We start from the raw sequence: 52,072 nt of genomic DNA, 5'->3' as shown, positions 1-52,072 counted from the left end.
ACACGGAAGTTAAGCTCTTCAGCGCCGATGGTAGTTGGGACGCGAGTCCCTGTGAGAGTAGGACGTTGCCGGGCAATACAGAAACCAGTTCAGTTCATGAGCTGGTTTTTTTGTGCGGTTTTTTAGGGGTCAAGAGAGATCATGGATACTTGTTAGGGCTGGATGGATGAGGAGTCGGGAGAGATTAGACTTGTCGTCAAGGGGACTACCCTAACGACGTGCGAAAGCTATGAGACAGCTGCGCTATTTTGAGTCTATCTAACACCTATGGTAAATCTATGCCCAGTCTACACCCGGGTAAAGTTACATGGAAGGTAGGAGAAGTGTGCGGGAAAGTAAAACTATCCTCGACCTATGAAGCACCTATGCCTGATCTATACCGGGGTAAAGGTGGCTGAAAGGTGTGTGAAGTATGGAGGAAAGCAGCTATGCTCCACCTATGAAGCACCTATGCCCGACCTATACCGGGGTAAAGGTGGCTGAAAGGTGGGTGAAGTGTGGAGGAAAGCAGCTATGTTCCACCTATGAGGCAGCTATGCCCGACCTATCACCTACCCACTCCCCACTTATCCCCGGAGTAAAGATACGACAAATACCAATGGTATGCCTTTACCACGGATTAGGTAATTAAAGCTACAAATAGTTGAGCCAGGCCAATTTCAAGAAACGCACCCTAGGATTTTGCTACAACATACAACCCATGAATTGCAAAGGTTTCTATATGAATTATTCCTCAAAGATATTTATATGTTGGACATTTTGAAAGACATACAACGAAATTCAGATATGGGCATACAATGATATATGAATTTTAAATATTGTATACAATTTGAGGCCGGGGGCGATACTAAGAGGTATGGAGGTGTAGTAAATGGCCAACTGTGAGCGTGAAACAAATAATCATCTTGAAGAAGAATGTGCAATCTGTGAATCGACGAAAAAAAAGGGAATGCATCTATATAATATTTTTATTTGCTCGGAATGTGAGGATGTGTTAATTCATACAGAAACAAATGACCCTTTGTATAATGAACATGTAGAGAAGTTGAAAAAAATGAACATTTCCAGTATTTACTCATAAAACTTGAATACCGATATACTCCATCCTTATAATATAGTCAGCTGGCCCCTTCAACCGGAAGGAGCCTTTTTATTTGTTGGAAGAGGAGGCGTGTATGAGTGGGGGAAAAAGTAATTAAAGTACCAATATTAGATATGCTGGAGAAACACCGAAATAAGAAGTCCATATCCATGCATGTTCCAGGCCATAAAAATGGTGTTGTTCTGCCTATTGAAGCGCCTCAGAGTTTTAGTTCAGTCCTGTCATGGGATGTGACAGAACTTGCAGGATTAGATGATCTACATGAACCAGAAGAAGGTATTAAAGAGGCTGAAGCATTATTAGCGAAGTTTTATCAGACTAAAAAAAGTTACTTTCTTGTGAATGGAACCACTGTCGGTAATCTTGCGATGATCTTGGCTAGTATTGAGCCTGGAGATAAGGTACTTGTACAAAGGAATTGCCATAAATCGGTGATGAATGGATTAAAACTAGCTAAAGCTAACCCAGTATTTCTGACGCCGGTTATAGAATCTGGTATTTCAATTGGTGTTCCATATGAAACAATTTATAATAGTTTGAATGATCATTTGGATGTGAAAGCAATTATTCTTACATATCCTAATTATTATGGGTTGGGAGCAGATCTGGCATCTTTCATTAAGCAAGCTCATGAAAAGGGTATTCTAGTTTTAGTTGATGAAGCACACGGTGCCCACTTTGCGGCTGGTTCTCCTTTTCCACCATCAGCTGTCAGTATGGGAGCAGATATAGTTGTTCACTCAGCTCACAAAACACTGCCTGCGATGACAATGGGCTCCTATTTACATATAAACAGTGAATTGGTAAACCAATATCGTGTAGAAGAGTACTTAAGAGTGCTGCAATCAAGCAGCCCATCTTATCCAATTATGTTGTCTCTTGATTTAGCGAGAGCTTATTTAGAGAGCTATTCTGAAAAGGATAAGGAATATTTAATCGAACAAATTATGTCTTTTAAACAGTATTTACGGAAGCATGAGGAACTGTGCATTTTCGAATCAGAAAACAGCGATATTCAGGATCCATTAAAGCTTGTTCTCTATCATAAAAATGGACTATCAGGCTTTGAATTGCAAAAATTAATGGAGCGAGCAGGCGTTTATTCAGAGCTCGCAGATGAGCGGCATGTATTGCTTGTTCTGCCTTTATTAAAGAAGGATCAACCATATTCTTTTGAGGAGATCATACAAAGGCTAGAAAGGATTAATTGGATTACAGGAGAACGAACACTGGTAAGCCTGGCCAGTAATCCACCGAAGAATGATCAACAACATATAGAGACTGTCTTGGCAATGTCTTATGAGGAAATGGATAGAATGCCGCGGAAAAGAATTTCTCTTGCTCATGCATGTGGAGAAATCTCAGCAGAAACGATTATTCCATATCCTCCTGGTGTTCCGCTCATTCAAAAGGGAGAGATTATTACCTATGACATGGTTCAGGCATGCACATCTTTACTAAATCAGGGGGCTAAAATCCAAGGAGGAGTTTATTTAAAGCAACAGCAAATTGAGGTCTTTGCGTAAGTCACATATGATATACTATCTAGTAGTTACAATATTGGAGGTTACTGCCTTGAAACGTGGAGTTTTTATAACTGTAGAGGGTCCTGAAGGGGCTGGGAAAACGACCGTACTAGCAAAAGTGGGAGAGCAGCTTGAAAAGGAAGGCTACTCAATTGTACTGACAAGAGAACCTGGTGGAATTCCTATAGCAGAACAGATCCGACAGGTCATCTTAAATCCTGATCATACTGAAATGGATTCCAGGACAGAAGCACTGTTATATGCAGCAGCGCGCAGACAGCATCTTATGGAGAAGGTGGTACCTGCATTAGATAAAGGCTGTATTGTCTTATGTGATCGCTTTGTAGATAGCTCATTAGCTTATCAGGGGTATGCAAGAGGTCTTGGGATAGAGGAAGTCAGAGAGATCAATCGCTTTGCTATACAGGATACCATGCCAGAACTTACATTGTTCTTTATGATTGATCCTGAAATTGGCTTGAAGAGAATTGAAAATCATAAAAGTCGGGAAATAAATCGTTTGGATCTTGAGAAGCTCAATTTCCACCAAAAAGTATATGAGGGCTATCAACTATTAATAAAAAATGAACCTGATAGAATAAAGGTAATTGATGCAAATCAAAGCTTTGAAGAAGTTTATCAAGAAACTCTTCAACAAATTCGGACATATATTGACAGGAGACCTTAAGGCAAATGCTTTAAGGTTTTATATTTATCACTTGAATTGCTTTATGGTTACAGAATAACTGGTATAATGGATAAGTAAAGCTTAAATACGCACCGCCATTTTTTCTTTATAATCCTTATGGGAGGTTTTAGCCATGAAACTTATAATAGCAGTAGTACAAGATAAAGATAGTACTAAATTATTAGGTGATTTGGTCGACAATAACTTCCGAGCAACTAAGTTGGCCACAACTGGAGGATTTTTAAAATCCGGTAATACTACTTTTTTGATAGGTACCGAGGAATTAAGGGTGAATAAGGCTCTTGAAATCATAAAGAAGAACTGCAAATCCAGAGAGCAGTTTGTAGCACCAGTTACTCCAATGGGTGGTAATACAGACTCTTATGTACCTTATCCAGTAGAGGTTGAGGTAGGAGGAGCAACAGTTTTTGTAATGCCGGTAGATAAGTTTTACCAATTTTAACAATTGTTACAGTCAGTGAGGATTGAGAGGAAATAAGCATGATAAACACGTGGGATCAATTAGCCAATCAACAACCAAGAGTATCAACAATGCTCAAAAATAGCCTAATGAAGAATCGTGTGGCCCATGCTTATCTTTTTGAAGGAGAGCGTGGTACCGGTAAAAAGGATACAAGTATTCTTCTGGCTAAATCTTTATTTTGCCTTAACCGAGAAGACGGTTTTCTTCCCTGTGAGGAATGTACAAATTGTAAAAAAATTGACCATAAAAACCATGCGGATGTCCATGTTATTGAACCGGATGGTTTATCGATAAAAAAGGAACAAATTCGATTGCTTCATGAGGAGTTTCAAAAGAAGGCAGTTGAGTCATCACAAAAAGTATACATTATTACGCATGCACATAAAATGACTGCTTCTGCGGCCAATAGTTTATTGAAATTTTTAGAAGAACCTCATGCAGGGACAACAATTATTTTGCTTACAGATCAAATTCACCGCATGCTTTCAACCATCCTATCCCGTTGCCAAACGTTATCCTTTATGCCGTTAAATCCCAAGGAATTAAGTAAGCAGTTAATACAGGCAGGAGTACCTGTCACGAAGGCTCCCTTGATTGCAAGTTTGACGAATAGTGTCGAGGAAGGTTTGTCGTTAAATGAGGATGAGTGGTTTGCACAAGCCCAAAAAATAGTGGTAAAATTATTTGAAGCAATGAAAAATCCTGTGGATGGTATTATGGTCATTCAGGAGAGTTGGCTTTCGCATTTTAAAGAAAGAGAACAGACAGAAATAGGCTTAATGCTCCTATTGAATATATATCGTGATCTCCTTTATATACAGCTGGATAAGCCGGAAGAGATTGTATACAAAGAAATGGAGGAAAGGCTTCGCCAATTGGCCATTCAGCATTCCCAAAAAAAATTGGCGTATCAAATGAATCAAATATTAGAGTCAAAACGAAAAATTTCGGCTAATATAAACCCACAGCTGTTAATGGAGCAGCTTGTGCTTAACCTTCAGGAGGGGTTTACACTTGTATGATGTTGTAGGAGTCCGCTTTAAAAAGGCGGGTAAAATATATTATTTTGACCCAGGTGATTTGGAAATAGCCAAGGATGAATACATCATAGTTGAGACAGTACGCGGAGTTGAGTTTGGAAAAGCTGTTATACCTAGAAAGCAGGTTGGGGAAAATGATGTAGTTCTGCCCCTGAAAAAAGTTATTCGAATAGCTGATGAAAAAGACCGGCTGATTGTGGATGAAAATAAACAAATCGCTGAACAGGCATTTCAAGTATGCAGCGAAAAAGTGGTTGAGCATCGTTTGGAAATGAAGCTTGTAGATGTTGAATATACTTTTGATCGTAATAAAGTGATTTTTTATTTCACAGCAGATGGACGAGTTGATTTTCGTGAGCTGGTTAAGGATCTGGCAGCTATTTTCCGAACACGTATTGAATTAAGACAGATTGGTGTCAGGGATGAGGCGAAAATGCTTGGAGGCATTGGACCTTGTGGAAGGATGTTATGTTGTTCTACATTTCTTGGAGACTTTGAACCAGTCTCCATTAAAATGGCTAAAGACCAAAACTTATCATTGAATCCAACGAAAATCTCGGGTCTATGCGGGCGCTTGATGTGCTGTTTAAAATATGAGAATGATGAATATGAGAGCGCAAAAGAGCAGCTTCCAGATTTGGGAGAGTACGTGGTTACACCAGTGGGTCGCGGTAAAGTAATCGGTCTTAACATTCTTGAAAAAATCATGCAAATAGAATTGCAGGGTAAGGAACGAGTAGTTGAATATACGCTGGATGAGATGATGGAGGAAGGCACCTTCTCGATTCAAGCCACAGATTAATAAGGTGGTGGGTGTTGATGAATAAAAAGGAAATTTTCGATTCGGTTAGCAGTATGGAAGCTCAAATTGGAGATTTGTATAAGCAACTTGGAGAGTTAAAAGAACATCTCGCAGAAATATTAGAAGAAAATAATTCCCTCAAGTTAGAAAATGAAAATGTTAGACGCCGCTTGCTGGATTTGGAAAAGACAAAGCCTGCGATTTCTCAGAAAAAGCAAGCAAAAAAAGGCAATAAGCTAATGGATGTCGGAGAGGGCTACGATAATTTAGCGAGACTATATCAAGAAGGTTTCCATATTTGTAATCTGCACTTTGGAAGTCCACGTAAAGATGGGGATTGCCTGTTTTGTCTTTCATTTTTAAATAAGAAGTAAAGATAGTCTTTCCTATCGATAGGAAAGACTATTTTTATAATTGATTTTTACTGTATATAGGTAGGAGCGGATTGTAGAGTGTATATATTAAAAGATGATGAGCGTCTGGATTATTTATTGGGAGAGCCACTTAGGATTATTCAAAGTCCGAGTGTCTTTTCTTTTTCATTGGATGCTGTTTTATTATCTAAATTTGTATATGTTCCCATTCAAAAAGGGAATTTAGTTGATTTATGTTCTGGAAATGGTGTCATTCCACTCTTGCTCAGTACACGCACCAAGGGTCGTATATACGGAGTGGAGATACAGGAGCGTCTATATGATATGGCCGTCAGGAGTATAGGCTACAATAAGCTGGATGATAGAATTGAAATGTACCATGAGGATCTAAATAACATCATTCCGATCCTCGGCCATGATAAATACGATGTTGTCACCTGTAATCCACCGTATTTTTTGACGCCTGCGAAGGAAATTCAAAATGAGAATGAACATTTCGCCATAGCCAGGCATGAAATTAAATGTACATTGGAGGATGTAATCAGAGTGAGCAGCCAGCTTTTAAAGAATGGCGGTAAAGCAGCCTTTGTTCATAGACCCGGTAGGCTGCTTGATATTTTAACGTTAATGAGAAAGTATAGATTAGAACCAAAACGTCTTCAATTTGTGTATCCAAAGGCAAATAAAGAGGCAAATACAATTCTAATTGAAGGAATAAAAGGCGGTAATCCTGACTTAAAATTATTGCCCCCATTAATTGTGTATGATGAAAATAATGAGTATACAAAAGAGCTGAGAACAATCATCAATGGACAAGAATAATCACTACTTTTATGTACTTGAATGTGCGGACGGCAGTTATTATGCTGGGTATACAAATGATTTAAATAAGAGAGTGAATACACATAATGATGGGAAAGGTGCCAAATATACACGAGGGAGAAGGCCTGTGGTGCTTCGCTATGTCGAGGAGTATCAGACAAAGACAGAGGCTATGCAGGCTGAGTATCGCTTTAAACAGCTAAGCAGGAGCGCCAAGGAAAGGATCGTACAAATGGGAGGAACAGACAATGAAGGCCCAAAAAAGTTTTGAAAAGGAGAATGAAGCAGTTCTCTATTTAGTACCAACACCAATCGGTAATTTAGATGATATGACATTTCGCACAATAAATATCCTCAAGCAGGCAGATTTAATTGCGGCAGAGGATACTAGGAATACCAAAAAATTGTGTAATCACTTTGATATTCAGACACCGTTAGTCAGTTATCACGAGCATAATATGAATCAGAGCGGGGAATCCTTGATTGAGAAAATGAAAAGTGGAAAACAAATTGCCCTCGTAAGCGATGCCGGAATGCCTGCCATTTCAGATCCTGGTTATGAATTAGTCCAGTCCTGCATAGAGGAGGACATAAAGGTCGTATCATTACCAGGTGCAAATGCGGCCTTAACGGCACTGATTGCTTCAGGTATAGTCCCGCAGCCATTTTATTTCTATGGATTTTTAAATCGAAGCCGTAAAGAGAAAAAGAAAGAGCTGGAGCGATTAAAAATAAAGGATTCAACCATAATCTTCTATGAATCTCCCCATCGATTAAAGGAAACACTTACGATAATGTATGAGTTTTTTGGAAATCGAAAAATAGTATTGGCAAGAGAGCTGACAAAAAAGTTCGAGGAATATATTCGAGGGACACTGTCAGAGATTATAGAATGGGCTAATGAACATGAAATACGCGGTGAGTTTGTGATTATAACCGAGGGATCTGATAAGCAAGAGGCAGATGATCAAGGAACAGCCTGGTGGACAGAGATGGAATTGAAAGAGCATGTCGATTTTTATATTGAATCTGAGAACCGCAAACCGAATGATGCGATAAAGATGGTAGCAAAAGACAGGAATCTTCAAAAAAGAGAAGTTTATCAAGCTTACCATGTTGATAAAAATGAAGAATAAAAACAATTAAAAAGCTCCCCATTAGGGAAGCTTTTTAATTAGTTGCTTACAACATGCAAGTTGTCTTGGATTTCTTTAAGAAGCTGTTCTGCTCCTTCACGGCTAAGGATTAATTTACCGTCAGCAAGAGTGAAGTTGTTGTCGGATACTTCACCTGTAACTTGGCAAGTCATATTCGGCTTATATTTTTTTAGAATAATTTTTTCATCGTCAACATAAATTTCTAAAGCATCTTTTTCAGCGATTCCTAAAGTACGACGAAGCTCAATTGGAATTACCACCCGTCCAAGCTCATCTACTTTACGTACAATACCTGTGGATTTCATAAAAATACTCCTCTCATAGTAAAATATTTTTTTAATAAAATTCGTCATTATTCGACAAAATTTAAGGATGTTTTCATAATACCAAGCATTCCCAAAACCGTCAATGTTTTTGGATTGCATAATAATAGTAGTTTATTCCATATTTAGTGAGGTTTTATGAAAAAAACAGTAAAAAAACGATATAAATTTACATAAATATACATTAAATGAATCATTTACATGGATAAATTGACGATAAATTATAAAAGATTCAAAATAAAACAAATATATTTTGTGCTCAATTGTATTTTTATTACAAAATTAAATATATTCATATAATTAATACACCTTGTCTACAATAATTAATTGTGAAAAAGCTTTCAATATATATGTGTAATAAAATTTTCCAAAAGCGCCCTAGGTTCATATGTATAAAAATAATTGAAATTCCTTTATAATGTACTATTATGTAATGCATTTATAGGCAAATCTTACGTACTTTATTGCAAGGCCTTTAAGGAGTGGAAAAGATGAAGGAAAAATTAAATACTTTTTATATTACTACCCCAATCTACTATCCAAGTGGAAATCTTCATATTGGACATGCATATACGACAGTTGCAGGAGATGCAATGGCTCGTTATAAGAGAATGCGTGGATATGATGTTATGTACCTAACTGGTACAGATGAACATGGGCAAAAGATTCAGCAAAAGGCAGAAGAAAAAGGAATTAGCCCGCAGGAATATGTTGATGGTATGATCAGAGACATCAAAATCCTATGGAACAAGCTTGATATTTCTTATGATGATTTCATTAGAACCACTGAAGAAAGACATAAGAAGGTTGTTGAGAAGATTTTTAAACGCTTGCTTGATCAGGGCGATATTTATCTTGATCAATATGAAGGCTGGTATTGCACTCCATGTGAATCATTTTTCACAGACCGTCAGGTGGAAGATGGCAATTGCCCTGATTGTGGACGTCCAGTTGAAAAGGTAAAAGAAGAATCCTACTTCTTTAAAATGAGTAAATATGCTGACCGATTATTAAAGTTTTACGAAGAGAACCCTGAGTTCATTCAACCGGAGTCACGCAAAAATGAAATGATTAATAACTTCTTAAAGCCTGGTTTAGAGGATTTAGCTGTTTCCAGAACAACTTTTGACTGGGGCATAAAGGTGCCGGGTGATCCTAAGCATGTTATCTATGTTTGGATTGATGCATTATCTAATTATATTACGGCTTTAGGTTACGGTACGGATGATGATTCCAAGTACATGAATTACTGGCCGGCAGATGTCCATTTGGTTGGAAAGGAAATCGTTCGTTTCCATACTATTTACTGGCCAATCATGTTAATGGCACTTGATCTTCCACTGCCTAAAAAAGTATTTGCACATGGCTGGCTATTAATGAAGGACGGCAAAATGTCCAAATCTAAAGGGAATGTTGTAGATCCTGTAACGCTCATAGATCGATATGGTTTGGATGCACTTCGTTATTACTTATTGCGTGAGGTTCCATTCGGAGCGGATGGCGTATTTACTCCAGAAGGCTTCGTTGAAAGAATTAACTTTGATTTAGCCAATGACCTTGGAAACTTATTGAACAGAACTGTTGCGATGATTAATAAGTACTTTGATGGAAAAATACCAGCTTATAAAGGGTCAGAGCGTGAATATGATCAGCAGCTGCTGCAGGCTAATAAGGAAACGGTAGTAAAATATGAAGAGGCAATGGATGATATGCAATTCTCTGTTGCGTTGTCTACTATATGGCAATTGGTAAGCCGCACAAATAAATACATTGATGAAACTCAACCATGGGCCTTAGCGAAAGATGAAGCTAAAGTTGACGAGTTGGCATCTGTAATGGTTCATTTAGCAGAATCCTTAAGAAGAGTTGCTATCATGCTGAAGCCATTCCTAACTGTAACTCCTGAAAAAATATTTGAACAATTGGATTGTCAGGATCCTTTATTACAAGGCTGGGATAGCTTGAAAGAGTTCGGATTGATCTCTGAAAATTCAACTGTTAAAAAAGGACAGCCTATCTTCCCTCGACTGGATATGGAGGAAGAAGTAACTTATATTAAGGAAGCGATGCAGAGTACGGCACCAGCCGCACCGGTCCAAGAAGCGAAAAAGGAAATCGCACAACCTAAAGAGGTAGAAGAGATTACGATTGATGATTTCAAAAAGGTAGAGCTCAGAGTAGCTCAAGTAATAAAGGCTGAGCCCGTACCAAAAGCAGACAAACTGTTAAAACTTCAATTAGATCTTGGATATGAGCAGCGTCAGGTTGTTTCTGGCATTGCGGAGCATTACAAACCAGAAGAATTGACTGGTAAGAAAGTTATTTGCGTAACGAATTTAAAACCGGTTAAACTTCGTGGTGTATTATCTCAAGGGATGATTTTAGCAGGAAGTCTTGATGGTCAATTGGCATTGGCCTCTATTGCAGAATCCTTACCAAATGGGGCACAGGTTAAATAATTTAATTTGAACGTAGGGATGTTACATGTGAAACATCCCTATTGTTTTGGGTATAGAGTGGTATTCTAGGCAAATGGTAAAGGAGTGCTAACATTGTTATTTGATACACATGTGCATTTAAATGATGAGCAATTTGATAATGATTTGGAAGAAGTTATCAGTCGAGCCAAAGCGAATGGCGTGGAGAAGGTTATCGTTGTTGGTTTTGATGAGAAGACCATTAAACGAGCCATGGAGTTAATAGAGACTTATGACTTTATGTATGCAGCGATTGGTTGGCATCCGGTAGATGCAATCGATCTAACTGATGAATATCTTGAATGGATTGAAGAGCTGACCAAGCATCCAAAAGTGGTGGCTATTGGAGAAATAGGCTTAGACTATCATTGGGACAAATCACCGAAGGATATCCAAAAGGATGTATTCCGCCGTCAGATTCGTCTTGCTAAAAAACTCAAACTTCCTATCATCATTCATAACAGGGATGCTACAGAGGACGTAGTAGCGATCCTTAAGGAAGAGCATGCAGAAGAAGTTGGCGGAATTATGCATTGCTTTAGCGGCAGTGTGGAAACGGCACAGGTATGCTTAGACATGAATTTTTATATTTCTTTAGGTGGACCGGTTACATTTAAAAATGCAGTTAAACCAAAAGAGGTTGCAAAGGCTGTGCCTTTGGAAAGATTATTGATTGAAACCGATTGTCCTTATTTGGCCCCTCATCCGTTTAGAGGGAAACGAAATGAACCAGGCTATGTCAAACTTGTTGCTGAGGAAATAGCAAGGCTGAAAGAGGTTTCTTATGAGGAAGTTGCTGAAGCAACAATGAATAATGCCAAAACGCTTTTTAAATTGATTTAAAGACAGATTTCCCCCATTTTACTGAGAAAATATATGTATATGGATAGGTAGATTGGATGTCATTAACTGCCTCGATGTAATACTTACTCTAATAAGCATGAGAGCGGTATTATTTGACAAGCCTATTTATATATTTATATAATGCATTCAGTGAAAAGGGGGTAATTTTTTCGTGAATAAATACATGAAAAACCTATTTTCCAGGCCGCGGCAAACGCCAAAGGTAATATTAATGATGACTAGTATCGCTGTATTTCTAATAGCTTCCGGAGTTTTATTTTTTGAAGGAACAAAGAAGACAGTGGCACTGAGCCTGGATGGAGAAAAGCAAAAGGTAAAAACCCATGCTGATACCATAAGTGAATTACTTGAAGAACATGACATATTAGTAGATTCGAGGGACTATCTCAGTATACCTGAAACGACTAAAATAAAAGATGATTTACACATTGTGTGGGAGCCTGCTGTTGATATAAAGGTCATAATAGATGGCAAAGAGCAGAGCTTTGCTACGACTGCGAAGACAGTTGAAGATGTTTTAAAAGAGGAAAATATACAGCTAAGGAACGAGGATTTCCTGTCCCATGATATGAATGACAAGATAGAAGCCGGTTTGATCATACATATTGAGAAGGCTTTTCCTGTTACCGTAATTGATGGAGAGAATGAAAAAATACTATGGACAGTCTCGACTCCTGTGAAGGACTTTTTAAATACTGCCAATATACATATTGGTGATTTGGATCGTGTTGAACCTGGGATAAACGAGAAGCTTAGTAAGAAAACATCCTTGTCTATTACACGTGTTGAAAAAGATACGGATGTAGTGGAAGAACCGATTGCATATGAGACTATCAAGCGAAATGATCCCGCATTAACCTCAGGAAAACAGAAAGTAACCACTGAAGGCGTTAACGGTCTCGTAAGTAAGAAATATGAGCTTATTAAAGAAAATGGGAAAGTTGTGTCCAAAAAGCTGATTTCAGAAAATGTTATCAAGGAAAAAACGGATCAGGTGATCTCTGTTGGAACAAAACAAAAACAACCTATAGCAAAGCCAATGTCTAATGTAAAAAAGAACGTACAAAAGGCTAGTGATAGTGATGAATATTATGTTACGGCTACTGCCTATACCGTTGACTGTGATGGCTGTTCGGGTAAAACTGCAGTTGGCATTGACCTGCGTGCAAATCCGAACAAAAAGGTTATCGCTGTTGACCCTAACCTAATACCGCTTGGATCAAGAGTATATGTAGAAGGCTATGGTTATGCAGTTGCAGGAGATACCGGTGGTGCCATAAACGGGAATAAAATTGACGTTTATGTTCCTACATCTGCTGAAGCCCATAACTGGGGTGTAAAAAAGGTCAAAATAAAAGTTATTCGTTAAATATTACGGTAATTTATACAGTGGATTTCGTATCCGCTGTTTTTTTGCGTTATAATAGGCAGGGTTAACCGTAAATAAATTAACATTACATTAATATTACAAAAATAACACAAATATATCAATTGTAAATTACAAATTTTAGATAAAATTTTTTGGAGGGAAAATGAAAATCAAAGAAATTATTGTCGTTGAAGGAAAAGACGACACCACGGCCATCAAACGCGCTTTAAATGCTGATACAATAGAAACGAATGGTTCAGCTATTAATCAGGAAACATTAAATCAAATTCGCTTGGCACAAAAGGTCAGGGGAGTGATTGTTTTTACTGATCCTGACTTTCCGGGAGAGAGAATAAGACAAATTATTTCACAGGAAGTACCCGGATGCCAGCATGCGTTTCTGCCAAAGCACTTGGCTATCCATAAGTCCGGGCGTGGGCTGGGTGTTGAACATGCGTCTGATGAAGCCATCAGAGAGGCATTGAAAAATGCGAAACTAATGGATTCGGAACTAAAAGAAGTGATCAGTAAGGATGATTTGGTCTTATTCGGTTTAGTTGGCGGTCCAGGTTCTGCTGAGAAACGGGAAAAGTTAGGTCGACTCTTGAATATCGGCTATGCAAATGGCAAACAGCTATATACAAGATTGAAGATGTTTGGAATCTCAAAGGAAGAGTTCATGAAGGCAATCGAACATATAAATGGAGTGGAAATAAATGAATAAAGATATTGCAACCCCAATTAAAACTAGAGAAATACTGGATAAATACGGATTCTCCTTTAAGAAGAGTCTTGGCCAGAACTTCTTAATCGATACAAACATACTACGAAATATTGTTCACCATTCAGGTGTTCACTCAGAGAGCGGAGCAATAGAAATTGGGCCGGGGATTGGCGCGTTGACAGAACAATTAGCAAAGAACTGTAAGAAAGTTGTAGCCTTTGAAATAGATCAACGCCTTTTGCCGATCTTAAAAGATACCCTTTCAGCTTATGATAATATCCAAGTTATTCACGAGGATATATTAAAAGCAGACGTAGCAAAAGTGATTAAGGAGGAATTTACTGGTCAGGTAGATGATCTTCATATTGTGGCGAACTTGCCATATTACGTTACTACGCCGATTATCATGAAACTACTTGAAGAACGCCTGCCCCTTGAAAGTATAACGGTTATGCTTCAAAAGGAAGTTGCTGATCGTATGGCAGCAGCTCCAGGAACGAAAGAATATGGGTCATTGTCGATTGCGGTCCAGTACTACACAACAGCTGCAGTAGCCATGATTGTACCGAAAACGGTATTTGTGCCGCAGCCTAATGTAGATTCTGCTGTTATCCATCTAAAGGTCAGAGATAAACCGGCTGTAGATGTTGAAGACGAAGGTTTCTTTTTTGAAATTACGAGGGCAAGCTTTGCTCAAAGAAGAAAAACGATTTTAAATAATTTGGTTTCCCAGCTTCCTGATGGAAAAGCAAGAAAGGAACTCATTCTCCAAGGGCTGGAAGCTGCGGGTATAGATCCGATTAGAAGAGGAGAGACCTTATCTCTGCAAGAGTTTGCTGATTTAAGTAACGCTCTTAAACCTCATTTTAAATAAACATATAAAGCAAAAAAAAGCCAGTTCAAGTTAATCTGGCTTTTTTCTGTTTTCACATCTAGCCCTTGATCTGCATAGCCTATGTTGAATCCATTGATTAGTTGCAGTGACATAATATGGAGTGAGGCTTTCATGATAAAGGTTAATGATATAGTTGGTCGAAAATCGTATGATTGCGATATCTATTTTCGTGTTATAGATATTTTGGAGCATGAGGGCAGAAAAATTGCAATTATATTTGGTGAAGATATACGTTTGGAAGCAGATGCACCTCTCTCGGATCTAAAGGTAATAGGCGAAGATGAGAGAGCTACGAGAAATATGTATACAGATACTTTGGTGAATCAATCAAATCATCTTATATCACAGGAATTTGAGCGACTGCGTCATAAAAAAGAATATGAAGTCACAGATGGGTATCGACAGCCTGTTGATTATTTTCAAATTCCTGGGAAGGTTCTGCATCTAGATGGCGATCCTAGTTATTTGGAGAAATGTCTGGACCTGTATAAGCGCATTGGCATTCCTGTACACGGAGAACATTGTAAGGAGCGTGAGATGCCTTATAAGGTTGGAGAATTATTGGACCAATACAGGCCTGATATCCTTGTCATCACAGGCCATGATTCCTATTCAAAGTCTAAGGGAGCCATTAATGATATAAATGCATACAGACATTCAAAGGACTTCGTGCTGGCCGTCAAAGAGGCCAGGAAAAAAATTCACCATTTAGACCACTTAGTTATCTTTGCAGGTGCTTGCCAATCTCATTTTGAATCATTAATCGTTGCTGGTGCTAATTTTGCCAGTTCTCCTTCCCGCGTGAATATCCATGCATTAGATCCGGTTTATATTGTTGGAAAGATTAGTCTTACGCCTTTTATGGATCATGTGAATGTATGGGAGGTTCTACGTAATACTTTGACAGGCGAGAAAGGGCTTGGAGGAGTTGAATCGAAGGGTGTTCTTAGAATCGGAATGCCTTATCATACAAACGAGGCGAAGGAAAAGCTTAATACAGATGACTAATTTTGTCTAATCCTTATCATATGGCTTTTTAAAAGGTTCTTACTATCTCTCAACTCTTGAAATAGTACGATTTATAAGCAGAATCTTAACAGAATGATTACTAATGCTAAAAGTACCGATGGCTAATGATCGGTGCTTTTTTTGTATATCCACCAGATAAAGGGGAAAAGTCCGTATTGATCTCTATTAAAGTGAGGCTACTTACTGGTATTTAGTGAAGAGTAGAATGTTTTGTAGAAGTGCCTCTCCAAGATAGTTTTATTCAACAAAATAAATCATTTATCCCCTCTATAATCTTAAACATAATGTAATTGGAATTTACATACATATCTATCTGTCGAATAGGGTAGAATAAAAGAGAGAAAAAAACGGTATTTTTCTTGTGAAAAACATTGACAAACAAATTTGATCACTGATATAATTTATTATTTTATTTGACCGTCATTAGTCTATGTGATATACTACTTTTAGTGAGGTGGACGAAGCATGCCAAAAAGTTTGAATGATATTAAACAGATTTTGGATTCCCATTTGGGACAGAAGTTGCTACTCAAAGCGAATGGCGGTAGAAGAAAAACTATCGAACGTTCAGGTGTATTAGCTGAAACTTATCCCTCAGTATTCGTTGTCGAATTAGATCAGGATGAGAACTCTTTTGAAAGAGTTTCATACAGCTATGCAGATGTATTAACAGAAACGGTAGAATTAACATTTACTGAAGAGACATCAGGAAAAATGGCGTAACGGCAGTGAACAATAGTTCTCTGCTTTTTTATTTGCCTACATGAATATATTGGCTGTTATGAAATTTAGTTTTAGATAAATGATATGAAGGTCGTACCGATAAAAAGGAGCTGTTAAACTTGGGCAGAAGAAGTATGATGTCTGAAAAGTTTAAAGAAGAGCTTGCTAAGGAACTTGGTTTCTGGGATGTAGTGCAGAAAGAAGGATGGGGCGGAATTAGAGCCGTTGATGCAGGGAATATGGTGAAAAGGGCAATTGAAATAGCAGAGCAGCAATTAGCCAATCGATCATAAATGCTGTGACATTCGACTTTCCGAAAACTAATACTTGTTCGGTACGGCAATTAAACCCCAGGGATTTATATCCTGGGGTTTTCTTGTTCGCCACAAATTAAAGAGAAAAATTTATACGAATAGTGGCGATTGGTGTTACGAAAATGTACAATGTGAGAAGGTAACAAAAGGATAAGTAGGTGAACAGAATGAAATGGATGGAGAAAGCACCTGCTAAGATTAACTTGGCACTGGATGTTTTATATAAAAGGGAAGATGGCTTCCATGAAGTTGAAATGGTTATGACTAATGTCGATTTAGCAGATAGAATTGAACTGATGGAACTAAATAGCAATGCCATAAAAATTAACTCGCATAATCGCTATGTGCCGGATGATAGTCGGAATTTAGCTTATCAGGCAGCAGCATTATTGAAAAAGAAATACGGGATTAATACAGGTATTGAAATAACCATTGATAAACATATCCCTGTGGCAGCAGGTCTTGCAGGTGGCAGCAGTGATGCTGCGGCAACATTAAGAGGGTTAAACCGTATTTGGAACCTTGGCCTTTCTATGGACCAGCTTGCAGAGCTTGGAGCCGAGATAGGATCAGATGTATCATTTTGTGTGCATGGTGGTACAGCAATCGCAAGGGGCAGGGGAGAAAGAATTGAGCATCTGCCAGCACCTCCAAACTGCTGGGTAGTTTTGGCGAAGCCAACAATAGGGGTATCTACAGCAGATGTCTATCGTAATTTGAAGATAAATGATTTGGCACACCCTAATATAAATTCAATGGTAGAGTCTATATATAATCAAAATTATGAGGCTATGTGTCAAAGCATGGGGAACGTTTTAGAGAGTGTAACGTTAAAAATGTATCCTGAAGTGAAAATGATTAAGGAACAAATGAGCAGATTTGGAGCTGATGCTGTGTTAATGAGTGGAAGCGGACCAACAGTATTTGGCTTGGTTGAACATGATTCGCGTATGCAAAGGATTTATAACGGGTTAATGGGTTTTTGTGAACATGTTTATGCAGTTCGCCTGCTTGGAAACAGGCTGGATATTGAATAAGTACGGACATTAATATAGAATCATAATAAAATATTCGTGTTCTGGGGGTAAAAATGAAATTGCGCAGAAGTGAACGTCTTGTAGATATGACAACCTATTTGATGGATCATCCCTCCACCCTTATTCCACTATCCTTTTTCTCGGAAAGATATCAATCTGCGAAGTCTTCTATCAGTGAGGATCTCGTGATTATTAAACAGACCTTGGAGGCAATGGGGAATGGAACGTTGGTTACAGTCCCTGGAGCGGCTGGCGGAGTAAAGTATATTGTTGGCGTGAGCATGGAGGAATCCAATCAAATTATCAAGGATTTATGTGCCCTGATGGAGACACCTGAAAGACTATTACCTGGTGGCTACCTTTATATGACTGATATTTTGGGGCAGCCAAAAATAATTAGTAATGTAGGAAAACTAATTGCTTCGCATTATGCAAACCAAAATATTGACGTTGTTATGACAGTAGCAACAAAAGGTATTCCTTTAGCATATTCAGTAGCTCACTATTTAAATGTTCCTGTGGTTATTGTCAGAAGAGATTCATTAGTAACAGAAGGTCCGACATTAAGCATTAATTATGTATCAGGCTCAAATAAAAGAATTCAAACAATGGTCTTGTCGAAAAAAAGTCTTAAAAGGGATTCGAAGGTTTTGATTGTGGATGACTTCATGAAAGCCGGCGGAACCGTAAACGGCATGATTAACTTAATTGAGGAATTTGATGCAAATGTAGCAGGGATTGCTGTGTTAGTTGAAGCTGAAAATTCTGAGGAGCGTCTTGTCGATGAGTACCTATCTTTGATTAAATTGACGGATGTGAATATGAAGGATAAAACAATTAAGGTAAATAAAGGTAATTTCTTCCGATCTAAGTAGGAGTAATCAGCATAACCGATTGGGTGTTCAGTGCCTTTTATACTGCGATTATATTCAGTTATTAAAAAATTTCACAAATAATTTCTATATTTTTCAAAAAAAAGAAGGAATATCATAATTTTTGTGGAAATAGTTTAGTAATTCGCATTATAAAAGGTGGTGACATAGATGGAAGTGACTGACGTAAGATTACGCCGCGTCAATACAGATGGTAGAATGAGGGCGATTGCATCCATTACTTTGGATAATGAATTTGTTGTTCATGATATTCGAGTTATAGATGGGAATAATGGCCTGTTTGTGGCAATGCCAAGCAAACGCACTCCAGATGGAGAGTTCCGTGATATCGCTCATCCAATCAATTCTGGAACGCGCGGTAAAATCCAGGAAGCTGTTCTTGCCGAGTATCACCGTATTGGTGAAATGGAAGAGGTAGAGTTAGAAGGAGCAGGAGCATCTTAATAAATAGAAAATTTTAAAATCAACATCTAGAGCCGACCATCTGAGAGGCTCTTTTTTATTTTTCTTCACAAATTCCTCCAATACTCTCCAGTGCATTTCTCTTCAAAAAATTATAAATTAATTCATGGTTTTAACTCCCCTTCTTGAAAAGAACATGGAGTTAAGGTATATTCGTAATGGATAAAAAGGTAAACGGAGGGCAATCATGACGAACCGAAATGCTGTAATACTGGCTGCGGGAAAAGGGACGAGAATGAAATCCAGCTTATATAAAGTATTACATCCCGTATGCGGCAAGCCGATGGTAGAACATGTTATAGATAACGTATCATCCATTAAGGCGGAAAAAATTGTAACGATTATTGGTCATGGCGCTGAAGAGGTTAAGTCAGTCTTAAAGGACAAGACTGAATATGCACTGCAAGCAGAACAATTAGGAACTGCCCATGCGGTTATGCAAGCACAGGACCTACTTGGTAGTGAAGAAGGCACAACTCTTGTGATTTGCGGAGATACACCTCTTATTACAGCAGAAACGTTAGATGCATTATTAAATCTGCACGCTGAGCAAAAAGCAAAAGCTACAATCCTCACGGCACGAACAACCAATCCTGCTGGTTATGGTCGTATCGTGCGAAACAAAGAGGGCTTGGTTGAGAAAATTGTAGAACATAAAGATGCAACTGAAGAAGAATTGCTTATTGAAGAGATTAACACTGGTACTTACTGTTTTGATAATAAGCTCTTATTTGATTGCTTAAAAAATGTTTCTAATCATAATGCACAGGGTGAATACTATTTACCGGATGTTATTGAGATACTAAAGAAACAGGGAGAAATTATTTCTGCATATGAGACACCTGATTTTGCAGAAACGCTAGGTATTAATGATCGAGTAGCACTGTCACAGGCAGAAACATATATGAAACGTCGTATTAATGAACAGCATATGCGTAATGGAGTCACTATTGTAGATCCGGAAAACACATATATCCATAAAGATGTACAAATAGGAACGGACTCATATATATATCCAGGTACGACTATTACTGGTCATACAGTAATAGGAAGCAACTGTAAAATAGGGCCGAATACGGAAATCGAAAATTGTAATATTGGAGATAATACGGTTATTCGCCAATCGGTTGCACATGATAGCCAAATTGGATCTGAGGTTCAAATAGGACCTTTCGCCCACATTCGTCCTCAATCCAATATTATGGACGATGTTAAAATTGGAAACTTTGTTGAAATCAAAAAAACCACCTTTGGTAAAGGAAGCAAGGCATCTCATTTAAGTTACTTAGGGGATGCAAATGTTGGAGAAGGTGTAAATGTTGGATGCGGAAGCATCACGGTAAATTATGATGGTAAAAATAAATTCCTGACTACGATTGAAGACGGAGCTTTTATCGGTTGTAACTCGAACCTGGTTGCTCCCGTAACTGTAGGCAAGGGAGCATATGTTGCCGCTGGTTCAACAATTACGAAAGATGTTCCAGGTGAGGCATTATCAGTTGCCCGTGCACGTCAGGTAAACAAAGAAAATTATGTAGGCAAGTTAAATCTTAAAAAATAGTCTTGGAGGCCCATAATGTCAAATCGATATTTAGATCCTAATTTAAAGGTTTTTTCTCTTAATTCGAATCCCGGATTAGCAGAAGAAATTGCAAAAGAGATTGGCGTTGAATTAGGAAAATGCACAGTGTCGCAATTTAGCGATGGTGAAGTACAAATCAATATTGAAGAAAGTATTCGCGGATGCGATGTTTATGTCATTCAATCAACAAGCCAGCCTGTAAATGAACATCTAATGGAACTGCTAATTATGATTGATGCGCTGAAAAGAGCGTCTGCTAAGACCATTAATATTGTTATGCCTTATTATGGTTATGCGCGTCAGGATAGAAAAGCAAGAGCACGTGAACCTATTACAGCCAAGCTTGTAGCTAATTTATTGGAAACAGCAGGGGCATCCCGTGTCATTACGCTTGATCTTCATGCTCCTCAAATTCAGGGATTCTTTGATATTCTGATTGACCACTTAATGGGTGTGCCAATTCTTGCGGATTATTTCCAACAGAAGAATTTGGAGGATATCGTTATTGTATCTCCAGATCATGGCGGAGTAACAAGAGCCCGTAAAATGGCTGATCGCTTGAAAGCACCTATTGCGATAATTGATAAACGCCGTCCAAGACCAAATGTTGCAGAAGTAATGAATATTGTTGGCAACATTGAAGGAAAAACAGCTATCTTAATTGATGATATTATTGATACTGCCGGTACCATTACACTAGCTGCCAATGCGTTAATTGCAAATGGAGCAAAAGAAGTTTATGCCTGCTGTACACATCCAGTACTATCAGGTCCGGCAATCGAGAGAATTCAAAGCTCCAAAATTAAAGAACTGGCTGTTACAAACACCATTGCACTACCAGAAGAAAAAAGAATTGATAAGATCGTAAATCTATCAGTGGCTTCTTTAATTGGAGAGGCAATTATCCGTGTTCATGAGGAACAATCAGTAAGTACATTATTCGATTGATCAGAAGTCTGCCATAAGGCAGACTTCTTTTATTTAGGATCATTTAATGGAACTTTACCTATAGTAGTGAGTGAATTGTTTCGAGTTCGGGAGATTAGGGAATATGAAAGGGGGATATTTAAAATAGATTAGGATGGTGAAGCAAAATGGTTACAACTTTAACAGTAAGTGAAAGAACAGATTTGAGACACTCATCTTTAAGAGAATTAAGAGCAAAAGGTAATTTCCCTGCAGTAGTATATGGGAATCAAAAAGAAGCGAAGACAATATTTGTAGATGAAGGTAGTTTTTTAAAGGTGATTAAAGAAAGTGGACGCAATGGCGTACTATCGATTGAGATAAATGGTAGTAAAGAAAAGGTAATGCTTACAGAGTATCAACAAGATCCTATAAAAGGGAATATTATGCATGCTGACTTTTTGATCGTGAATATGTCACAGGAAATCGATGTAGAGGTGCGAATTGACCTTGTTGGACAGGCAGAGGGAGTAAAATCCGGCGGTATGCTGCAACAAACTCTGCACACCGTAACAGTATCCTCTAAGCCGGATAATATTCCAGGCTCAATCGAATATGACGTTTCAGAATTAAAAATTGGTGATTCCATTATCGTCGCTGATTTAAATGTAGATGGTTCTTATACCATTTCACAGGATGAGGATGAAGTCGTTGCATCCATCCTTCCTCCTACAGTTGATACGGATGATGCTGAAGAAGAGGTAAGTGCCGAGACAGCGGATAATAAAGAAGATTAATATTATACCGATTAGCAATATAGAACTCGTAATAAGAAGGTTGTTGAGAATTGTCTTTTCTCAGCAGCCTTTTTTATCATGACAAAAAAGAGAAAGGGACATGCTAAAAAAATCACAAATTTTTGTTATCCTTATTTTCCTTTGAGGATGAAACAGTATAAAATGTTAAGAGGAAACTAATTAGTTTGATATTCACAAGGATGTGTAAAGGTATGAAGTTGATTGTAGGTCTTGGAAACCCAGGATCACAGTATGAGCGAACACGTCATAATATCGGGTTTTTAATCATTGATTATTTGGCTGAACGCTGGAATATTAAAATGAATCAAAGTAAATATAATGGCTTATATGGAACAGGAACCGTTAATGGAGAAAAGGTCGTTTTATTAAAGCCATTGACTTATATGAATCTTTCGGGGGAAGCCATTGCTCCGTTAGCCCGTTTTTATAAAATAGATTTGAATGATATTGCGATTATCTATGATGATCTTGATTTACCAAGGGGTAAAGTTCGACTCAGACAAAAGGGAAGCGCCGGGGGCCATAATGGGATGAAATCAACCATCCAGCATTTAGGCGGAGATAGTTTTAACCGTATAAGAGTTGGGATTGGCAGGCCGGAAGGAAGAATTCCAGTGCCTGATTACGTGCTGACCAATTTCAAAGATGATGAATGGGAAGTCATGAAGGAGGCTATTGATAAATCCTTAAAAGTTTGCGATCAATGGCTTAATGAGCCATTTTTAAAGGTTATAAACTCATTTAATGGACAATAATCATATCCTTCTACTAGACTGAATAAACAATAAGATAAAGGTGCATACTAGCGGTATATAATAAGCGGAGGGTATGATATGACGCTACATTATTGCTGCAGGCACTGTGGGCATACTTTAGGTGAGATTAGCGAACAGCAGGATGAAATATATCAATCGGTTTATGATTTTCTTTCAACCGAGGAAAGAAAAGAGATTATTGAATATGGAGAGAATGGAACTATTCGCATTCGATCGATTTGTGAAAGCTGCCAGAATACTCTGGATCAAAATCCAGACTATCATTTGCTCGAACACTTAATACAATAAGACAGTGGACTGCTTTGGATGAATAATTCCAAAGCGTTTTTCTGTTTATTATTTTCACATAGCAGACCAACTATAAATATATAAATTATGGAGAAGGCTGAAGGGAGGACGGATTATATGAATAAATTGCAGCAACTGCTTACAGATAACAAAGATATCCGATCAATTACAGACGGGCTACAAGAAGGTCTGAAGGAACAATTATTGGCCGGCTTAACAGGTTCTTCGCGTTCTCTCTTTATGGCAGCGCTAAATGAACAAACAAATCGGCCCCTTTTAGTGGTGGTACCGAACCTTTTACATGCCCAAAAAGTATATGAAGACTTAACGTCGATTTTAAATAAAGATAAGGTATTTCTTTTTCCGGCAAATGAATTGATTGCTGCTGAATTAAGTGTTGCCAGTCCTGAACTGCGTACACAGAGAATAGAAACACTTAATTATCTTGCAAAAGAGGGAAATGGCGGAGTTATTATTGCTCCGATATCCGGTATTAAAAAGGTACTTCCACCTCGGTCTGTTTGGAAGGAATCTTTGATTGAATGGAATGTGGGCGATGATCTGAATATCGAGAGTGTATTAGAGAATTTAGTATCGCTTGGATATTCTAGAACAGATATGGTATCGACTCCAGGTGAGTTTTCTCTTAGAGGTGGAATATTGGATATCTATCCTCTGACAGAAGAAAACCCTTTCCGAATTGAATTGTTTGATACAGAGATTGATTCCATTCGTATATTTTCAGCTGAAGATCAAAAATCGCTAGAAAAGGTTAAAAAGGCATTGATCAGTCCGGTCAATGAAATTATTTTGAATAAGGGCAATGTAGCTCAAATAGCAGAGCGTTTAGAAGCCGGCTTAAGTCAATCCTTAAAAAGAATTAAAAATGCAGAGGCGCAAGAGCGGATGGTTCAGCAAATCGAGCATGAAATTGAAATGCTTAGAAGCGGGAATAAATTTGACCATATCACTCAATATATGTCACTGGCCTATGATAAACAGGCTAGTTTGCTAGATTATATTCCGACAGAGAGTATCGTCATTTTTGATGAAATCAGTAGGATTCAGGAGATGGGAGAACAGCTAGATAAGGAAGAGGCGGAATATTATACAACTCTACTGGATGAGGGGAAAATTATTCATGATATTACTCTATCTCATTCACTCTCTTCACTTATGGGTCAACATAAATATCCGCATATTTATATGTCACTGTTTTTAAGGCATGTGCCTCAAACAAGCCCTCAAAACATCGTAAATATCAGCTGCAAGCAAATGCAGGATTTCCATGGGCAGATGAATTTATTTAAAGCTGAGGTAGAACGCTGGAAAAAAGGAAAATACACAGTTGTTCTTATGGGTGCCGATGAGGAGCGGGTCAAGAGAATAGAGCGTATCTTAGAGGATTATGAAGTGGACGCAAGCTTTGTACAAAATAAAGATGATATTAAGATAGAATCCCTGCAGATTATGGAGGGGCAGCTACTGACTGGATTCGAGCTTCCTATGCAGAGACTAGCCCTTATTACGGAAAAAGAACTGTTTAATAAGCGAACAAGGAAATCAGCCAGAAGGCAAAAAATGTCCAATGCAGAACGTATAAAAAATTATTCCGAATTAAAGCCAGGAGATTATGTTGTCCATGTAAATCACGGGATAGGGAAGTTTATTGGTATTGAAACATTAGAGATTAATGGAATTCATAAAGATTATCTTCATATTCGCTATCAGGGAACTGATAAGCTTTATGTGCCAGTAGATCAAATTGACCTGATTCAGAAATATGTTGGTTCAGAAGGTAAAGAACCTAAAATGTATAAGCTTGGCGGTAATGATTGGACACGCGTAAAAAGCAAGGTTCAATCTACTGTTCAGGATATAGCTGATGATTTAATCAAATTATATGCGGAACGAGAGACGGCGAAGGGCTATGCTTTTATGCCGGATGGAGAAATGCAGAAGGATTTTGAAGCTTCTTTTCCATATAAGGAAACAGATGATCAGCTGAGATCTATTGTCGAGATCAAGAAGGATATGGAACGTGAACGTCCAATGGATCGTTTACTATGTGGCGATGTAGGATATGGAAAGACCGAGGTTGCCATTCGGGCTGTATTTAAAGCTGTTGCTGATGGTAAACAGGTTGCCTTTTTAGTGCCCACTACCATTCTTGCCCAGCAGCATTATGAGACAATGCGTGAAAGGTTTCAGGATTTCCCGATCAACATCGGCCTTTTAAGTAGATTCAGAACCAAAAAACAGCAGAATGAGACGATTAAAGGCCTGAAAAATGGAACAGTTGATGTAGTTATTGGAACACATAGAATTTTATCGAAAGATATCGTTTATCGAGATCTGGGCTTGCTTGTTGTAGATGAAGAGCAACGATTTGGTGTAACACATAAAGAAAAAATTAAACAATTAAAAACAAATGTAGATGTTCTGACTCTGACAGCTACCCCAATACCAAGAACCTTGCATATGTCCATGCTTGGTGTGCGGGATCTTTCGGTAATTGAAACACCTCCGGAGAATCGTTTCCCTGTGCAAACCTATGTAATGGAATATAATCCGATGCTAGCACGAGAAGCAATTGAACGGGAGATGGCAAGGGGAGGACAGGTATACTATTTGTATAACCGTGTAGAGGATATTGAAAGAAGAGCTGAAGAGCTGTCGATGCTAATCCCGGATGCCAAAATCGTGACCGCGCATGGAAAAATGACAGAAAGTGAGCTTGAATCTGTCATGTACAGTTTCCTTGAGGGTGAGGCTGATGTGTTGGTAAGTACTACCATAATTGAGACTGGAGTGGATATTCCTAATGTCAATACACTCATCGTTTATGATGCAGACAGGATGGGCTTATCCCAGTTATATCAACTACGGGGAAGGGTTGGAAGATCCAATCGTGTAGCATATGCGTATTTTACTTATAAGCAGGATAAGGTATTGACAGAGGTTGCAGAAAGAAGATTACAGGCAATAAAGGAATTTACAGAGTTGGGTTCAGGCTTTAAAATAGCAATGAGGGATCTGACCATTCGAGGTGCAGGTAATCTTTTGGGTGCGGAGCAGCATGGCTTTATCGATTCTGTTGGATTTGACCTTTATTCCCAGATGCTCAAAGAAGCAATTCAGGAACGAAAAGGGGATACCAATAAAGAAGTCCATAATCTGATTGAAATTGATCTTAAAGTTGATGCATATATTCCGGATTCTTATATTTCTGACGGTAATCAAAAAATCGAAATGTACAAACGTTTCAGAAGCATATCAACTTCTGAGGAATTGGATGAACTTCAGGAGGAAATGCTTGACCGATTTGGAGAATTCCCACAAGAAGTTACCTACCTATTTAAAATTGCAGAAATTAAAGTTCTTGCTATTCGGGCAGGTGTAGAATTAATTAAGCAGACAAAAGATGAAGTTACTATTATCACCTCTGAAAAAACAAGTAAAGAAATTGATGGACATGTATTATTCAGATCTGCTTCAAAGTTTGGCCGTATGGTCGGACTGGGTATGGAGGCTAATCGCTTGAAAATGGTTTTATACGTAAAGAAAGTACCGGTTCAGGACTGGCTCAATGCTGCCTTTGAATTAGTTTCTGAATTGGAACGTAACAAAAAGGTTAAAGAAAAGACTGAATAGTAAAAAGTGAACTATGCGCTTTTTAAAGCAATCAAGTGTACCAATGCCCTCCTTTTTATGGTGATACATAAAGAAAAAATTTTCTTTATGTATAGAAGTTACCATTAGAAAAATACTATGTACAACATCGGCGGCATAGTCGATTTGGGCAGCAGGATGTGTCGCAAAAAATCAACCCGATGAAAGAGAGGCAACATAGAATGAAAGCAACTGGTATTGTTCGTCGTATAGATGATCTAGGACGCGTTGTTATTCCAAAAGAAATCAGAAGAACATTGAGAATCCGCGAGGGAGATCCTTTAGAAATTTTCGTTGACAGAGATGGCGAAGTAATTTTAAAGAAATATTCTCCTATCAGCGAACTTGGAGACTTCTCTAAAGAATATGCAGAGGCACTTTATGATAGCTTAGGAAACCCAGTTTTAATCTGTGACCGTGATACATATATCGCAGTAGCAGGAAGCTCTAAAAAAGAATTCCTAAATAAAGCAATCAGTGACTCTGTAGAGAAAATTATGGAGGATCGTAACTCAGTTCTACATACTCAAAAAGGTTCTTTTTCACTTGTAGATGGCGTTGATGAAGAGGTAGCTTCCTACACAGTGGCTCCAATTGTTGCAAACGGCGATCCAATCGGCGCTGTTGTGATTTTTGCTAAAGAAGCTACAGTTGGTGAAATTGAATTAAAAGCAATCGAAACAGCTGCAAGCTTCCTTGCGAAGCAAATGGAACAATAATAATATATTATTGTTTAACGGTTAATTGTGAAAACTCCAAGGAGTTTCCAATTAACCTTTTTTTGTATCCTGAAAATAATCCTTTAACTATGAAAAAGAGCTAAGCATTGCACCAAATAGCCATTATATTCGCTTATGTTATAATGTTTTGGAAATAGATAGAGAGGTGCTTTATTTGGATGAGCCGTCAGAATGATTCTTCACACAAAGTTTTAAAAGGCGCTGTTATTCTGACAGCAGCAGCTTTAATCGTAAAAATATTGAGTGCTATATACCGAGTTCCTTTTCAGAATATGGCTGGGGACACGGGTTTTTATATTTATCAACAGGTGTATCCTTTTTACGGAATAGCTGTTGTTCTGGCTACTTATGGATTCCCGGTTGGTATTTCTAAGCTGCTGATTGAATTTAACAGGTCGGGTACTGTAAATAGAGAAAAGAAAAAAATAATAGCAGCTTCTTTTATATGGGTTGCTCTCTTTGGAATTATATTGTTTGTGTTGCTATATTTAGGAGCCGATTTGATAGCTAAGGTTATGAATGATATTCAACTTGCCCCTTTAATTCGCATGGTGGCCTTTTCCTTTTTGCTAATGCCCTTTATTTCCATTGTAAGGGGTACTTATCAGGCAGAGGGAAATATGCTTCCAACAGCGCTTTCCCAAACCTTTGAGCAGCTATTTAGGGTTGCCTTTATTTTGATTGGTACATATTTGCTTATGAAATTTGAGTATTCTTTATACACCGTTGGTGAAAATGCGATAGCAGGGTCCTTAATTGGAGGTGTTGCAGCTATTGTTGTCCTGGGTCTTTATTTATGGAGAGAACGCCATGATTATTTTCCAGCACTGATGCCAGAAAAGGAAGTACTAATCAAAACGGGAGCAGTCCTTTTATTTCAGGGGCTAGGTTTTTGTTTAAGTAATATGTACTTGCTACTACTTCAATTAATTGACTCCTTCCAACTGTATACGAATCTCCTTGCACAAGGGATACCTGCAGAGGAAGCAAAAGCGATGAAGGGTGTTTATGACCGAGGGCAACCGTTGATACAGGTAGGGCTTGTTGTAGCCACTTCACTTTCTTTATCCATTGTCCCCGTATTAACCAACTTGCAAAAAAGTAAAGAAATCGAAGAAATTAAGAAAATGTGCAGATTGGCTATTAAAATCAGTTCTGCTATTGGAGTTGGAGCAGCTATTGGGTTATTAGGAATTATCCAGTCAGTGAATATTATGCTTTTTAAAGATGATGAAGGGATTGGGGCATTAAGTGTACTCGCTATCCTAATATTATTCGCATCCCTCCTGGTGACATGCTCAACTATTTTGCAAACAATGGGGTTTTGGAAATCATCAGTTGTGGTTATTCTACTATCGATAGGGATTAAAGTCTTTTTAAATCCTTGGTTGATTGCGGGAAGCGGAATAAAAGGGGCTGCGTACGCAAGTCTTCTTGCAATGATGGCTGCTTGCATCCTGCTGCTTTATCTGATAGAAAAACGAATAACTGGTAGGAATATGGAAATTTATCATATAGCAAGCTTGGTGATAGCCGGTATTGTCATGTATATTGTATTAAAAGGCTATTCAGCTTTATTTTCCTTTTTTGTGGGTGAACTTGGTCAGTCAAGAATACTGGCCTCCATACATGCATTAAGTTCCGTTGCAATCGGAGGAATGATTTATCTGTATATGCTGCTTAAAATGAAACTATTTAAAAATGATGAACTGGCCCATCTACCGGGAGGACATCATTTGATAAGAATTATGCACAAAGAGAAATTCAAACGTTAGGAGAGCTGAAGTGTGACTAACCAAATCACAATTATAGGTTTAGGGGCAGGAGAGCTTGATCAAATGCCTTTGGGCATTTATAAATTATTGAAAAACGCAGAGTTTGTATATGCGAGAACTATTGAACACCCGGTATTGAAAGAATTGGCGGCTGAGGGTCTAGAGGTTGAGAGCTTTGACTCCATCTATGAGAAGCATGATCAGTTCGAAGCAGTTTATGAGGAGATTGCAGAAGTGCTAATTCAGAAGGCTAAGGTCCAGGATGTAATCTATAGTGTGCCGGGGCATCCGCTAATTGCTGAAAAGACAGTCCAAATCTTGCTTTCGGAAGGTGAAAAGAGAAGGATACCTGTACATATTAAAGGTGGCCAAAGCTTCCTCGATGCCATGTTCACATCCATTAAAGTGGACCCAGTTGAGGGTTTTCAATTTCTAGATGGTACGGACCTTTCCTTGAGGGATGTCAATATCACTCAGCATATAATTGTAAGTCAGGTTTATGATGCCTTTGTTGCTTCCGAAGTGAAGCTGACCTTAATGGAAAAATATCCGGATGATCATGAGGTTTATTTAGTGACCGGTGCAGGGATGAGCTCTGAATCAGTTGAACGTATGCGACTTTATGAGTTGGATCGTGCTATGCAATTAAGCAATTTAACATCAGTTTATGTACCTCCGGTTCAGAAGGAAGAATATCAATATAAGGAGTTTTGGAAGCTGCGAGAGATCATTGATAAACTCAGATCTCCGGAGGGGTGCCCATGGGACAGGGAACAGACTCATGAATCACTAAGAAAGTATTTACTTGAAGAAGCTTATGAACTGATTGATGCAATTAATGAAGGTGATATTGATCACATAATTGAGGAGCTTGGTGATGTATTGCTTCAGGTGATGTTGCATGCCAGAATCGGAGAAGATGAAGGATACTTTTCCATTGATGATGTCATTCAAGGTATATCTGAAAAAATGGTGCGCAGACATCCCCATGTTTTTGGTGATGAAAGGGCAGAATCCGCAAGAGATGTAGAGGAAACCTGGCAGAGGATTAAAAAGGAAGAAGGTTCAAATTCTCCTGATTCCATCTTGGATGTCAGCACTCATTTGCCGAATCTTATGCAGGCTTTTGATATTCAGAGGCAAGCCTCTAAATTTGGCTTTGATTGGAATGATGTTTCACCTGCCTGGGAAAAGGTTTTTGAAGAGCTTGATGAATTTAAATCAGAGTGGAATGGGAATAAAACAGACACCCATAATATAGAATCTGAATTTGGAGATGTTCTGTTTGCCCTTGTAAATGTGGCCAGATTGTTAAAAATCAACCCTGAAGAGGCACTGCATCGGACAAATCAAAAATTTAGAAAGAGATTTTTGTTTGTAAATGAATGTGTAAGGGAATCAGGAAAAGCATGGAGCGATTATACACTGAAGGAGCTTGATGAGTTTTGGGAACAGGCCAAAAAGTCAGGTATATAAAGGAATAAATGGAGGTTTAATACATAATGAGATTAGATAAGTTTTTAAAGGTTTCCCGGATTATTAAAAGGAGAACGATTGCAAAAGAAGTAGCAGATCAAGGAAGAATTAAAATAAATGGTAAAGAATCCAAAGCTTCAGCCGATGTAAAGATTGGAGATATTTTAGATATCAGATTGGGGCAAAAAGTACTGACTGTCCGTGTAGATAAACTTCTGGAGACAACGAAGAAGGATGAGGCGGCAGGAATGTATACCCTCATAAAAGAAGCAAAACTATCAGAGTCGTTTTAAGCATGGTCTAATTCCTATCATCCTATCATACACTTGTACAAATGTTTGATAATGGGGGATTAGGATGAACCAATACTATGATACAAACCAAACGAGTAAATCAGCTGGACCTGATCACGATATTAGCATGAAGGGTAGAAGGCTTCTCGATATATCAGGTGTTAAGCAGGTAGAGAGCTTTGACAATGAAGAGTTCCTTCTCGAAACTGTGATGGGGTTTCTTTCTGTCAGAGGGCAAAATCTACAAATGAAGAATCTGGATGTTGATAAAGGAATTGTATCAATTAAAGGAAAAATAATTGAAATCAATTACCTGGACGAACATAGTGGGGAGAAAGCTAAAGGATTCTTTGGCAAACTGTTCAGATGAGTCTGGACACCCAGTTTGTAACTCTTTTATCCATGATTGGCATGGGTATTTACTTTGGAGCGGCATTTGATACCTACAACCGTTTTTTAGTTAGAGCAAAGAGAAAAGTATGGTTTGTTTTTATTAACGACATCTTATTTTGGTGCATTCAGGCCTTGCTCATTTTCTATGTTTTGTACGAATCCAATCAGGGAGAATGGCGCTTTTATATCATATTGGCGCTGCTATGCGGGTATTCCGCCTATCAAGCCCTTCTTAGAAATTTATATAAAAGATTGCTGGAAATGACTATTTATTGGACTCATCAATCCGGTAAATTCCTTGCAAAATTGGGAGCTCTCTTATTCATTCGACCAATAAAAGGGTTAATTACGTTAATTATTACTATTATATTGTTTATATTTCAATTGTTGCTAAAGTTTGGAAATCCTCTATTATGGCTTGCCAAGTATCTTTTAAAGGCATTAATATCGATAGTAAGGATACTCTTCTATCCCTTTACTAGTACGGTGGCATGGCTGTGGAAGAGAATTCCTGGCCGTGTGCGAGCACCTGTCGAAAAGTTTTTTGATAATCTAGCAGGAATTGGAAAAAAGTTGAAGAATACTATCAATAAAATTATTAAAAAATGGACAAATAAGTCTTAAAGGGGGAAAGGAAATGGGATCGCTTGATAAAAAGAAGGAAAATATCAAACAAATCGATACGCCATATGTCCACTATCAAGAGAAACGAACCCAGTCCTTTGAGAAAAAGAAATTAGGATTGACAAGAAGGCTAGTATTATTTGCACTTTTTGCCATCATAACAACTGGGATCGTTCTTACAACACTCTTTTCTCAACATTCCGCTTTGAAGGACAAAGAAGAAACTAAAATTGAATTGAAAGCGAAATTGTCAGATCTTCAAAAGGATGAAGCAAGATTAAAAGAAGAAATCATTAAATTGAATGATGATGAATATATAGCAAAGTTTGCGCGTAAGGAATATTTTCTATCAGATGATGGAGAAATAATATTCAATCTTCCCGAAAATGAGGGCAAGTAGATATCCCTCACGTTGACACATATTTTTTTCAGTGATTATAATATAAGGGGAAGCTATAACTTCCATTATTTTATTTTTTTAATTTCTTAAGGAGGAGCAATTTTTTTATGTCAATCGAAGTAGGCAGCAAGTTACAAGGTAAGGTAACAGGAATCACTAATTTCGGAGCATTTGTTGAGCTGCCCGAGGGTTCAACAGGACTTGTCCACATCAGTGAGGTTGCTGATAATTATGTAAAAGATATTAATGATCACCTAAAAGTGGGAGATCAAGTTGAAGTAAAAGTCATAAATGTAGAGAAAGATGGCAAAATCGGTCTTTCTATAAAAAAAGCTGTTGAGAAGAAGGAGAGCGAACAACCTGCGCAATCATCTTATCAACAACGACCTCGTTATAACAGAGGAAACGATTCTCGTGCTGGAAGAAATGACTCTCGGGGAGGAAGAGGAGGACATGATTCCAGACCGCCAAGAGAAAGCTTCGAACAAAAAATGGCCCGCTTCTTGAAAGATAGTGAAGAGCGTATGTCATCTCTTAAGAGGAACACAGAATCCAAACGAGGTGGCAGAGGCGGAAGACGCGGCTAAACCTTGCTGCTGAAACAAAATGGCAATTTATATAACAGACCAGCATCAGTTGTTGGTCTGTTTTTTGTTTTTTTTCATTTGATTATCAATGGATATAGGGATTATATGGTATAGATAGGGTAGTGTAATCCTGCAGTTTATAAGATTTGACTAGAAGGAGCATGTCGGGAAACGTTGTTTATATAAAGATCAATAAAGCCGTCATATTAAAAAATGTTTGATTGTAAAGTGCTTTTATAGATGGAATAGTAAGAAGTGATAAATACTGAAGAGTTATATTCTTTATAAACACAAAAAAAAACCAGAGATATATCCCTGGTTTTTTTGTATGGATGACCCCTACGGGATTCGAACCCGTGTTACCGCCGTGAAAGGGCGGTGTCTTAACCGCTTGACCAAGGGGCCAAATAAATAGCGGCGGAGGGGATCGAACCCCCGACCTTACGGGTATGAACCGTACGCTCTAGCCAGCTGAGCTACACCGCCATAATCAAATGCGCTTTTGAACACAAAAATTATCTTACAATCTAGTAAATACTTTGTCAATGGTTTAAATATTTTAGCCAATAATTAGAATATTACATTTAAATAAGTATCTATTTCTTCTATCTTCTAGCCTTTCCTACAAAGTAGTTTAATAAAATATTCTTCTTTATGATTCCTTCGATAACCTTTGTGCTTTCTTCTGCCCATTCACATGGAATGCCGTCGAACACTTTATAAAAACTCATCCTCCGTTCTGACAAATTTAGGATTATATCCCCTTTATAATGAGAGACAATCACCTGTTAGGGAGTGGTAATGTGGATAAAACACAAAGTACAATGTATGGATCAGTAACGGATGTTCAATATGATGCAGGCAAATGGAATCCTTCTCAATTAGTGGACAAGTATGTAACGAAGCTGGAAGATTACTTCGTGAAACAAGGATATATATTAGTAGTATTGGGATTTCTCCTGGGAAGGGCGCTTATCCTTTCACAATTAGCTCCATTTTCTCTTCCATTCTTTGCGGCTGTATATATGATGAGACGGGAACGTTCGCCGCTTGTTATGGTCGCCTCAATAGGAGGAGCCTTAACAATCTCCTGGTCAGCAGGTTTAAGTTTATTTGCTTCATGTGCCTTATTCCTCCTCTTATATAAGCTGAGACAGCCATCAGTGGAGAACCAATTTAAAGTTGTTGGTGTATATGTTTTAATAGCCATGGGAATTGCAGGAGCAACGGAACGCTATTTGAGATATATGAAGTTTGAAATATACGATGCCATGATGATCGGTGTTGAAGCAGGTTTAGCTCTTATTCTTACCATGATTTTCATTCAATGTATCCCACTGATTGCCATGAAAAAAAGTCCACAGGGACTAAGGACAGAAGAAGTTATCAGTTTGATAATCATGCTGGCCTCTGTTATGACCGGTACGATCGGCTGGTCGATTTATCATATATCCCTTGATCATACATTAAGCAGGTACTTAGTTCTTCTTTTTGCAGTCTCCGGAGGAGCCTCTATTGGATCGACAGTAGGAGTGGTAACAGGTTTAATATTTAGTCTGGCCAATCTCAGTAACCTTTTTCAGATGAGCTTATTGGCCTTCTCTGGTTTACTAGGGGGCCTCCTTAAGGAAGGGAAAAAAATAGGGGCATCATTAGGTTTAATTATTGCCACATTACTAATTGGCCTTTATGGGGAAGGGAGTCAAAATATATCAATAACGCTATATGAATCTTTATTGGCTATTGCTTTATTTTTTATGACCCCTGCTACCCTTATTTCAAAAGTAGCCAAACATATTCCTGGAACAGCAGAGCATACGAATGAACAGCAACGTTATGTCAGGAGGGTCAGGGATGTTACTGCACAAAGAGTGAATCAATTTTCTTCTGTTTTCCAGGCTTTATCGAATAGTTTTTCACAGATGGAGGAACAAACAACGAAGGAGGTAGAAAAGGAACGTGAGTTGGATTATTTTTTGAGCAATGTGACTGAAAAAACATGCCAGACATGCTTCAAAAAGGATCATTGCTGGGCGAAGAATTTCGAATATACGTATGGAATGATGGGAGATTTGGTTGAGACTTTACAAGATGAGTCAGGGCAAGTTCCGCAGGCCACTCAAAGAGAATGGAAACGGTTCTGTACAAGATATGATAAAGTGACGGAGGCGATGCTTCAGGAAATCTCTTATTATAATGCAAATCAAAAATTAAAAAAACAAGTGAGAGAAAGTAGAAAGCTTGTGGCAGATCAACTCCAGGGAGTTTCAAAGGTAATGGAGGATTTCGCCAAGGAGATTACAAAAGAACGTGAAAATCTCCATATACATGAAGAACAGTTACTGGATTCCATTCGGGGGTTCGGCTTGGATATCCACCAAATTGAAATTTATTCCCTGGAACAGGGGAATGTTGATATAGATATGCAAATCCCGGATTGCGAGGGAAGTGGTGTAGGTGAGAAATTAATTGCACCCATGCTCTCAGATATATTGGAAGAGCACATTATTGTTTACAAAGAAGAATGCAGTTCATTTCAGGGAGGTTTATGCCGCTTAACATTCCGTTCTGCCAAACGCTACACAGTAGAAACTGGTGTAGCCCATGCTGCAAAGGGAGGGGGACTTGTGTCAGGGGACAGTTACACCATGATTGACATTGGGAAAGGGAAGCATGCGATTGCCATTAGTGATGGTATGGGAAATGGAGAAAGGGCTCATAATGAAAGCTCGGAAACCTTAGGGTTACTGCAGAAAATACTTGAGTCTGGAATAGAGGAAAAGGTAGCTATTAAATCGATTAATTCGATCCTTTCATTGCGGACTACAGATGAGATTTTTTCAACACTTGACCTATCAATGATTGATTTACAGGATGCGAGTGTGAAATTTTTAAAGGTGGGTTCAACACCAAGCTTTATAAAGAGAGGGCAGCAGGTTACGAAAATCCAATCTAACAACTTGCCAATTGGTATTATCAAAGAATTTGATGTGGACGTGGTTCATGACCAATTAAAGGCCGGTGACCTTTTAATTATGATGAGTGATGGAATATTTGAAGGGCCAAAGCATGTTGAGAATTATGAAGCATGGATGATTAGAAAGATTAGAGAAATCGGTACTGATAAGCCACAGGAAATAGCTGATATTATTCTCGAAGAGGTAATCAGGACAAGCTCAGGTAAAATTGAGGATGATATGACAATTGTTGTTGCACAAATAAACCATAATATTCCGAAATGGACAAGTATACCTGTCAGTACGAAGAAGAAAAAAGCTCAATAATAATATCCTCCTAATCGTATAAAGCGCCTATATATAGGCGAAGATGAAAATAAAAATAGCGGTATAGGAGGATGATGAAATGAAGACAGGTACGGTTAAGCAAATATTATTGCTGACAGACGGCTGCTCCAATCAGGGAGAGAGCCCGACAGCGATGGCTGCACTGGCACGTGAGGAAGGAATTACAGTAAATGTAATTGGCGTTATGGATAAGGACATTATAGACGAAGGAGGAATGCGGGAAATTGAGAATATAGCATCATCTGGTGCTGGCATTCATCAAATCGTCTATGCTGAACAATTATCACAAACTGTACAAATGGTCACTAGGAAGGCGATGAACCAAACGATACAGGGTGTGGTGAATAAGGAGCTACAGCAAATACTTGGAAATCATATCACTATGGAAGAATTACCACCTGATAAACGCGGGGAGGTAATGGAGGTAGTGGAGGATCTGGGAGAAAAGGTAAAAATGGAGGTTCTTGTATTGGTTGATACAAGTGCCAGTATGAAACATAAGCTGCCAACGGTTAAAGAGGCGCTTATAGATTTATCTATTAGTCTAAATGCGAGAAGTGGTGAAAATCAGTTCTCAGTTTTTATATTTCCCGGGAAAAGAACCGAAGTGGAAAGAGTGATGGATTGGAGCCCTAGACTTGAATCCCTTTCTAAAATTTTCGCTAAATTAACCACTGGAGGAATTACCCCGACTGGTCCAGCTATTCGTGAAGCCATTAAGTATTTTAATAAAGAGTCTTCTATAAGGAGAATAGTAGGCGACGATGATCAATACTTCGAAGAAACCATGTAGCTTTCCAATTGGATCAGTAATCAGGGGCAAATGGCATCATAAGAGTTATATCATTCGAAAAGAATTAGGGTATGGCGCGAATGGAATTGTTTATCTTGCAGATTCTTCAGATGGATCCGTAGCAATCAAATTTAGTGATAACAGTGCTACTATTGCCGCAGAAGTAAATGTATTAAAATCATTTGCAAAGGTCCAGGGAATATCCCTAGGACCTTATTTGATAGATGTGGATGACTGTATAGGGAGCGGAAAGATCATTCCTTTCTACGTGATGGAGTATATTTCCGGAGATTCATTTCTTACCTTTGTGCAAAAAAGAGGTGCAGATTGGATTGGTGTACTTGTGTTGCAGCTTTTAAACAGCCTTGAAGAAATGCATAAACTCGGATGGGTTTTTGGGGATTTAAAACCTGAAAACTTGATTGTACAATTACCCGATTTTAAAGTCCGTTTTATAGATGTAGGAGGAACCACGCAAATTGGCCGTGCGATTAAAGAATACACTGAGTATTTTGATCGCGGATATTGGGAACTTGGGGGCAGAAGGGCAGAGCCTTCCTATGATTTATTTGCACTTGCTATGATAGTGATCAATGCAGCCTATCAAAAAAGGTTTAATAAAAATGGAGAGGGAATTAACCAATTAAAGGAATTAGTGAAAAACAATCAGGAACTCAGAGGGTTGGAGTCTATTCTTTTAAAAGCTTTGAAAGGCCAATACATAACGGCAACTGATATGAAAAAGGAAGTCATATCCCATTTACACGCAAAACAAACTGCTAACCGTACCGCCGTAAAAAGGAATGCTCCAGTAAACACTAGTCGGGTACAGATGAGGAAACGGAAATCCAGTGATAAAAGCAATTTCTTTGAAACGTTCTTTTTAGTTGCTATTATTACTTTGCTTTATGCATTTTATATGTTTGGTCAAGTTGTATAAGTTCACAAGAAATACAAACAATAACGCTGTCTCTACCGTTTTTTTGAAAGATAATTTTTGGATTCCATTTATAAGAGTGGTACGATAATAATTAATTGAAAGCAACGGTAGAAAGGAATATGTATGTTAGAGGCGAAAGTAACTGCTTATATTAATAAAAAACGATTGATTAATCATAATGACACGATTTTAGTAGGTGTTTCCGGAGGGCCGGATTCATTGGCATTGCTTGCTTTTTTTAATAGCATAAAAAAATCATATAATCTAACCCTTGTGGTTGCCCATGTAGATCATATGTTCAGAGGTGAAGAATCATTTGAGGAATATTTATTTGTAGAAGGAATATGTAAGGAATGGGGAATCCTATTTGAAGGAAATCGGATAGATGTTCCAAAATATATTAAAGATACAGGTAAAAATCCACAACAGGCATCCAGGGATTGTCGATATGCATTTTATAGGGATATAATGGAAAAGTATGCGGCGCAAAAATTAGCTCTTGCTCACCATAAGGATGATCAGGCAGAGTCAGTCTTAATGAACCTTATTAGGGGGACTTCAGGGATGGCCAGGATTGGAATTCCTCTGAAAAGATCCTTCGCGGGTGGATGGATCATACGTCCTTTTCTTGCTGTCACAAGAGAGGAAATCCTGGAATATTGCACAGAGATGGATCTCAAGCCACGCATGGATCCAAGTAATGAAAAGGATATTTATACCCGAAATCGATTCCGTAAATACATATTACCATTGATAAAAAAGGAAAATAGTAAAGCGCTTGATCATATTCAACGGTTTAGCGAGGATTTGGAACAAGATGAAGGATTTTTGATGATGTTAGCTGAAAAAGAGTATAATTCTCTTGAATTAACTGAAAAGGACGGGATTTTAAAAGTTCCCATATCTTCTCTCGGAAAGGTGCCAAAACCTTTACAAAGGAGGGTGATTCATCTAATATTAAACTATCTTTATCAAGTGAAACCTTATGTATTTTCATACGTACATATAGAGTGTATTCAGTCTTTATTGACAGAATCCAATCCTTCCATCTCCGTGCAATTACCTTCTGGGCTTCAAGTTACGAAAACATATGATCAGTTGCTTTTCCATTTTGGAAGGTTGCCATCAGTAACTTTTTCAAAAGAAATCCGTATACCGGGGAAGACGGCTCTTGCGAATGGCGCTGTTATTGAAACAGTTTTGCTGGATACCTTATCTGAAAAATGGGAGCATGCATCTCGATATACATGTATTTTACCTTTAAGTGAAGAGGACTTACCATTAAGGGTACGGAATAAGCGGGATGGAGATCGATACCAGCCTAAAGGCTTTACAGGCCATAAAAAACTGAAAAAGCTGTTTCTTGAACACAAGATACCTGTGCATGAGCGGGAGAGTTGGCCAATTATTGTTAATAAGAATGATCAAATTGTTTGGATACCAGGTCTGCAAAAGATTAATCTAGAAAAGACCCCGACGCCAGCCATCATGATAAAGTATGTTGAATAATGCTCTTCTAGGAGGACTACCGAATGACGATTCATAATGATATTGAGAAAATTTTGATTTCAGAAGAAGAAATCCAAGGCAAAATTAAAGAACTCGGGGCTTTGCTTACAGAGGAATACAAGGATCTAAATCCATTAGTGATAGGTGTGCTGAAAGGTGCAATGCCTTTTATGAACGATTTATTAAAGCATGTAGACAGCTATTTGGAAATGGACTTCATGGATGTTTCCAGCTATGGTACTTCTACGGTTTCAAGCGGTGAAGTTAAAATCATTAAAGATTTAAACACATCTGTTGAAGGCAGAGATTTGCTGATCATTGAAGATATCATAGACAGCGGTCTTACCCTCTCTTATTTAGTGGATTTATTTAAGTACAGAAAAGCTAAATCCATCAAGCTTGTTACATTATTGGATAAGCCATCCGGAAGAAAAGCGGATATACATGCGGATTACGCTTGCTTTAATGTACCTGACGAGTTTGTTGTTGGATACGGGCTTGATTATATGGAAAAATACAGGAATATTCCATACATTGGCGTGTTAAAAAGGGAAGTTTACGAAACTGCCAAATAGGGATATAGATGATTAATAACCGTTCTATTCATATAATAGACTGTGCTATGATCTTTATATAAAATATATAAGTAACCTGATTGTAGATACGAATACTATATTTAGTTTTTTGGGAGGAGGTTAGGGATGAACCGTATTTTTAGAAATACCATATTCTATTTACTTATTTTTGTGGCGATTATCGGAGTAGTAAGTGTGTTTAACCAAAATTCCGAGCCAACTAAACATATTTCTAATAATGAGTTTATTGAAAGTCTTGAAAAAGGTGAGGTTAAATCCGCTGATTTACAGGTGGAACGCGGAGTATATTCTGTTAAGGGTCAATTAAAGGATGCTAAGGAAAATGAGTTTTATTTAACATATATCCTTGCAGAACAGGCTGAAGAGGTTACTGACTTAATTGATGAACAGGGTGTAAAATCTACAGTTGCTCCAGCAAAAGAAACAAGTGTATGGGTAACATTCTTAACTTCAATTATTCCGTTCGTCATTATTTTGCTATTGTTCTTCTTCTTGATGAATAGTGCGCAAGGTGGCGGAAACAAAGTAATGAGTTTTGGTAAAAGTAAAGCTAAGCTCTACAGTGAAGAAAAGAAAAAAGTACGCTTTAAAGATGTTGCGGGTGCTGATGAGGAAAAACAAGAACTGGTTGAAGTTGTGGAGTTCTTGAAGGACCCTCGTAAATTTGCTGAATTAGGTGCGAGAATTCCGAAAGGGGTACTTTTAGTAGGACCTCCGGGAACAGGGAAAACCTTGCTTGCAAGAGCAGTAGCTGGTGAAGCAGGTGTACCTTTCTTCTCTATCAGTGGTTCAGACTTTGTTGAAATGTTCGTGGGTGTGGGTGCTTCCCGTGTGCGTGACCTTTTTGAAAATGCGAAGAAGAATGCACCATGTATTATTTTTATCGATGAAATCGATGCAGTTGGACGTCAGCGTGGAGCTGGCCTTGGCGGGGGACACGATGAACGTGAGCAAACCCTGAACCAATTGCTTGTTGAAATGGATGGTTTCGGAGCAAATGAAGGTATCATTATCATTGCTGCTACAAACCGACCTGATATTCTTGACCCGGCTCTTTTACGTCCAGGCCGCTTTGACCGACAAATTACGGTTGACCGTCCTGACTTAATTGGAAGGGAAGCTGTACTTCGTGTACATGCACAAAACAAACCGCTTGATGAAAATGTGGATCTTAAAGCAATTGCGATGAGAACCCCAGGTTTCTCCGGTGCCGATTTAGAAAATCTCTTGAATGAAGCTGCTTTGGTAGCTGCAAGACAGGATAAGAAAAAAGTAGATATGAGCGACATTGATGAAGCAACGGATCGTGTGATTGCCGGTCCTGCTAAAAAAAGCCGTGTCATCTCTAAGAAAGAAAGAAATATTGTTGCCTTCCACGAATCCGGACATACGGTTATCGGGTTGGTACTTGACGAAGCAGATATGGTCCATAAGGTAACAATTGTTCCGCGTGGCCAGGCAGGCGGTTATGCTGTAATGCTTCCGCGTGAAGATCGTTACTTTATGACTAAGCCTGAATTGTTCGATAAGATTACCGGATTGTTAGGCGGACGTGTTGCTGAAGAAATCGTCTTTGGTGAAGTGAGTACTGGAGCTCATAATGACTTCCAACGTGCTACAAGCATTGCCCGCAAAATGGTGACTGAATACGGAATGAGTGATAAGCTCGGACCGATGCAGTTTGGCCAGGCTTCAGGAGGCCAAGTATTCTTAGGTCGCGATATTAATAGTGAGCAAAACTATTCTGATAAGATTGCTTATGAAATTGATATCGAAATCCAAAATATCATCAAAACGTGCTATGAACGTGCAAGAAAAATTCTTACTGAAAACCGCAGTAAGTTAGATCTGATTGCTAACACATTACTTGAAATTGAGACGTTAGATGCCGAACAAATTCGTCACCTGGCGGATCATGGAACATTGCCTGAGCGCAAGGTAGCAAGCGATGTAACAGTGAACGTATCAGCTAAAAAGGAAATTCTGTCTGAGGATTTATCCAAAGACAATACAATATCCGAGCGAAGAGAAGATGATCAAACTCCTCCTACACCACCGGATATGGAAACGAACGATCCTAATAAATTGTAAGAATTCTGAGTGTCCCATCATATGAATGGGGCACTTTTTTTGGAAAGGGATAGACCTTTGAAACTAAAAGGACCGGAGGCCTACAGGATGTAGGTCATGAAGGCGTTGCCACAGGACGTGGCGCTTTTAGTCTTCGTTCCATGTTACAGTCGTCTCAGCTTTTTGATTAATCCAGCTTCAACGGCTAGAAGCTCAGGACATAAGCATGACCTCTGCGGGAGGGAAGGGCACCTCCCTTCGAGCTCCTGTCTTATGCTCCTCGCTTCTGGGCAAGCCGTTTCAGCTTTTTATGTAATCTAGCTTCGATTCCTAGGAGCTCGAGTCATAAGCAAATACTCTACGGGAGAAGAGCCCTCCCTCCGAGTATTCGTCTTATGCTTGTCGCTCCTGACCAGTCGTCTCAGCTTTTTGATGTAATCTAGCTTCAGGGCCTAGGAGCTCGGGACATAAGCATGATCTCTGCGGGAGGAAAAAGCACCTCCCTCCGAACTCCTGTCTTATGCTCCTCGGCTCCTGAGCAAGGCCCTTCAGCTTTTTCGATAGGGGGTTTTTGCATGTTATTGGTGATGGATGTGGGGAATACGAATATTTCGATTGGTGTTTATAGGGATGATGATCTTTGTTTTCATTGGAGAATTGGTACGGATCGGGGAAAAACAGAAGATGAATATGGAATGATATTTAATCAGTTATTGAGTCATGTTGGGTTGACCTTCCATGATGTAAAAGGAATGATTCTCTCCTCTGTTGTGCCTCCTATAATGTCTTCACTTGAAAGAATGTGTACAAAATATTTTCAACTGAAGCCTTTGGTTGTTGGGCCTGGTGTTAAAACGGGATTAAATATAAAATATGATAATCCTAAAGAAGTTGGGGCAGATCGAATCGTGAATGCTGTGGCTGCGATTCATGATTATGGGACGCCAATCATTATAGTAGACTTTGGTACAGCGACAACGTATTGTTATGTAAATGAGCATAGCCAGTATTTAGGAGGGGTTATTGCCCCGGGAATTGAAATTTCTACAGAGGCGCTCTATTCGAGGGCTGCTAAATTGCCCAGGATAGAGATTGTTCGTCCTGCCAATATCATTGGGAAGAATACAGTAAACGCTATGCAGTCCGGCGTTTTATATGGTTTTATTGGACAGGTAGAAGGAATTGTAACCAGGATAAAAAAACAGAGTAAGCAGAATCCTATGGTTATCGCTACTGGCGGAAGAGCATCCATGATTGCAAATGAAACATCCATAATTGATGTTGTCGATCCGTATTTAACATTAAAAGGTCTGCAAATCATTTATTCAAAGAATATACAGCTATAAATCCTGTAATGGATTTGAAAGGAGTTTATCATGAACGATTATTTAGTTAAAGCACTAGCATTTGATGGACAAGTGAGGGCGTATGCAGTCTCAAGTACGCAAACTATTGCAGAGGCACAGAGAAGGCAGGATTCCTGGCGTACAGCATCTGCTGCGTTGGGAAGAGCAATGACAGCGGCTGTAATGATGGGAGCCATGCAAAAAGGCGAAGCAAAGATTACTATTAAAATTGAGGGTGATGGTCCAATTGGCCCGGTTATCATTGATAGTAATGCAAAGGGTGAGGTTAGGGGATATCTGACAAACCCTCATGTTGATTTTGAATCTAATGAACATGGAAAACTAGATGTAAGACGTGCTATCGGTACAAAGGGTACATTGACTGTTGTTAAAGATATTGGAATGAGGGATAATTTCTCTGGCCAAGTTCCTTTAATTTCAGGCGAGCTCGGTGAAGACTTTACTTATTACTTTGTTACTTCTGAGCAAACTCCTTCATCTGTAGGAGTAGGTGTTTTGGTTAATCCGGATGACTCGATTCTTGCTGCAGGTGGATTTATTATCCAGCTGATGCCTGGCACGGAAGAAGAGGTTATAGAAAAAATAGAGAAAGCTTTAGGATCAATCCCGCCTATTTCCAAAATGATTCAGGATGGATTGACTCCGGAAGAAGTGCTTAATAAAGTATTGGGAGAAACAAACGTAAAGATATTAGAAAAAATGCCAGTATCATTCCAGTGCCAATGTTCCAAGGATAGAATAGCGAATGCTTTAATCAGTCTTGGAAAAGAAGAACTAGAAGATATGATCGAGACAGATGGCAAAGCCGAAACCCAGTGTCATTTCTGTAATGAAAAATATATATTTACAAAAGAAGAACTTCAGGAGCTAAAAGACACAGCTAAGTAATTTATTGGAGGAGTTGCTTTGTCAAATAAGCAATATGTGTCCATTATCGCTGGTTTAATTCTGTTGAATATTGTGACTGTCCTTTATTTTACAATGGGGGAAAACCCGATGAAGGAAGATACAGCGGAAATTGTTGCTTCAGTGGAAGAGAAAGAGATTAGCCGTTCGGACTGGATCGCTGAGTTGGAAAGGATACATGGGAAAGATGTATTAGCTACAATGATAAATGAAGAGGTTATTCTTCAATTGGCGGCTAAGCAACGGCTAACTGTTTCTAGGGATGAGATGAAAGTGGAGGCGGTTCTCCGGCAAGCGTTATATGGTTTTACTGGAAATTCACCCTCTTATATTAGTGGTGAGGAGCTTAAAAAGAAGCTTAAAGTTTCAATTCTGCTTGAGAAGTTGTTGACAAAGGATGCTGTCATAACAGACAAGGAAGTTGAGTCTTACTATAAAAGTAACGAAATCTTGTTAAAGTTCACTGATCTCTACCGATTATCCCATATCGTACTTACAGAAAAGGCGAAAGCAAATGCGATTATTAAGGAATTGAAGGCGGGCACTGATTTTACTGCAATGGCAATAGAACGCTCAGAAGATAAATATACGGCGGATACTGGTGGAGAATTAGGGTATATATCATTAGATTCCAATTCTGTCCCTGAAGAATATAAAGAAACTGCGGCTTCATTAAGACCTGGAGAATGGAGTCAACCAATTAAGATCAAGGATGGATATGCTATTCTCTATTTGCATGATCAGATTGGTCAAACCGAACTATCCTTTGGAAAAATAAAATCTAATCTTAAACGAAAAGCTGCAATGGAACAGATGAATACACCAGTCTCTGCAAATATGCTTTGGGAACAGTATAATGTGGATTGGATTTATGGAAAATAGAGTCATGCGCTCTATTTTCTTTTATATACTGTAAATGAGTCATAAAGATTATTTCACAGGGTTATCTGACAGAAAATCTGGGAATTTAGAAGTATAATAGTTGACAGAAAGCAGAAAAATAGCTAAATTGTATATAAAACCAATGAAAATACTATGAATTAGGGGTGGATAAGTTGGGTAAAATAGCGAATAATATTTCAGAATTAATAGGTAATACACCTGTTGTTAAATTAAACAAGATTGTAGAAGATGGATCTGCAGAGGTTTATTTGAAATTGGAATATATGAATCCGGGAAGCAGTGTTAAGGACCGTATCGCACTTGCCATGATTGAGGACGCAGAGGAAAAGGGTCTTCTAAAGCCGGGCACAACGATTGTCGAACCAACAAGTGGTAATACAGGTATTGGGTTGGCTTGGGTTGCAGCAGCAAAAGGATATAAAGCTATATTGGTAATGCCGGATACAATGAGTGTAGAACGCCGTAACTTATTGAAGGCATATGGAGCCCAACTTATTCTTACTCCTGGTAAAGATGGAATGAAAGGTGCAATTGCTAAGGCGGAGGAACTTGTAAATGAACATGGTTACTTTATGCCACAGCAATTTAAAAATGAAGCCAATCCTGAAGTTCATAGAAAAACAACTGGTAAAGAAATCGTAGAACAAATGGGCGATCAACTGGATGCCTTTATATCTGGTATAGGAACAGGCGGAACTATTACGGGTGCTGGAGAAGTGCTGCGTGAGAAATACAAAGATATTAAAATCTTTGCAGTAGAGCCAGCGGATTCACCGATTCTATCAGGTGGTACTCCAGGTCCTCACAAAATTCAGGGAATTGGCGCAGGCTTTATACCTGATACATTAAATACAAATATTTATGATGAAATCATAAAAGTGGAAAATGAACAAGCTTTTGAACAAGCAAGAAAAGCAGCTAAAGAAGAGGGTATTCTTGGTGGTATTTCTGCCGGAGCAGCTATTTTTGCAGCATTGGAAGTTGCCAAGAAACTTGGTGCCGGCAAAAAAGTGCTAGCAATCATCCCGGATAATGGAGAAAGATATCTAAGTACGCCATTATATAATTTTGAAGATTAATCGTACTGACGAGTAAATAAGCTAAACATATGGAGGAGGCTAAATGCCTCCTTTTGTTTTGGTTTTCTGTGTTTCTTTCTTTTTTATAAATAACATGTGGTATAGTGATTTGCATAGAGTAATTTCGGAGTCTGATTAAAGGAGCAAATTATTATGGAACAACCACAAGTAAAGGCGATTCTAGAATGTGGACAATATAAATTGGAACTTGGACAAAGCACTAAGATTATGGGAATCTTAAATATCACTCCAGATTCGTTTTCTGATGGAGGCCAGTTTAACAAAGTAGAGCAAGCAGTTTTGCGTGCAAAGGAAATGATAAAAGCTGGAGCAGATATCATTGATATCGGCGGTGAGTCGACGAGACCTGGTCATCAGCAAATTTCATCAGATGAAGAATTGGAGCGAATCATTCCTGTTATTAAGGAATTAACAAAAGAGATCAATGTACCGATCTCTGTAGATACATATAAAGCGGATGTGGCAAAAGAAGCACTTCGCGCAGGGGCGCATATCATCAACGATATTTGGGGAGCCAAAGGTGATGAGGAAATGGCCCGCGTTGCTGCTGAGTCAGGCGCTCCGATTATCCTTATGCATAATCGGAAACAGGCTTCCTACGATCATTTTTTGCGTGATGTTTTAAATGACTTATATGAAAGTATTCAGATTGTTAAAGAGGCTGGAGTTAGTGACGATAAAATTGTACTGGATCCAGGTATCGGCTTCGCGAAGTCGCTGGAGGAGAATTTGCTGATGATGCGAAATTTAGACATCATAACGAGCCTCGGGTACCCCGTCTTATTAGGAACTTCACGTAAATCAATGATTGGCAGAACACTTGATTTGCCAGTAGAAGAAAGAATGGAAGGTACAGGGGCGACAATTTGTTTTGGTATTCAGCAGGGGTGCCAAATGATAAGGGTACATGATGTGAAAGAGATGTACCGTATGGCTCGTATGATGGATGCGATGCTTGGAAAGGTGATAGTAAATGGATAAAATAATTCTTGAAAATATGGAATTTTATGGATATCATGGTGTCTATGAAGAAGAAAATAAACTTGGACAACGCTATAGAGTAAGTGCGGAATTGTATTTGGATCTGCAAGTCGCTGGGAAAACAGATGATCTGAATAAATCAGTTAATTACGCTGAAATATATACCTTGTGTAAAGGTGTTGTGGAAGGAAAGCCTTATAATCTAATCGAAGCAGTGGCAGAAAAGATATCAGCAGAAATCTTGGAGGCATATTCAATGATTCATTCATGCAAAATCAAGGTTGTGAAACCTGATCCCCCAATACCAGGTCACTACGATTATGTTGCAGTTGAGATTATAAGGGAGCAAGAGCGGCATGATGAATAGAGTTTATATTGGAATAGGTACAAATATAGGGGATCGAGAATCGAATTTAAAGGATGCCATAAGAGAACTGGCGGCAGTACCTGAAATTGAGATTATTTCTTTATCATCTATATATGAGACAAATCCAGTAGGCTATTTAGAACAAGGTAAATTTTTGAATATGGTTATTTGTATCAACACAACTTTCGATGCACAAACACTATTGGTTACCTGCATGAATATAGAACAAAATCTTGGCAGAAAAAGGGAAATTAGGTGGGGTCCGCGAACAATAGACCTTGACATTTTGTTATTTAATCAAGAAAATATTGTAACGAAAAACCTAATTGTCCCTCATCCGCGGATGCTTGAAAGGGCCTTTGTGGTTATCCCGCTCGTGGAGATAGATAAGGACATCATTCTGCCTAATATGGAAAAACCTATAAGGGAAATCATGGATGATATCCCCGAAAAAGAAGGGGTTCGGATATGGAAGCGGAAAAATGGGGAAGGCGTATTAGGGCATTCAGAAAGCTGAAAGGTTTTACTCAAGAGGAATTTGCCAGAGAGTTATCCGTCTCGGTCTCTATGCTTGGCGAGGTAGAAAGAGGCAACCGAATACCCTCTGAGAGCTTTTTGCAGGATATTGCAAATCAGTTGGACATTACAGTAGAGGAATTAAAACCTCTCGTTAAATAGATTTAATTTTAGTGCAAGTAAAGGATAGGGAGGAATTGAATTGTTGAAGATTGGCAATGTTGAAATGAAGAATCCGGTTGTACTTGCACCTATGGCCGGAGTTTGTAACTCAGCATTTCGTTTAACAGTTAAGGAATTTGGGGTAGGGCTTGTTTGTGCAGAAATGGTTAGTGATAAGGGAATAATACACGGAAATGAAAAAACCTTAAACATGCTCTATATTGATGAACGAGAAAAACCATTGAGCCTTCAAATTTTTGGTGGAGAAAAAGAATCACTTGTTCAAGCAGCTCAGTTTGTAGATAAGAACACTAATGCAGATATAATCGATATTAATATGGGCTGCCCGGTTAACAAGATTATTAAATGTGAAGCGGGAGCCAGATGGTTACTGAATCCGGATAAGATTTATGAAATGGTTTCAGCTGTAGTTGATAAAGTAGATAAACCGGTTACGGTTAAAATGAGAATTGGTTGGGATGACCAGCATATATTTGTTGAAGAGAATGCAAGGGCAGTTGAAAGAGCTGGTGGAAGTGCAATATCTGTCCACGGACGTACTCGGGTTCAAATGTATGAAGGAACGGCAAACTGGGATTATATCCGTATGGCAAAAGAAGCTGTCAATATACCGGTTATCGGTAATGGTGATGTACAGACTCCACAGGATGCCAAGAGAATGCTTGAAGAAACTGGCTGTGATGGAGTCATGATCGGTCGTGCTGCACTCGGGAATCCTTGGATGATGTATCAAACGGTTAAGTATTTGGAAAATGGTATCCTTTTACCGGAGCCATCTGTTCGTGAAAAAATTGATGTTTGCGTCCTGCATCTTGATCGCCTTATCGCGTTGAAGGATGAGTTTATCGCTGTGCGTGAGATGAGAAAACACGCAGCATGGTATTTGAAAGGTATTAAAGGAAGCGGTAAAATCAGAAATGAAATCAATGAATGCAACACACGTGAACAATTGGTAGGGCTGCTATATAATATGGTGGAAGATATTGAGTATCATGAAGCCGTTCGTGCAGTTTGATGATTTGACAGTACCTGATATACTGTATAATAAGTATGTAGAAACTGCCGGTAAAACCGGCAGTTTTTATGATACTTTTAAAAGGATAATGATATTTTATATATATTAGGTTCTAAGGTTGTGTAAAATAAAGGAACAGTATATACGCGATAGAGATGGAGTGGAAATAAGATGAGCAATTATGAAGAATTAAACGACCAATTAAAAGTCAGACGTGACAAAATGAACCGCATCCAAGAAATGGGCATTGACCCATTTGGCAAAAGATTCGAACGTACACATTTGGCTCAAGAAATTAGCAATGAATATGCAGATGTGGAAAAAGAAGATTTAGAAGCAAAGAATGCGGAAGTTGCTATAGCTGGAAGAATTATGACAAAGCGTGGCAAAGGGAAAGCTGGATTTGCTCATATTAAAGATGTGAGCGGTCAAATTCAGATATATGTGCGTAAGGATGCTATTGGAGAAGAAGCTTATGAGCTTTTCACTATGGCTGACCTTGGTGATATTGTAGGTATTAAAGGAACGGTATTTAAAACAAAAGTGGGAGAGCTTTCTATAAAAGTAAGCCAGTTTACATATCTTACTAAGTCTCTTCGTCCTCTTCCGGAAAAATATCATGGATTAAAAGATATTGAAGAGCGCTATCGTAAGAGATATTTAGACTTAATTACAAGTGAAGAAAGTCAAAAAACATTTGTGACACGCAGTCGTATTATTCAGGCGATGAGACGTTACTTTGATGACCAAGGATTCCTTGAGGTTGAAACGCCAATGCTTCATTCTATCGCTGGTGGTGCATCTGCACGTCCGTTTATTACACATCATAATGCGCTTGATATGCCTATGTATATGCGTATTGCCATTGAATTACACTTAAAAAGGCTAATCGTTGGCGGTTTGGAAAAAGTATATGAAATCGGTCGAGTATTTAGAAATGAAGGAGTGTCCACAAGACATAATCCTGAGTTTACAATGCTTGAGCTTTACGAAGCATATGCTGACTACAATGATGTAATGGACTTGACTGAAAATGTTGTTGCTTATATTGCAAAAGAAGTTTTAGGAACAACTATCATTCCTTACGGTGAATATGAAGTGGATTTAACACCAAAATGGACAAGACTTCATATGGTAGATGCAATTAAAGAATACGTAGGTGTAGATTTCTGGAAAGAAACATCTGTTGAAGAAGCACGTGCGCTTGCAAAAGAACATGATGTACAAATCACAGACTCTATGACATATGGTCATATTGTTAACGAATTCTTTGAGCAAAAAATTGAGGAGAAGTTAATCCAACCAACCTTCATTTATGGTCATCCGGTAGAAATTTCTCCGTTAGCTAAGAAAAATGAGGATGATCCACGCTTTACTGATCGTTTTGAGTTATTTATCGTAGGACGTGAGCATGCGAACGCCTTTACTGAGTTAAATGATCCAATTGATCAGCGTCAACGTTTCGAAGCGCAATTAAAAGAGCGTGAACAAGGTAATGATGAAGCACATATGATGGACGATGATTATATAGAAGCATTGGAATATGGTATGCCTCCAACAGGAGGACTTGGAATTGGTATAGACCGTCTAATTATGTTACTAACTAATTCACCTTCAATTCGTGATGTGCTGTTATTCCCATTAATGAGACATAGATAAGGTTTTAAAGAAGAAGCTGCCGATTAAGAGCAGCTTCTTCTTTTGTTTTCTTTCATCAATTGTTATATGAAGATAAGGATATAAATCTAAGCTTCATAGTATAAGAAAGAATAAAAACAAAAACTTTTATAAAAAGGTATTGCAAAATAAAAAACAAGATGGTATATTAATAAACGTCGCTGCTGCAGTATACAATACGAAGCAAGCGATAAAGAAAAAATAAAAAAGTTGTTGACATGAGGTTGCTAACTTGGTATGATAGTTAAGTCGCCAAAACGACAACGAAACAGATTGTTCTTTGAAAACTAAACAAAACGAAACGCCAAGCAAGTCTAAAATAAGAGATTTTTAATCTCGTCAATTTGCTTTAAAATTTAGCTAGATCAAACATCTTTCGGAGAGTTTGATCCTGGCTCAGGACGAACGC

53 protein-coding genes, 2 tRNA genes and 1 rRNA gene are annotated in these 52,072 nt (G+C 38.4%); 52 read left to right on the top strand and 4 right to left on the bottom strand.

Features of this window, described 5'->3' with window-relative positions; all coding sequences use genetic code 11:
* The 11 genes from rrf to rsmI all read left to right on the top strand — a co-directional run.
* Positions 1-74: ribosomal RNA gene (gene rrf / locus AC4D4B_RS17750) — 5S ribosomal RNA — on the top strand; the annotation flags it as partial.
* Between the two features lie 797 nt (positions 75-871).
* Positions 872-1,081: a sigma factor G inhibitor Gin gene (locus AC4D4B_RS17745; protein WP_490997224.1), complete on the top strand. Its 210-nt coding sequence runs from the start codon at positions 872-874 to the stop codon at positions 1,079-1,081.
* Between the two features lie 98 nt (positions 1,082-1,179).
* On the top strand, positions 1,180-2,628 hold the full coding sequence (locus AC4D4B_RS17740) for an aminotransferase class I/II-fold pyridoxal phosphate-dependent enzyme (protein WP_491000663.1): 1,449 nt from the start codon (positions 1,180-1,182) through the stop codon (positions 2,626-2,628).
* 7 nt (positions 2,629-2,635) lie between these two features.
* On the top strand, positions 2,636-3,316 hold the full coding sequence (gene tmk, locus AC4D4B_RS17735; RefSeq protein WP_491000662.1) for a dTMP kinase: 681 nt from the start codon (positions 2,636-2,638) through the stop codon (positions 3,314-3,316).
* Between the two features lie 133 nt (positions 3,317-3,449).
* Entirely contained in the window at positions 3,450-3,779 is a 330-nt protein-coding gene (gene darA / locus AC4D4B_RS17730) for a cyclic di-AMP receptor DarA (protein ID WP_490997222.1), read from the top strand.
* Between the two features lie 38 nt (positions 3,780-3,817).
* A complete protein-coding gene (gene holB / locus AC4D4B_RS17725; RefSeq protein ID WP_491000661.1) occupies positions 3,818-4,822 on the top strand; it encodes a DNA polymerase III subunit delta' in 1,005 nt (334 codons plus the stop codon).
* A complete protein-coding gene (locus tag AC4D4B_RS17720) occupies positions 4,815-5,642 on the top strand; it encodes a PSP1 domain-containing protein (RefSeq protein ID WP_066103211.1) in 828 nt (275 codons plus the stop codon). Before holB ends, AC4D4B_RS17720 begins: the two co-directional genes overlap by 8 nt.
* A gap of 17 nt (positions 5,643-5,659) precedes the next feature.
* A complete protein-coding gene (gene yabA / locus AC4D4B_RS17715) occupies positions 5,660-6,016 on the top strand; it encodes a DNA replication initiation control protein YabA (protein ID WP_490997220.1) in 357 nt (118 codons plus the stop codon).
* Between the two features lie 78 nt (positions 6,017-6,094).
* Positions 6,095-6,838 (top strand): tRNA1(Val) (adenine(37)-N6)-methyltransferase, encoded by a 744-nt coding sequence (locus AC4D4B_RS17710; protein WP_490997219.1) that lies wholly within the window; start codon positions 6,095-6,097, stop codon positions 6,836-6,838.
* Complete coding sequence (locus tag AC4D4B_RS17705; protein ID WP_491000660.1) at positions 6,825-7,109, top strand: GIY-YIG nuclease family protein; 285 nt, start codon at positions 6,825-6,827, stop codon at positions 7,107-7,109. Before AC4D4B_RS17710 ends, AC4D4B_RS17705 begins: the two co-directional genes overlap by 14 nt.
* On the top strand, positions 7,087-7,974 hold the full coding sequence (rsmI, locus tag AC4D4B_RS17700; protein ID WP_491000659.1) for a 16S rRNA (cytidine(1402)-2'-O)-methyltransferase: 888 nt from the start codon (positions 7,087-7,089) through the stop codon (positions 7,972-7,974). Before AC4D4B_RS17705 ends, rsmI begins: the two co-directional genes overlap by 23 nt.
* Before the next feature lie 38 nt (positions 7,975-8,012).
* Here the strand turns inward: rsmI and abrB are convergent, their stop codons facing one another.
* Complete coding sequence (gene abrB, locus AC4D4B_RS17695) at positions 8,013-8,306, bottom strand: transition state genes transcriptional regulator AbrB (RefSeq protein WP_490997225.1); 294 nt, start codon at positions 8,304-8,306, stop codon at positions 8,013-8,015.
* Between the two features lie 503 nt (positions 8,307-8,809).
* Here abrB and metG point away from each other — a divergent pair.
* From metG to AC4D4B_RS17570, 25 genes are all read left to right on the top strand, one after another.
* On the top strand, positions 8,810-10,777 hold the full coding sequence (metG, locus tag AC4D4B_RS17690) for a methionine--tRNA ligase (protein WP_491000658.1): 1,968 nt from the start codon (positions 8,810-8,812) through the stop codon (positions 10,775-10,777).
* Between the two features lie 93 nt (positions 10,778-10,870).
* Entirely contained in the window at positions 10,871-11,638 is a 768-nt protein-coding gene (locus AC4D4B_RS17685; protein ID WP_491000657.1) for a TatD family hydrolase, read from the top strand.
* A 172-nt stretch (positions 11,639-11,810) separates the two neighbouring features.
* Entirely contained in the window at positions 11,811-13,028 is a 1,218-nt protein-coding gene (locus AC4D4B_RS17680; protein ID WP_491000656.1) for a resuscitation-promoting factor, read from the top strand.
* 163 nt (positions 13,029-13,191) lie between these two features.
* A complete protein-coding gene (gene rnmV / locus AC4D4B_RS17675; protein ID WP_491000655.1) occupies positions 13,192-13,752 on the top strand; it encodes a ribonuclease M5 in 561 nt (186 codons plus the stop codon).
* A complete protein-coding gene (gene rsmA / locus AC4D4B_RS17670) occupies positions 13,745-14,626 on the top strand; it encodes a 16S rRNA (adenine(1518)-N(6)/adenine(1519)-N(6))-dimethyltransferase RsmA (RefSeq protein ID WP_490997212.1) in 882 nt (293 codons plus the stop codon). Before rnmV ends, rsmA begins: the two co-directional genes overlap by 8 nt.
* A gap of 132 nt (positions 14,627-14,758) precedes the next feature.
* A complete protein-coding gene (gene yabG / locus AC4D4B_RS17665) occupies positions 14,759-15,655 on the top strand; it encodes a sporulation peptidase YabG (protein ID WP_490997211.1) in 897 nt (298 codons plus the stop codon).
* A 486-nt stretch (positions 15,656-16,141) separates the two neighbouring features.
* Positions 16,142-16,399 carry a biofilm formation stimulator Veg gene (gene veg / locus AC4D4B_RS17660; protein WP_066103179.1) on the top strand — a complete coding sequence of 86 codons (258 nt, stop codon included), beginning with the start codon at positions 16,142-16,144 and terminating at the stop codon, positions 16,397-16,399.
* Positions 16,400-16,536: 137 nt separating this feature from the next.
* Positions 16,537-16,692 carry a small, acid-soluble spore protein, alpha/beta type gene (locus AC4D4B_RS17655; RefSeq protein WP_066103234.1) on the top strand — a complete coding sequence of 52 codons (156 nt, stop codon included), beginning with the start codon at positions 16,537-16,539 and terminating at the stop codon, positions 16,690-16,692.
* A 188-nt stretch (positions 16,693-16,880) separates the two neighbouring features.
* Positions 16,881-17,750, top strand: coding sequence for a 4-(cytidine 5'-diphospho)-2-C-methyl-D-erythritol kinase (ispE, locus tag AC4D4B_RS17650; RefSeq protein WP_491000654.1), 870 nt, complete (start codon positions 16,881-16,883; stop codon positions 17,748-17,750).
* Positions 17,751-17,803: 53 nt separating this feature from the next.
* Positions 17,804-18,625 (top strand): pur operon repressor, encoded by an 822-nt coding sequence (purR, locus tag AC4D4B_RS17645; RefSeq protein WP_490997209.1) that lies wholly within the window; start codon positions 17,804-17,806, stop codon positions 18,623-18,625.
* A gap of 168 nt (positions 18,626-18,793) precedes the next feature.
* Positions 18,794-19,087, top strand: a complete 294-nt coding sequence (gene spoVG / locus AC4D4B_RS17640) for a septation regulator SpoVG (RefSeq protein WP_066103170.1) — start codon at positions 18,794-18,796, stop codon at positions 19,085-19,087.
* 205 nt (positions 19,088-19,292) lie between these two features.
* Positions 19,293-20,666, top strand: a complete 1,374-nt coding sequence (glmU, locus tag AC4D4B_RS17635; RefSeq protein ID WP_490997208.1) for a bifunctional UDP-N-acetylglucosamine diphosphorylase/glucosamine-1-phosphate N-acetyltransferase GlmU — start codon at positions 19,293-19,295, stop codon at positions 20,664-20,666.
* 15 nt (positions 20,667-20,681) lie between these two features.
* Positions 20,682-21,635 (top strand): ribose-phosphate diphosphokinase, encoded by a 954-nt coding sequence (locus AC4D4B_RS17630; protein WP_066103164.1) that lies wholly within the window; start codon positions 20,682-20,684, stop codon positions 21,633-21,635.
* Between the two features lie 146 nt (positions 21,636-21,781).
* Positions 21,782-22,390, top strand: a complete 609-nt coding sequence (locus AC4D4B_RS17625; RefSeq protein ID WP_491000653.1) for a 50S ribosomal protein L25/general stress protein Ctc — start codon at positions 21,782-21,784, stop codon at positions 22,388-22,390.
* A gap of 212 nt (positions 22,391-22,602) precedes the next feature.
* Positions 22,603-23,166 carry an aminoacyl-tRNA hydrolase gene (gene pth / locus AC4D4B_RS17620; RefSeq protein WP_491000652.1) on the top strand — a complete coding sequence of 188 codons (564 nt, stop codon included), beginning with the start codon at positions 22,603-22,605 and terminating at the stop codon, positions 23,164-23,166.
* 78 nt (positions 23,167-23,244) lie between these two features.
* Positions 23,245-23,475: an anti-sigma-F factor Fin gene (locus AC4D4B_RS17615; RefSeq protein ID WP_490997205.1), complete on the top strand. Its 231-nt coding sequence runs from the start codon at positions 23,245-23,247 to the stop codon at positions 23,473-23,475.
* A 117-nt stretch (positions 23,476-23,592) separates the two neighbouring features.
* Complete coding sequence (gene mfd, locus AC4D4B_RS17610) at positions 23,593-27,129, top strand: transcription-repair coupling factor (protein WP_491000651.1); 3,537 nt, start codon at positions 23,593-23,595, stop codon at positions 27,127-27,129.
* A gap of 200 nt (positions 27,130-27,329) precedes the next feature.
* Positions 27,330-27,866, top strand: coding sequence for a stage V sporulation protein T (gene spoVT / locus AC4D4B_RS17605; RefSeq protein ID WP_490997203.1), 537 nt, complete (start codon positions 27,330-27,332; stop codon positions 27,864-27,866).
* A 179-nt stretch (positions 27,867-28,045) separates the two neighbouring features.
* Positions 28,046-29,662 (top strand): putative polysaccharide biosynthesis protein, encoded by a 1,617-nt coding sequence (locus AC4D4B_RS17600; protein WP_491000650.1) that lies wholly within the window; start codon positions 28,046-28,048, stop codon positions 29,660-29,662.
* A gap of 12 nt (positions 29,663-29,674) precedes the next feature.
* On the top strand, positions 29,675-31,138 hold the full coding sequence (gene yabN / locus AC4D4B_RS17595) for a bifunctional methyltransferase/pyrophosphohydrolase YabN (RefSeq protein ID WP_491000649.1): 1,464 nt from the start codon (positions 29,675-29,677) through the stop codon (positions 31,136-31,138).
* Between the two features lie 26 nt (positions 31,139-31,164).
* Positions 31,165-31,431 (top strand): RNA-binding S4 domain-containing protein, encoded by a 267-nt coding sequence (locus AC4D4B_RS17590; protein WP_066103147.1) that lies wholly within the window; start codon positions 31,165-31,167, stop codon positions 31,429-31,431.
* Positions 31,432-31,495: 64 nt separating this feature from the next.
* Positions 31,496-31,801 carry a sporulation protein YabP gene (yabP, locus tag AC4D4B_RS17585; RefSeq protein WP_490997200.1) on the top strand — a complete coding sequence of 102 codons (306 nt, stop codon included), beginning with the start codon at positions 31,496-31,498 and terminating at the stop codon, positions 31,799-31,801.
* Positions 31,798-32,448, top strand: a complete 651-nt coding sequence (gene yabQ / locus AC4D4B_RS17580; protein WP_490997199.1) for a spore cortex biosynthesis protein YabQ — start codon at positions 31,798-31,800, stop codon at positions 32,446-32,448. Before yabP ends, yabQ begins: the two co-directional genes overlap by 4 nt.
* A 13-nt stretch (positions 32,449-32,461) precedes the next feature.
* Positions 32,462-32,848, top strand: coding sequence for an FtsB family cell division protein (locus AC4D4B_RS17575; RefSeq protein ID WP_491000648.1), 387 nt, complete (start codon positions 32,462-32,464; stop codon positions 32,846-32,848).
* A gap of 107 nt (positions 32,849-32,955) precedes the next feature.
* Positions 32,956-33,435, top strand: a complete 480-nt coding sequence (locus AC4D4B_RS17570) for a S1 domain-containing RNA-binding protein (RefSeq protein ID WP_490997197.1) — start codon at positions 32,956-32,958, stop codon at positions 33,433-33,435.
* Positions 33,436-33,768: 333 nt separating this feature from the next.
* On the opposite strand, the gene AC4D4B_RS17565 is transcribed toward AC4D4B_RS17570, so the two are convergent.
* The 3 genes from AC4D4B_RS17565 to AC4D4B_RS17555 form a co-directional block, all read right to left on the bottom strand.
* A tRNA-Glu gene (locus tag AC4D4B_RS17565) sits at positions 33,769-33,840 on the bottom strand.
* Between the two features lie 7 nt (positions 33,841-33,847).
* Positions 33,848-33,921, bottom strand: a tRNA-Met gene (locus tag AC4D4B_RS17560).
* A gap of 119 nt (positions 33,922-34,040) precedes the next feature.
* Complete coding sequence (locus AC4D4B_RS17555; protein WP_490997196.1) at positions 34,041-34,166, bottom strand: hypothetical protein; 126 nt, start codon at positions 34,164-34,166, stop codon at positions 34,041-34,043.
* Between the two features lie 72 nt (positions 34,167-34,238).
* Here AC4D4B_RS17555 and spoIIE point away from each other — a divergent pair, with 72 nt between their 5' ends.
* The 16 genes from spoIIE (at position 34,239) to lysS (ending at position 51,645) form a co-directional block, all read left to right on the top strand.
* Positions 34,239-36,719, top strand: coding sequence for a stage II sporulation protein E (gene spoIIE, locus AC4D4B_RS17550; RefSeq protein ID WP_490997195.1), 2,481 nt, complete (start codon positions 34,239-34,241; stop codon positions 36,717-36,719).
* Positions 36,720-36,798: 79 nt separating this feature from the next.
* The gene (locus AC4D4B_RS17545; RefSeq protein ID WP_490997194.1) at positions 36,799-37,533 is read left to right on the top strand and encodes a VWA domain-containing protein; all 735 of its coding nucleotides are present in this window, start codon (positions 36,799-36,801) and stop codon (positions 37,531-37,533) included.
* Positions 37,505-38,473 carry a serine/threonine protein kinase PrkT gene (prkT, locus tag AC4D4B_RS17540; RefSeq protein WP_491000647.1) on the top strand — a complete coding sequence of 323 codons (969 nt, stop codon included), beginning with the start codon at positions 37,505-37,507 and terminating at the stop codon, positions 38,471-38,473. The genes AC4D4B_RS17545 and prkT overlap by 29 nt, the downstream gene beginning before the upstream one ends.
* 123 nt (positions 38,474-38,596) lie before the next feature.
* Positions 38,597-39,982 (top strand): tRNA lysidine(34) synthetase TilS, encoded by a 1,386-nt coding sequence (tilS, locus tag AC4D4B_RS17535; protein ID WP_491000646.1) that lies wholly within the window; start codon positions 38,597-38,599, stop codon positions 39,980-39,982.
* 23 nt (positions 39,983-40,005) lie between these two features.
* Positions 40,006-40,557: a hypoxanthine phosphoribosyltransferase gene (gene hpt / locus AC4D4B_RS17530; protein ID WP_066103117.1), complete on the top strand. Its 552-nt coding sequence runs from the start codon at positions 40,006-40,008 to the stop codon at positions 40,555-40,557.
* A 126-nt stretch (positions 40,558-40,683) separates the two neighbouring features.
* Positions 40,684-42,669, top strand: coding sequence for an ATP-dependent zinc metalloprotease FtsH (ftsH, locus tag AC4D4B_RS17525; RefSeq protein ID WP_490997191.1), 1,986 nt, complete (start codon positions 40,684-40,686; stop codon positions 42,667-42,669).
* 554 nt (positions 42,670-43,223) lie between these two features.
* On the top strand, positions 43,224-43,994 hold the full coding sequence (locus AC4D4B_RS17520) for a type III pantothenate kinase (RefSeq protein WP_490997310.1): 771 nt from the start codon (positions 43,224-43,226) through the stop codon (positions 43,992-43,994).
* A gap of 30 nt (positions 43,995-44,024) precedes the next feature.
* Entirely contained in the window at positions 44,025-44,903 is an 879-nt protein-coding gene (hslO, locus tag AC4D4B_RS17515) for an Hsp33 family molecular chaperone HslO (protein ID WP_491000645.1), read from the top strand.
* A gap of 18 nt (positions 44,904-44,921) precedes the next feature.
* A complete protein-coding gene (locus AC4D4B_RS17510) occupies positions 44,922-45,803 on the top strand; it encodes a peptidylprolyl isomerase (protein WP_490997308.1) in 882 nt (293 codons plus the stop codon).
* A gap of 173 nt (positions 45,804-45,976) precedes the next feature.
* Positions 45,977-46,903, top strand: a complete 927-nt coding sequence (gene cysK / locus AC4D4B_RS17505) for a cysteine synthase A (protein ID WP_490997307.1) — start codon at positions 45,977-45,979, stop codon at positions 46,901-46,903.
* 153 nt (positions 46,904-47,056) lie between these two features.
* Positions 47,057-47,905, top strand: a complete 849-nt coding sequence (gene folP, locus AC4D4B_RS17500) for a dihydropteroate synthase (protein WP_491000644.1) — start codon at positions 47,057-47,059, stop codon at positions 47,903-47,905.
* Positions 47,898-48,272 (top strand): dihydroneopterin aldolase, encoded by a 375-nt coding sequence (gene folB, locus AC4D4B_RS17495; RefSeq protein WP_490997305.1) that lies wholly within the window; start codon positions 47,898-47,900, stop codon positions 48,270-48,272. Before folP ends, folB begins: the two co-directional genes overlap by 8 nt.
* Positions 48,262-48,789 carry a 2-amino-4-hydroxy-6-hydroxymethyldihydropteridine diphosphokinase gene (gene folK, locus AC4D4B_RS17490; RefSeq protein ID WP_491000643.1) on the top strand — a complete coding sequence of 176 codons (528 nt, stop codon included), beginning with the start codon at positions 48,262-48,264 and terminating at the stop codon, positions 48,787-48,789. The genes folB and folK overlap by 11 nt, the downstream gene beginning before the upstream one ends.
* On the top strand, positions 48,741-48,950 hold the full coding sequence (locus AC4D4B_RS17485; protein WP_490997303.1) for a helix-turn-helix domain-containing protein: 210 nt from the start codon (positions 48,741-48,743) through the stop codon (positions 48,948-48,950). Before folK ends, AC4D4B_RS17485 begins: the two co-directional genes overlap by 49 nt.
* Positions 48,951-48,990: 40 nt before the next feature.
* Positions 48,991-49,986: a tRNA dihydrouridine synthase DusB gene (dusB, locus tag AC4D4B_RS17480; protein WP_490997302.1), complete on the top strand. Its 996-nt coding sequence runs from the start codon at positions 48,991-48,993 to the stop codon at positions 49,984-49,986.
* Between the two features lie 171 nt (positions 49,987-50,157).
* Positions 50,158-51,645 (top strand): lysine--tRNA ligase, encoded by a 1,488-nt coding sequence (gene lysS, locus AC4D4B_RS17475; protein WP_490997301.1) that lies wholly within the window; start codon positions 50,158-50,160, stop codon positions 51,643-51,645.
* Positions 51,646-52,072: the final 427 nt, after the last annotated feature.

This window comes from Pradoshia sp. Z6_59, from assembly GCF_058267515.1.
This window is presented reverse-complemented; position numbering and strand designations above follow the sequence as displayed.

What these genes read in the sequence shown, in the direction of transcription:
- ispE (WP_491000654.1), top strand. Translation starts at nt 16,881, where the DNA reads ATGAAATGGATGGAGAAAGCACCTGCTAAGATTAACTTGGCACTGGAT.
- rsmI (WP_491000659.1), top strand. Translation starts at nt 7,087, where the DNA reads ATGAAGGCCCAAAAAAGTTTTGAAAAGGAGAATGAAGCAGTTCTCTAT.
- AC4D4B_RS17625 (WP_491000653.1), top strand. Translation starts at nt 21,782, where the DNA reads ATGGTTACAACTTTAACAGTAAGTGAAAGAACAGATTTGAGACACTCA.
- AC4D4B_RS17545 (WP_490997194.1), top strand. Translation starts at nt 36,799, where the DNA reads ATGAAGACAGGTACGGTTAAGCAAATATTATTGCTGACAGACGGCTGC.
- tilS (WP_491000646.1), top strand. Translation starts at nt 38,597, where the DNA reads ATGTTAGAGGCGAAAGTAACTGCTTATATTAATAAAAAACGATTGATT.
- folK (WP_491000643.1), top strand. Translation starts at nt 48,262, where the DNA reads ATGATGAATAGAGTTTATATTGGAATAGGTACAAATATAGGGGATCGA.
- lysS (WP_490997301.1), top strand. Translation starts at nt 50,158, where the DNA reads ATGAGCAATTATGAAGAATTAAACGACCAATTAAAAGTCAGACGTGAC.
- spoVG (WP_066103170.1), top strand. Translation starts at nt 18,794, where the DNA reads ATGGAAGTGACTGACGTAAGATTACGCCGCGTCAATACAGATGGTAGA.
- AC4D4B_RS17520 (WP_490997310.1), top strand. Translation starts at nt 43,224, where the DNA reads ATGTTATTGGTGATGGATGTGGGGAATACGAATATTTCGATTGGTGTT.
- darA (WP_490997222.1), top strand. Translation starts at nt 3,450, where the DNA reads ATGAAACTTATAATAGCAGTAGTACAAGATAAAGATAGTACTAAATTA.
- AC4D4B_RS17485 (WP_490997303.1), top strand. Translation starts at nt 48,741, where the DNA reads ATGGAAGCGGAAAAATGGGGAAGGCGTATTAGGGCATTCAGAAAGCTG.
- folP (WP_491000644.1), top strand. Translation starts at nt 47,057, where the DNA reads ATGGAACAACCACAAGTAAAGGCGATTCTAGAATGTGGACAATATAAA.
- AC4D4B_RS17575 (WP_491000648.1), top strand. Translation starts at nt 32,462, where the DNA reads ATGGGATCGCTTGATAAAAAGAAGGAAAATATCAAACAAATCGATACG.
- pth (WP_491000652.1), top strand. Translation starts at nt 22,603, where the DNA reads ATGAAGTTGATTGTAGGTCTTGGAAACCCAGGATCACAGTATGAGCGA.
- metG (WP_491000658.1), top strand. Translation starts at nt 8,810, where the DNA reads ATGAAGGAAAAATTAAATACTTTTTATATTACTACCCCAATCTACTAT.
- hpt (WP_066103117.1), top strand. Translation starts at nt 40,006, where the DNA reads ATGACGATTCATAATGATATTGAGAAAATTTTGATTTCAGAAGAAGAA.
- AC4D4B_RS17630 (WP_066103164.1), top strand. Translation starts at nt 20,682, where the DNA reads ATGTCAAATCGATATTTAGATCCTAATTTAAAGGTTTTTTCTCTTAAT.
- tmk (WP_491000662.1), top strand. Translation starts at nt 2,636, where the DNA reads ATGATATACTATCTAGTAGTTACAATATTGGAGGTTACTGCCTTGAAA.
- yabG (WP_490997211.1), top strand. Translation starts at nt 14,759, where the DNA reads ATGATAAAGGTTAATGATATAGTTGGTCGAAAATCGTATGATTGCGAT.
- AC4D4B_RS17600 (WP_491000650.1), top strand. Translation starts at nt 28,046, where the DNA reads ATGAGCCGTCAGAATGATTCTTCACACAAAGTTTTAAAAGGCGCTGTT.
- rnmV (WP_491000655.1), top strand. Translation starts at nt 13,192, where the DNA reads ATGAAAATCAAAGAAATTATTGTCGTTGAAGGAAAAGACGACACCACG.
- folB (WP_490997305.1), top strand. Translation starts at nt 47,898, where the DNA reads ATGGATAAAATAATTCTTGAAAATATGGAATTTTATGGATATCATGGT.
- AC4D4B_RS17705 (WP_491000660.1), top strand. Translation starts at nt 6,825, where the DNA reads ATGGACAAGAATAATCACTACTTTTATGTACTTGAATGTGCGGACGGC.
- hslO (WP_491000645.1), top strand. Translation starts at nt 44,025, where the DNA reads ATGAACGATTATTTAGTTAAAGCACTAGCATTTGATGGACAAGTGAGG.
- veg (WP_066103179.1), top strand. Translation starts at nt 16,142, where the DNA reads ATGCCAAAAAGTTTGAATGATATTAAACAGATTTTGGATTCCCATTTG.
- AC4D4B_RS17555 (WP_490997196.1), bottom strand. Translation starts at nt 34,166, where the DNA reads ATGAGTTTTTATAAAGTGTTCGACGGCATTCCATGTGAATGGGCAGAA.
- AC4D4B_RS17745 (WP_490997224.1), top strand. Translation starts at nt 872, where the DNA reads ATGGCCAACTGTGAGCGTGAAACAAATAATCATCTTGAAGAAGAATGT.
- yabP (WP_490997200.1), top strand. Translation starts at nt 31,496, where the DNA reads ATGAACCAATACTATGATACAAACCAAACGAGTAAATCAGCTGGACCT.
- AC4D4B_RS17570 (WP_490997197.1), top strand. Translation starts at nt 32,956, where the DNA reads ATGTCAATCGAAGTAGGCAGCAAGTTACAAGGTAAGGTAACAGGAATC.
- ftsH (WP_490997191.1), top strand. Translation starts at nt 40,684, where the DNA reads ATGAACCGTATTTTTAGAAATACCATATTCTATTTACTTATTTTTGTG.
- glmU (WP_490997208.1), top strand. Translation starts at nt 19,293, where the DNA reads ATGACGAACCGAAATGCTGTAATACTGGCTGCGGGAAAAGGGACGAGA.
- spoVT (WP_490997203.1), top strand. Translation starts at nt 27,330, where the DNA reads ATGAAAGCAACTGGTATTGTTCGTCGTATAGATGATCTAGGACGCGTT.
- purR (WP_490997209.1), top strand. Translation starts at nt 17,804, where the DNA reads ATGAAATTGCGCAGAAGTGAACGTCTTGTAGATATGACAACCTATTTG.
- AC4D4B_RS17590 (WP_066103147.1), top strand. Translation starts at nt 31,165, where the DNA reads ATGAGATTAGATAAGTTTTTAAAGGTTTCCCGGATTATTAAAAGGAGA.
- prkT (WP_491000647.1), top strand. Translation starts at nt 37,505, where the DNA reads ATGATCAATACTTCGAAGAAACCATGTAGCTTTCCAATTGGATCAGTA.
- yabQ (WP_490997199.1), top strand. Translation starts at nt 31,798, where the DNA reads ATGAGTCTGGACACCCAGTTTGTAACTCTTTTATCCATGATTGGCATG.
- yabA (WP_490997220.1), top strand. Translation starts at nt 5,660, where the DNA reads ATGAATAAAAAGGAAATTTTCGATTCGGTTAGCAGTATGGAAGCTCAA.
- holB (WP_491000661.1), top strand. Translation starts at nt 3,818, where the DNA reads ATGATAAACACGTGGGATCAATTAGCCAATCAACAACCAAGAGTATCA.
- rsmA (WP_490997212.1), top strand. Translation starts at nt 13,745, where the DNA reads ATGAATAAAGATATTGCAACCCCAATTAAAACTAGAGAAATACTGGAT.
- AC4D4B_RS17615 (WP_490997205.1), top strand. Translation starts at nt 23,245, where the DNA reads ATGACGCTACATTATTGCTGCAGGCACTGTGGGCATACTTTAGGTGAG.
- AC4D4B_RS17655 (WP_066103234.1), top strand. Translation starts at nt 16,537, where the DNA reads ATGTCTGAAAAGTTTAAAGAAGAGCTTGCTAAGGAACTTGGTTTCTGG.
- mfd (WP_491000651.1), top strand. Translation starts at nt 23,593, where the DNA reads ATGAATAAATTGCAGCAACTGCTTACAGATAACAAAGATATCCGATCA.